At 66.2% G+C, this 40817-nt stretch carries 40 protein-coding genes, 1 tRNA gene and 1 pseudogene; 14 read left to right on the forward strand and 28 right to left on the reverse strand.

Going from position 1 to position 40817, the window contains the following annotated elements; all coding sequences use genetic code 11:
• Positions 1-98 precede the first annotated feature (98 nt).
• Positions 99-1049 carry an RraA family protein gene (locus P1X14_RS13665; RefSeq protein WP_277315936.1) on the reverse strand — a complete coding sequence of 317 codons (951 nt, stop codon included), beginning with the start codon at positions 1047-1049 and terminating at the stop codon, positions 99-101.
• Between the two features lie 258 nt (positions 1050-1307).
• Between P1X14_RS13665 and P1X14_RS13670 the strand changes: the two genes are divergently transcribed.
• From P1X14_RS13670 to P1X14_RS13690, 5 genes are all read left to right on the forward strand, one after another.
• Positions 1308-4244, forward strand: coding sequence for a TonB-dependent receptor (locus tag P1X14_RS13670; RefSeq protein ID WP_277315937.1), 2937 nt, complete (start codon positions 1308-1310; stop codon positions 4242-4244).
• A gap of 63 nt (positions 4245-4307) precedes the next feature.
• The gene (locus tag P1X14_RS13675) at positions 4308-5180 is read left to right on the forward strand and encodes a cupin domain-containing protein (RefSeq protein WP_277315938.1); all 873 of its coding nucleotides are present in this window, start codon (positions 4308-4310) and stop codon (positions 5178-5180) included.
• Between the two features lie 24 nt (positions 5181-5204).
• On the forward strand, positions 5205-6404 hold the full coding sequence (locus P1X14_RS13680; RefSeq protein ID WP_277315939.1) for a YncE family protein: 1200 nt from the start codon (positions 5205-5207) through the stop codon (positions 6402-6404).
• Between the two features lie 25 nt (positions 6405-6429).
• Complete coding sequence (locus P1X14_RS13685; RefSeq protein WP_277315940.1) at positions 6430-7659, forward strand: hypothetical protein; 1230 nt, start codon at positions 6430-6432, stop codon at positions 7657-7659.
• A gap of 14 nt (positions 7660-7673) precedes the next feature.
• Positions 7674-8723 (forward strand): TIM barrel protein, encoded by a 1050-nt coding sequence (locus P1X14_RS13690; RefSeq protein WP_277315941.1) that lies wholly within the window; start codon positions 7674-7676, stop codon positions 8721-8723.
• 107 nt (positions 8724-8830) lie between these two features.
• On the opposite strand, the gene P1X14_RS13695 is transcribed toward P1X14_RS13690, so the two are convergent.
• On the reverse strand, positions 8831-9751 hold the full coding sequence (locus tag P1X14_RS13695; protein WP_277315942.1) for a hypothetical protein: 921 nt from the start codon (positions 9749-9751) through the stop codon (positions 8831-8833).
• A 124-nt stretch (positions 9752-9875) separates the two neighbouring features.
• Here P1X14_RS13695 and P1X14_RS13700 point away from each other — a divergent pair, with 124 nt between their 5' ends.
• From P1X14_RS13700 to P1X14_RS13710, 3 genes are read left to right on the forward strand one after another with little or no spacing between them, the layout of a single operon-like run.
• A complete protein-coding gene (locus tag P1X14_RS13700; RefSeq protein ID WP_277315943.1) occupies positions 9876-11048 on the forward strand; it encodes a cupin domain-containing protein in 1173 nt (390 codons plus the stop codon).
• Between the two features lie 4 nt (positions 11049-11052).
• Complete coding sequence (locus tag P1X14_RS13705; RefSeq protein WP_277315944.1) at positions 11053-12123, forward strand: alanine racemase; 1071 nt, start codon at positions 11053-11055, stop codon at positions 12121-12123.
• Positions 12124-12177: 54 nt separating this feature from the next.
• On the forward strand, positions 12178-14448 hold the full coding sequence (locus tag P1X14_RS13710; protein WP_277315945.1) for a penicillin acylase family protein: 2271 nt from the start codon (positions 12178-12180) through the stop codon (positions 14446-14448).
• Here the strand turns inward: P1X14_RS13710 and P1X14_RS13715 are convergent.
• From P1X14_RS13715 to P1X14_RS13745, 7 genes are all read right to left on the reverse strand, one after another.
• A complete protein-coding gene (locus tag P1X14_RS13715) occupies positions 14438-15130 on the reverse strand; it encodes a hypothetical protein (protein WP_277315946.1) in 693 nt (230 codons plus the stop codon). The two genes, P1X14_RS13710 and P1X14_RS13715, sit on opposite strands and share 11 nt — an antisense overlap.
• Positions 15130-16779, reverse strand: a complete 1650-nt coding sequence (locus P1X14_RS13720; RefSeq protein ID WP_277315947.1) for a HAMP domain-containing sensor histidine kinase — start codon at positions 16777-16779, stop codon at positions 15130-15132. Before P1X14_RS13720 ends, P1X14_RS13715 begins: the two co-directional genes overlap by 1 nt.
• Positions 16715-17419 carry a response regulator transcription factor gene (locus P1X14_RS13725; protein ID WP_277315948.1) on the reverse strand — a complete coding sequence of 235 codons (705 nt, stop codon included), beginning with the start codon at positions 17417-17419 and terminating at the stop codon, positions 16715-16717. Before P1X14_RS13725 ends, P1X14_RS13720 begins: the two co-directional genes overlap by 65 nt.
• Before the next feature lie 14 nt (positions 17420-17433).
• Positions 17434-19020: a DUF4173 domain-containing protein gene (locus tag P1X14_RS13730; RefSeq protein WP_277315949.1), complete on the reverse strand. Its 1587-nt coding sequence runs from the start codon at positions 19018-19020 to the stop codon at positions 17434-17436.
• Between the two features lie 179 nt (positions 19021-19199).
• Complete coding sequence (locus tag P1X14_RS13735) at positions 19200-19406, reverse strand: hypothetical protein (RefSeq protein ID WP_277315950.1); 207 nt, start codon at positions 19404-19406, stop codon at positions 19200-19202.
• 124 nt (positions 19407-19530) lie between these two features.
• Positions 19531-20439, reverse strand: coding sequence for a diaminopimelate epimerase (dapF, locus tag P1X14_RS13740; RefSeq protein ID WP_277315951.1), 909 nt, complete (start codon positions 20437-20439; stop codon positions 19531-19533).
• Positions 20440-20471: 32 nt separating this feature from the next.
• Positions 20472-21146, reverse strand: a complete 675-nt coding sequence (locus tag P1X14_RS13745) for a glutathione S-transferase family protein (protein ID WP_277315952.1) — start codon at positions 21144-21146, stop codon at positions 20472-20474.
• Positions 21147-21282: 136 nt separating this feature from the next.
• On the opposite strand from P1X14_RS13745, the gene P1X14_RS13750 reads away from it, so the two are divergent.
• Positions 21283-21981, forward strand: coding sequence for a hypothetical protein (locus tag P1X14_RS13750; RefSeq protein ID WP_277315953.1), 699 nt, complete (start codon positions 21283-21285; stop codon positions 21979-21981).
• Between the two features lie 12 nt (positions 21982-21993).
• Here the strand turns inward: P1X14_RS13750 and P1X14_RS13755 are convergent, their stop codons facing one another.
• A complete protein-coding gene (locus P1X14_RS13755) occupies positions 21994-22461 on the reverse strand; it encodes a DUF6456 domain-containing protein (RefSeq protein WP_277315954.1) in 468 nt (155 codons plus the stop codon).
• A 96-nt stretch (positions 22462-22557) separates the two neighbouring features.
• On the opposite strand from P1X14_RS13755, the gene P1X14_RS13760 reads away from it, so the two are divergent.
• Entirely contained in the window at positions 22558-23136 is a 579-nt protein-coding gene (locus P1X14_RS13760; protein WP_277315955.1) for a helix-turn-helix transcriptional regulator, read from the forward strand.
• Positions 23137-23319: 183 nt separating this feature from the next.
• A complete protein-coding gene (locus P1X14_RS13765) occupies positions 23320-23688 on the forward strand; it encodes a hypothetical protein (RefSeq protein ID WP_277315956.1) in 369 nt (122 codons plus the stop codon).
• Positions 23689-23702: 14 nt separating this feature from the next.
• Here the strand turns inward: P1X14_RS13765 and P1X14_RS13770 are convergent.
• The 9 genes from P1X14_RS13770 to P1X14_RS13810 all read right to left on the reverse strand — a co-directional run bounded on the left by P1X14_RS13770 (position 23703) and on the right by P1X14_RS13810 (position 30126).
• Positions 23703-23778, reverse strand: a tRNA-Val gene (locus tag P1X14_RS13770).
• Positions 23779-23889: 111 nt separating this feature from the next.
• Positions 23890-24852, reverse strand: coding sequence for a winged helix DNA-binding protein (locus P1X14_RS13775; RefSeq protein ID WP_277315957.1), 963 nt, complete (start codon positions 24850-24852; stop codon positions 23890-23892).
• A gap of 128 nt (positions 24853-24980) precedes the next feature.
• A complete protein-coding gene (locus P1X14_RS13780; protein WP_277315958.1) occupies positions 24981-25895 on the reverse strand; it encodes a hypothetical protein in 915 nt (304 codons plus the stop codon).
• Between the two features lie 52 nt (positions 25896-25947).
• The gene (locus tag P1X14_RS13785; protein ID WP_277315959.1) at positions 25948-27378 is read right to left on the reverse strand and encodes an NAD(P)(+) transhydrogenase (Re/Si-specific) subunit beta; all 1431 of its coding nucleotides are present in this window, start codon (positions 27376-27378) and stop codon (positions 25948-25950) included.
• Between the two features lie 15 nt (positions 27379-27393).
• Positions 27394-27687, reverse strand: a complete 294-nt coding sequence (locus P1X14_RS13790; RefSeq protein WP_277315960.1) for a proton-translocating transhydrogenase family protein — start codon at positions 27685-27687, stop codon at positions 27394-27396.
• 3 nt (positions 27688-27690) lie between these two features.
• Positions 27691-28089 (reverse strand): hypothetical protein, encoded by a 399-nt coding sequence (locus P1X14_RS13795; RefSeq protein ID WP_277315961.1) that lies wholly within the window; start codon positions 28087-28089, stop codon positions 27691-27693.
• 25 nt (positions 28090-28114) lie between these two features.
• Positions 28115-28840 carry a hypothetical protein gene (locus tag P1X14_RS13800; protein WP_277315962.1) on the reverse strand — a complete coding sequence of 242 codons (726 nt, stop codon included), beginning with the start codon at positions 28838-28840 and terminating at the stop codon, positions 28115-28117.
• Positions 28841-28866: 26 nt separating this feature from the next.
• Complete coding sequence (locus tag P1X14_RS13805) at positions 28867-29988, reverse strand: NAD(P) transhydrogenase subunit alpha (protein WP_277315963.1); 1122 nt, start codon at positions 29986-29988, stop codon at positions 28867-28869.
• Positions 29989-30126 (reverse strand): aa3-type cytochrome c oxidase subunit IV, encoded by a 138-nt coding sequence (locus P1X14_RS13810; RefSeq protein WP_277315964.1) that lies wholly within the window; start codon positions 30124-30126, stop codon positions 29989-29991.
• A 290-nt stretch (positions 30127-30416) separates the two neighbouring features.
• Here P1X14_RS13810 and P1X14_RS13815 point away from each other — a divergent pair, with 290 nt between their 5' ends.
• Positions 30417-31844, forward strand: a complete 1428-nt coding sequence (locus P1X14_RS13815; RefSeq protein ID WP_277315965.1) for a sigma-54 dependent transcriptional regulator — start codon at positions 30417-30419, stop codon at positions 31842-31844.
• A gap of 19 nt (positions 31845-31863) precedes the next feature.
• Here P1X14_RS13815 and P1X14_RS13820 read toward each other — a convergent pair whose 3' ends face one another.
• From P1X14_RS13820 to P1X14_RS13830, 3 genes are all read right to left on the reverse strand, one after another.
• Positions 31864-32178, reverse strand: coding sequence for an antibiotic biosynthesis monooxygenase family protein (locus P1X14_RS13820; protein ID WP_277315966.1), 315 nt, complete (start codon positions 32176-32178; stop codon positions 31864-31866).
• Between the two features lie 174 nt (positions 32179-32352).
• Positions 32353-32796 carry a hypothetical protein gene (locus tag P1X14_RS13825; RefSeq protein WP_277315967.1) on the reverse strand — a complete coding sequence of 148 codons (444 nt, stop codon included), beginning with the start codon at positions 32794-32796 and terminating at the stop codon, positions 32353-32355.
• A 60-nt stretch (positions 32797-32856) separates the two neighbouring features.
• Positions 32857-33369 (reverse strand): DUF2306 domain-containing protein, encoded by a 513-nt coding sequence (locus tag P1X14_RS13830; protein WP_277315968.1) that lies wholly within the window; start codon positions 33367-33369, stop codon positions 32857-32859.
• Between the two features lie 168 nt (positions 33370-33537).
• On the opposite strand from P1X14_RS13830, the gene P1X14_RS13835 reads away from it, so the two are divergent.
• Positions 33538-34314 carry a LytTR family DNA-binding domain-containing protein gene (locus P1X14_RS13835; RefSeq protein ID WP_277315969.1) on the forward strand — a complete coding sequence of 259 codons (777 nt, stop codon included), beginning with the start codon at positions 33538-33540 and terminating at the stop codon, positions 34312-34314.
• Here P1X14_RS13835 and folP read toward each other — a convergent pair.
• Positions 34311-35408 (reverse strand): dihydropteroate synthase, encoded by a 1098-nt coding sequence (gene folP / locus P1X14_RS13840; RefSeq protein ID WP_277315970.1) that lies wholly within the window; start codon positions 35406-35408, stop codon positions 34311-34313. The genes P1X14_RS13835 and folP overlap by 4 nt on opposite strands.
• 13 nt (positions 35409-35421) lie before the next feature.
• On the reverse strand, positions 35422-36558 hold the full coding sequence (locus tag P1X14_RS13845) for a site-specific DNA-methyltransferase (RefSeq protein WP_277315971.1): 1137 nt from the start codon (positions 36556-36558) through the stop codon (positions 35422-35424).
• Between the two features lie 242 nt (positions 36559-36800).
• Here P1X14_RS13845 and P1X14_RS13850 point away from each other — a divergent pair, with 242 nt between their 5' ends.
• On the forward strand, positions 36801-37574 hold the full coding sequence (locus P1X14_RS13850; RefSeq protein WP_277315972.1) for a hypothetical protein: 774 nt from the start codon (positions 36801-36803) through the stop codon (positions 37572-37574).
• Positions 37575-37700: 126 nt separating this feature from the next.
• Here the strand turns inward: P1X14_RS13850 and P1X14_RS13855 are convergent, their stop codons facing one another.
• The 4 genes and pseudogenes from P1X14_RS13855 to P1X14_RS13870 all read right to left on the reverse strand — a co-directional run.
• Positions 37701-37934 carry a hypothetical protein gene (locus tag P1X14_RS13855; protein WP_277315973.1) on the reverse strand — a complete coding sequence of 78 codons (234 nt, stop codon included), beginning with the start codon at positions 37932-37934 and terminating at the stop codon, positions 37701-37703.
• Between the two features lie 284 nt (positions 37935-38218).
• Positions 38219-39361, reverse strand: a complete 1143-nt coding sequence (locus tag P1X14_RS13860) for an OmpA family protein (RefSeq protein WP_277315974.1) — start codon at positions 39359-39361, stop codon at positions 38219-38221.
• A gap of 108 nt (positions 39362-39469) precedes the next feature.
• Positions 39470-40066 (reverse strand): DUF2793 domain-containing protein, encoded by a 597-nt coding sequence (locus P1X14_RS13865; protein WP_346770458.1) that lies wholly within the window; start codon positions 40064-40066, stop codon positions 39470-39472.
• A pseudogene (locus tag P1X14_RS13870) lies at positions 39991-40817 on the reverse strand (hypothetical protein); the annotation flags it as partial. The pseudogene P1X14_RS13870 and the gene P1X14_RS13865, both read right to left, overlap by 76 nt.

The following is a 40817-nucleotide window of genomic DNA, read 5'->3' on the forward strand; positions in this document are numbered from 1 at the left end:
CGGCCCGCTCCCCCACCCGGCCACCCAACGGAAGTATATTCTATGGGTGGCCGGGTGGGGGAGCGGGCCGGTGCCGCATCCGCGTGAGCGGATCGAACTCAATGATCGATCTCGATCTCGCGCATCACGCGGGTCAGGTCGGCGCGCGACATCTTCATCGCCTCGGGATGCTCGTCGACCCATTTGAGGAAGGCGGCATTGATCTCTGGCGTCCAGCGCTGGTCGATCGCGCCTGCGCTGAACCGGCCCTGGCGCAGCATGTCGTGGCTGAACGCATCGCGCAGCGCGACATATTCGGCACGCAGCACCACCTTCTCGGCGATTACCGCGGGAACGAAGATCACCCCCTCGCGCCGCGCCAGCACCAGATCGCCGGGCAGCACCGTCGCCCGCCCGATCCGCACCGGCGCGTTGATCCGCGCCATCTGCAGGTCCTTGATGAAGCTGGGGTCGAAGCCCCGGACATAGGCGTTGAAGCCGGTGATCGCCGCCAGCCCCTCGATATCGCGCGCGCCGCCATCGAACACCACGCCGGTCCTCGACCGCGCGTAGATGGTGTTGCCCAGATTATCGCCCATCAGCGTCCCGTCGATCACCTTGCCATTGCCGTCCGCGACATAGACGTCGCCGACCTGCAGCATGTCGATCGGCCAGCTGTTGGGATTGCCGACCCGCCCTTCCTTCTTCGCCTGCGCGCCGATCGCACCGGCCATGTCGGGACGCGAGGGCAGATATTGCACGGTCAATGCGCGGCCGACGAACGGCCGGTCGGCATGCACCATCTGGAAGCCGCCCTCGAACTGGTTGGCATAGCCTTCCTGCCGCAATATCTCCCACACCTGCTCGGTATTGAGCGCCAGCAGCCGCGCGAGAATCGCATCGGAAACCTTGGGCCGCCCGTCGGGGAAACGCTCGCCGGTCCATTGCTGGGTATAGAAGAGTATCTCTTCGCGGCTCGCCTGGATCTGGGCCTGGGCGGGCGTCGCCAGCCCCTGTGCCAGCCACAAGGATGCGGCCATCGCCGCGACCCGCAGAACATGCATACCCATTATGCCCAACCCCTCTCCAAAGGCTCATTGCGAGCTTGCATACAATTTCAGAATCTTCAATACAATCACGCTACAGGCTGTTGACAGCCGAACCGAATCGATAGATGCATACACAATCAGCCTGTTGTATGCATTTCATCGTTGAAGGCGGCGGCACGGACTGAAACGGATCGGGCGGACGGAGGAATCCAGACCGCGTCAAAAGGGTCAAAAGGCCCCGGCGCCCGGGAATAGACAACCGTTTGGGAGGGTGAGGAAATGGCGATATCCTTTAGCGGCCGTACGGGCGCGGCGAAGCTTTTGCTGATCGCGGCGGCTTCGTGGCCAAGCATGGCGCTGGCACAGACTGCAGCACAGCAGGATCCGGCCGAAGCCACGCTGCCGTCGAGCGACGGCAGCGCGAACCAGGACGATACCGGCGAAATCGTCGTTACCGGCACCAGCATTCGCGGCGCACCGCCGGTCGGTGGCAACCTCGTCTCGGTCGGCCGTGAGGAGATCGAGAGCACCGGCGCGATCAACACGCAGCAGATCCTGAAGGCCGTGCCCGCCATCACCGGCATGGGCAGCCCCGGCGTCGGCCAGAATGCCGGCAACAGCTATTACGCCCCCACCATCCACAGCCTGGGTTCGTCGGCGTCGAACTCGACGCTGGTGCTGATCGACGGCCACCGCATCCCGCTCGGCCACACTTCGCTGGCGCTGCCCGATCCCAGCATCGTGCCGCCGATCGCGCTGGAGCGCGTCGAGGTTCTCGCCGAGGGTGCATCGGCCACCTATGGCTCGGACGCGGTCGCGGGCGTGGTCAACTTCATCACCCGCAAGCGCTATGAAGGCGTGCAGGCGACCGCGCAGTTCGGCTTCGGCTCAAGCTACCGCACCCGCGCCGCCGGCCTGCTGGGCGGAACCACCTGGGAAGGCGGCTCGGCAATGGTCGCTTTCGGCTATTCGCACAACGACGCGGTGCCGTACGACTATGCCAACCGCCCCTATCTGCAGCCCAACCATATCGACGAGGGCGGCACCAACTTCCAGAGCTTCAACTGCTCACCCGCGACGATCCAGCCGCAAGGCGTGTCGGGCATCTATCTCTCGCCGACCGCGACTTCGACGGTGGCCAACACCACCGCGAACGCACCGTGCGACAACCAGCCCTATGGCGACCGCATCGGCGACGAGACCCGCTACAATGTGATGGTCAAGGTTTCGCAGGAAATGGCCCCGGGCCTGACCCTGTCGGGCGACATCATTTACTCGGATCGCCGCACCATCACGCAGCAGGCACGCGGCGGCATTCAGGCGACGGTGTTCCGCACCGGCGCCCAGGCCAACCCCTTCTACGTCAACCCGCCGGGCGTGGTCGCCGGCACTACTGCGGGCGATCGCCAGACGATCCGCTGGCAGGCCGACGATCTGCTCGGGCCGGGCGCGTTCAACGACAATGGCGCGCAGACCTGGATCGCCACCGCCAACCTCGAATGGCGGATCAACGACAATTTCCGCCTGACCGCCATGGCGCTGGCCGGTGAGGATCGCACCGCGAGCGTCACCGAAGGCGCACTGTGCACCAGCTGTGCGACGCTGGCGCTGAACGGTACGACGACGACGGGCGGCAGCACGACCCAGCCGGTTCCGGGCACCACCCTGATCCCGCTCAACCTGCCGCTGACCGCCGCCAACGCGCTCGACGTGTGGAACCCGGCATCGTCGAACCGCACCTCCGCTGCGGTCCGCGCGATGCTGACCGACAGCCGCACCTCGATCAGCCATGTCAGCCAGCTGCGCCAGTATCGCATCGGCATCGACGGCGCGCTGTTCGATCTGCCGGCCGGTTCGGTACGCATCGCGATCGGTGCCGAGGCCCAGCAATGGGTGCTCAACACCACCGTGGTCCGTCCGCTCAATTCGGGTCCGGCGAGCCTGGGGTCGACCCAGCGCTACTTCCCGCTCGATCGGCATGTGGAGTCGGCGTACGGCGAAATCCTGATCCCGGTGATCTCGCCCGAAATGGGGACCTTCCTCCACAAGGTCGATCTCAACTTCCAGGGCCGTTTCGACAATTACAGCGACTTCGGCGACACCTTCAATCCGAAGGTCGCGGCGAATGTCGAGGTGGTCGAGGGGCTGAAGTTCCGCGCCAACTGGTCGCGCTCGTTCGTGGCGCCGTCGATGCGTTCGGTCGGCGATCCGCTCTACGGCACCTATTCGAACTCGACCGCATCCTCGACCAGCACCACCGCGCAGGTCTCGATCGCCCGCTTCCCCGATGTCGCCAACATTCCGGGCATTTCCTGCTCGGGCGGCTTCTGCACCATCGGCAACAACATTCAGGGCCTGGTGGTCGACACCGGCAACCCGAATGTCGGCCCGCAGCGCGGCACCACCTGGTCGTACGGCGTCGATTTCGCGCCGCGTTTCCTGCCCGGCTTCCGCGCTTCGGTGACCCTGTTCAACAACCAGCTTCGCGGCGGCATCACCTCGCCTTGCGCACCGAGCTGCATCCTGAACAACGGCGCGCTCAACTATCTGCTGACCATCTATCCGACCGGGGCGAGCCAGGCGCAGATCGCCGCACAGGTCAACGACGTGCCGATCACCACGGCCTTCCCGACGACGGTCTATTATATCTTCCGCCGTCCCCAGTCGAACGCGCTGGACCTCGACGTCCAGGGCCTCGACATCTCGGTCGGCTATCAGTTCACCACCGGCATCGGCACGTTCCAGATCGGCGGATCGCTCACCGAGCTGATCAAGTTCGATCAGGGCTTTGTCGGCGGTGCCAAGTTCGACATCCTGAACTCGGTCGGCATCAACTCGACCTTCCCGTCGATCGCCCGTCAGGGCCGCGCGAATATCGGGTGGAAGAACGACGGCGGCTTCAGCCTCGAATTCTACATGAACCATGTCGGTTCGTACAAGAATTGGGGCAGCGGCACGATCAACCCGCTGGTGCTCGACGCGAACGGCAACGTCTCGGGCGGCGGCGATATCGTGAAGGCCTGGACCACGTTCGACCTGCACTTCGGATGGAATTTCTCGAAGGGCGGCGCGCTCGGCGACACCGAAGTCTATTTCGACGTGAACAACGTCTTCAACAAATACCCGCCCTTCTTCAACAACGCCAACGGCTACGATCCCTTCGGATCGAACCCGCTCGGCCGGGTGGTCAATGTGGGTCTCCGCGCCAAGTGGTGACCGTTTCGGCCCGCCTTCTCCCTCCCCGGGAAGGCGGGCCGATTTCCGTTTGTGGAGGGTGATATGAAACTGGCCTGGGCCGTTCCCCTGATGCTGCTCGGCGCAATGCCCGCCGCAGCGCAATCCGATCCGGATCGCAAGGTCGATCCCACCTTCCTCCATCGCTTCGTTCCCGATGTGGCGGTGAAGACCGTGCCCATCTCGAGCGCGTCGGCGAAGTACCGGCCGCTGTTCGGCGAAGGCGACGACAATTCCCAGATCCTGCGCGGCGTGACGCGCTTCGGCCAGCTCAGCGTGGACGCGGGCGGGCGCAGTTCGAAGGTCAGCTATGCCCGTGAGGAGCATATGCTGGTGATCCTCTCCGGCTCCGGCACCGTCTCGTACGGCGGCAAGGACTATCCGGTGAAGGCCAACGACTTCATGTACCTGCCGCCCACGGTCGAATTCGGCCTCAACGGCGGCAAGGAACCGGTCACCGCGATCCTGATGGGCTTCGCCATCCCCGAGGGGATGAAGCTGACCGTTCCGGATACGCTCAAGCTCGACAATATCGACAATGTGCCGCTGGTGACGGTGGGCAGCCATCCGGTCTCGACGCTGTACCGCCTGCTGATGGGCGACACGACCAGCACGCGCGACCGGCTCTCGACCGGCCATGTGATGATCAGCCTGTTCGTCATGGAGTTCCAGCCTGGCGGCACCAACTTCCCGCACCATCACGAGACGCAGGAGGAGATCTACATCCTGCTCGACGGGACGGGCGAGATGGTCGCGGGCAGCGGCATGAACGGGATCGAGGGCAAATATCCGGCGAAGCCCGGCGATGCCTATTTCTACCGGGCCAATGCCACGGTCGGTTTCTACAATGACGCAACGCCCGGTAAAAAACCGGCGCGCATCCTCGCGGTGCGATCGAATCTGCCGCCGCGCAAATAAGCGCGGGGCCAAAGGAGGGACGGGATGAGGAACGCGAAGAGTGCGCTCGCGATGGCGAGTGCCGTGCTGGGCCTGTGCGGAGGCGCTGCGAATGCGCAGATCGCGGTCTCGGCCAATGACGGCAAGCAGCCGCGTCTCGGCCAGCCCGCCACCGATGTGAAACCGGACACCGTCGCGGTGATCGACCTGAGCGCGCGCAACCCGCGGGTGATCGCTACGGTCGAGGTGCCGGTCAGCATGATCGGCCCGCCGACCAGCATCGCGATGGCCCGCGACGGCAGCTATGCGATCGTCACTGCCTCGCAGAAGCTCGATCCGGCCGACGGCACCAAGTTCGTGCCCGACGGCAAGGTCTCGGTGATCGACCTGACCGATCCGAAGAATCCGAAGGTGGTCCAGACGATCGAGGCAGGTGCCGGCGCAACCGGCGTCGCGATCAACCGCAAGGGCACGCTGGCGCTGGTCGCCTCGGTCGGCGACGGTACCGTTTCGGTCTTCTCGATCTCCAACCGGCGCCTGACGCTGGTCGGCAAGGTCCAGCTCAGCGCCGAACTGGGGCCGTGCGACGTCGCCATCTCACCGGATGGCAAGACCGCTCTGGTCACCCAGCGGCGCGGCAACCATATCTGGCGGCTGGCGATCGATGGCACCAAGGTGACCGACACCGGCATCACCTTCCAGACCGGCGGCAACCCCTATGGATCGGTGTTCAGCCCCGACAGCCGCTATGCCTACAGCACCAATCTGCTCGGCACGATCGATCCGAACGCGCCGCAGACCCGCCCCGAGCCGGGCCAGCCGGTCCGCGCGCGCATCGGCACCATCACCGCGATCGACCTGCGCACCAACAAGATCGTCACCACCGTGCAGGTCGGCCCCACGCCCGAGCATGTCGAGATGTCGCCCGACGGCCGCTATATCGAAGTGACGGTGGTCAACGGCTCTTCGGCCAATCCTTCGTCGTCGCAGTTCAGCCCGTTCGGCGTCATCAAGGTCTATCGCGTCAACGGCGCGTCGATCACCCCGGTCGCCGAAGCCACGACCGGCCAATGGGGCCAGGGCGCGACCTGGAGTCCGGATGGCCGCACGATCCTGCTGCAAGGCGCCGTCTCCAAGGTGATCCAGGTCTATCGCTTCGACGGCAAGTCGCTGGTCGAGGACAAGGCCGCGCAGATCCAGTTCGATACGCGCCCCGGCGCGATCACCACCCGTTTCAGCCGCTAAGATTCAGAACGTCAGGGAGAGTGAGATGAAGCATCTGGGTCTGGCCGCTTTGGCCTCCGCAACGATGTTGATGGCGGGCACCGCCGCCGCGCAAAGCGTGCCGCCCACCAAGGGTCCGGCGGTGGGCAAGACGCCCGCCTGGTTCCTGCAGGGCTCCTTCCCCGATCCGGGCGGGCGCACTTCGGTCGATGCCAATGGCGTGGTCACCGTGCTGCCGCGTCCGGCGCCGCCGCCCAGCACCGCGCCGCGCCCGATGATGGGCTGCCGCGGTTCGGTGGTCTGCCAGAATCGCGACGGCCCGAAGCGCGGCGAGATGCAGCGCGTCCAGTGGGCGCAGACCCTCGGCTATCGCTTCACCTATCCGATCCACCTGCCCGAAGGCATTGGCGGCGTGCCCGCTGTGGCGCTCGATTCGAAGCACAATCTCTGGGTCTTCCAGCGCAAGCCCGCGGGCCAGCCGCAGCTGCTGAAATATGATCCCTCGGGCAAGCTCATCATGACCGTGGGCGACGATGTGATCGGACATGCCGACAAGGCGCATGGCATGGCGGTGGATGCGCAGGACAATGTCTGGATCCTCGACACCGCCCGCGCCACCGCCAAGAAGGTCAGCCCCGACGGCAAGCTGCTCCAGACGATCGGCACCGACGGGCATCCGGGCGACTGGGTAGAGGAGAAGGGCCAGCGCTATTTGTGGGAGCCGGTGATGATCGCGTTCGGCAAGAACGGCGACATCTACATCGCGCAGGGCCATGGCAATGAAAGCCCCAACGTCACCGATTCCGACGATCCGACCAACAATATCGGCGCGGCGCGGATCCTTCAGCTCGACAAGAACGGCAAGTTCATCCGCCAGTGGTTCGGCCACAATGTCGGCCGCGGCAAATTCCTCAACGCGCACGGACTGGGCGTCGACCCCAGGACCGGCGACGTGTGGATCGGCGACCGTGAGGATTATCGCATCGTCATCTATTCGGGCGACGGCAAATATCTGCGCACGTTCCAGACCGAGAATCTGGTCTGCGCGATCCAGTTCGACCGCAACGGCGATCCGTGGATGGCCAGCGGCCAGGACGGCCAGTTCCTCAAGCTCGACCGCAACACCGGAAAGGTGATCGGCGCGGTGGGCAACGGCATGGGCATCGGCTCCGGCCAGTTCATCGAGGCGAGCTACTGGGTGTTCGACGTGAACAACAATCTGTGGGCCGGCGACACCAGTGTCGGCCGGGTCACCTTCATGTCGCGCAAGCGCTGAGCGGGAGCGGAACCATGGACAGACGAGACTTCTTCCGTACCGGCGCGGTTGCCGCCGCCGGCGCAGCACTGGCACCGCTCGCGGCTTCGGCAGCGCCCGCTGCCGCCCCGCACGACGAACTCAAGCGCTTCCCCATCTATCCGCTGCAGGAGCGGTTCCGCATCGGCTACACCACCAACACCCGCGGCGGCTGGGAAGGCGATCCGTGGAAGGGGATCATGGAGGGCCGCGAAGTCGGCTTCCGCTATTTCGAGATCTTCGGCAATTATTTCGGACCGCTGCAACCCAATGCGCGGACCCGCCCGGATTCGCCGCCGCACATCGTGTATTATCCCGACGAATGGGAAGCGCTGCAGCACCGCATGTGGGCGATCGGCGCGCAGTTCATTGCGGTGACCGGCGGCGAGGGCGGCAAGTCGACCGACTTCGCCGATCCGTCGAAACGCAAGGAAGTGATCGACAGCCATTTCAACATGACCCGCTTCTCGCGCCGTTTCGGCTGCGAGCACCAGAAGACCAATCTCGGCCCGCGCCGCCCCACCGGCACCACCGATGCGGACCTTAAGGAGATGGCGATCACCTGCAACGAGCTGGGCAAGCGCATCAAGGGCGAACTCGGCATCCGTTTCGGCATCCATCCGCACCTCGGCAATCAGCTCCAGAACGAGCATGAGACGATGTACATGATGGAGAATACCGACCCCGAGTTCGTCGGCCTGATCCTCGATACCGGCCACATCACCATGGCCGGCATGGACCCGCTGGCGCTGGCGAAGAAGCTCGGCCACCGCGTCCATGAATTCCACTTCAAGGACACCAAGCCCGAGGATCGTGGCGGCACCAAGAATGTGCCGAAGATGGGCCACGACCAGATGGCCGATCCCTATTTCTTCCCGCTCGGCAATGGCGGCGTCGATTTCCCCGGCATCGTCGCCTATCTCGAAAGCATCGACTGGCGCGGCTGCCTCAATGTCGAATTGGACGCCTCGCCGTGGCGCGCGCCCAAGGACAGCGCGAAGATCACCGCCGACTATATCGTCAACACGCTGAAGATCCCGCTCTAGGTCACCCCCCCGGAGACCTGAGCGCCTCCCGGCCCCTTGCCTCCCCCCGGCAAACAAAAAGGGGCCGGGAGCAACCCAGCTCCCGGCCCCTTCTTCATGTGTCCGCCTCACAGTTTGAAGCGGAACATCCAGCCGACATCGTCGCAGCAATACATCCAGCCCTTGTAGAGCTTGGCGCCGTGGATCACCGGCGAGCTGTCGGGCAGCTGGATGCGCTCGGTCACCTCCCCGGTGTTGATGTTGGTCAGGAAGAAGCAGTTCATGTTCGAATCCGACGCCCACACCCAGTTGCGGTCCTTGTCTGCCCAGGTCTTGTCATGCGGCCGGTTGCCGGGGGTCGAGTAATAGTTCTGCACCTCCCAGCTTTCCTTGTGGATCGCGAACACCGTACGGGCATTGGGCACGGTGATGTAGAGCAGCTTGCCCTTTTGCAGGATGCAGTGCGAGCCGGTCCCCGGCGGCGCCTGTTCCCAGTCGAGCGGCACGCGCCCATCGGCCAGCCGCGACACATTGCCGGGCAAAGCGGGCGAGGGCGGCGGCTCCTGTTCGGGATAGGCGGGCTTCAGCGGCGAGCGGCGGCCGGGCGCATCGCCCTTCATCCGGTAATGCAGCCCAGATCCCGGCGTCTGGAACGCGGCGATGCTGTTGCTGGTCTTCGGATCGACATGCACGATCAGCCGGTTGTAGGTCGAACCCACCCAGATCGTGCCGTCCTCGTCATCGACACAGATGCCGCTCGCGGCGCGGACATTGTGCGGCTTGAACTCGCGGATCAGCTTGCCGCTCTCCGGCTCGATCAGCGAGATCCAGTTGTCCGGCCCCTGATCCATCACCCACAACCCTTCGCTGGTCAGGTCCAGCCCGTTGGGCTTGGCATGGGGCGTCTTGTAGACGATCTCGATCGGCCCCGAGGGCCGCGTCTTCACGTTCGAAACATCGCGGCGGTTCTTCGCCGCCGCCATCCGGGGAAGTGCTGCAGCCGCAGGCGCGGCAGCCAGCAATCCCAGCAGGGATCTGCGCTGGATCATCTCCGTCTCCTCTCCTGACGCCGCGCGCTCCTGCCGCGGTCGCCGAACAAATGTATACATTATTGATAATATGTATGCATAGTGGATTCGCTTGCCGGGGCCGGATGCCGGGTTAGGATCGCGCATGGAATTCGATCAGGTCGTCGCGCCGCTCAGCCGGGAGCAATTCCTCGCCGATCATCACGGCAAGTCGTTCCTGCGCATCCCCGGCACGCCGGGGCGCTTCGCCGGACTGATCGGCTGGGACGAGTTGAGCGCGATCCTTGAGCAGCATCGCCTTGCCCCGCCGCGCTTCAAGCTGGTGCAGGGCGGCCAGCCGCTCGATCCGTCGCGCTATCTGTCGGCAGGTCTCGGCGGCACGCCACGGCTCGATTCCGCGAAATTCGCCACCGCGCTGGCCGGCGGCGCGACGCTGATCCTCGACGCGGCGGAGGAGCTGGCCCCGCGCATCCGCGCTTTGTCGGACTCGTTCCGCGACGTCTTCCGCAGCGGCAATTACGTCAATCTCTATGCCGGCTGGTTCGCCCAGAACGGCTTCGACCTGCACTGGGACAGTCAGGAAGCGATGATCCTCCAGCTCGGCGGCCGCAAGCGCTGGCAGGTGTTCGCGCCGACCCGGCTGCACCCGCTGCAGGACGATGTCGAAGCGCCCGCGCGCCCCACCGGCCCGCCACTCTGGGACGGCATGCTCGAGGATGGCGACGCGCTCTATATCCCGCGCGGCTGGTGGCACATGGCATGGCCGGTCGACGAACCGAGCCTGCATCTGACCTTCACCACCGTCCAGCCCAACGGCATCGACCTGGCCCGCTGGGTCGCCGCGACCCTGCGCCGCCATGCCGAACTGCGCGAGGACCTGCCCGCGCTCGACGATGCGGCCGGACAGGCGGCGCGGATCGCAAGCCTGCGCACGCTGATGAGCGAGGCCCTGAGCGACGACCTGATCGCCACCTTCCGCCGCCAATGGGAAGCCGAAAGCTTCCCGCGCACCCGCGTGAACCTGCCCGGCGGTCCCTATCAGCAGCTCGCGGCCCTGACCGACGCCAGCAAGGTCCGTCTCGGCGGCGCGCACAAACTCGCCTTCGCCACCATCGGCGCCAATGCCGAATTCGTCGCGGGCGGGAAGCTCTATGTCGTGCCCGCCGATCTTGTCCCGGCACTGGCGCTGCTGAGCGACACGGCCGCCGTACCGGTTTCGGAACTGGTCGCGCAGGTGAAGCCCGAGCGCGCCGCCGATCTGCGCAAGGCGTTGGCGGTGCTGGCCCGTGCCGGCGTCTTCCTGGTAGAACAGGACTGAACCGATGCTGCGCACCGATCTGCCCACCCCCGCCCTCATCCTCGATGCCGCGGCGATGGACCGCAACATCGCGGCGATGGCCGGGTTCGCCGCCGCACGCGGCCTTGCGCTCCGTCCGCACGCCAAGACCCACAAGAGCGCCGAGATCGCCCGCCGCCAGATCGCCGCGGGTGCGGCCGGTATCTGCTGCGCCAAGCTCGCCGAAGCCGAGGCGCTGGCGGCCGAGGGCATCGACGATATCCACCTGACCTCGCCGGTGGTGCGCCCCGACGCCATCGCCCGGCTGATCGCGCTCGAAGCGCGGATCGCATTGTCGGTCGTCGTCGATCATCCGGCCAATGCCGCGATGCTGGCGAGCGCCGCCACGCGCCCGCTGACCGTCTTCATCGATGTCGATCCCGGCGTGCACCGCACCGGCGTGGCCAGCCCCGAAGCCGCGCTGGCACTGGCCGCAACGATCGCGGAGTTACCCAATCTCCGGCTGGGCGGCGTCCAATTCTATTGCGGCTCGCAACAGCATATCGCGCGCCGCGAAGACCGTTTCGCCGCCGTCCGCGACCTGACCGGCTATCTCTCCACCATCCTCGAAGCATTGCGGGCAGCGGGGCACGAAATCCCGGTCGTTACCGGCGCGGGCACCGGCAGTTTCGCCATCGACGCCGAACTCGGCGTGCTGACCGAGTTGCAGTGCGGCTCCTACATCTTCCTCGACCGCGAATATGAGGATTGCGAGCTGAGCGGCGGCGGCGCCCCTGCCTTCGAACGCGCGCTGTTCCTCGACGCGACCGTCATCAGCGCCAACCACACCACCCATGTCACCATCGACGCCGGGCTGAAGGCGATGGCCACCGATGCGGGACCACCGCGCCCGCTCTGGCCCGGCGCAACCTATCGCTTCATGGGCGACGAACACGGCGCGCTGGTCGCGGACACCCTGCCGGCGCTCGGCGAGCGCGTCACGCTCCAGCCGCCGCATTGCGATCCGACGGTCAATCTCCACGACGCCTATCATATCATCGAAGGCGACCATGTGATCGACCGCTGGCCGATCCATGCGCGCGGCCGCAACACCTAGACAGCGCCCGCCCGCCCGTTACCTTCCCCGGCAAAATCGCCGGGGAGACATGCCATGAAGCCGCGCCACCTGTTGCTCGCCACGCTTGCCGCAAGCTGCGCCACCACTCCGGCCCTCGCCCAGCGCTACAAGGCGACCATCGTCCGCACCGAGCAGGGCGTGCCGCACATCACCGCGCGCAACATGGCGGGCCTCGGCTATGGCTCTGGCTATGCCGCCGCGCAGGACAATGGCTGCGTCATCGCTGACACGCTCGTCTCGGTCCGCGGTGAGCGTTCCAAATATTTCGGCGCGACCGCGACCACGGTGGTGGGCTTCAGCGATGCCCCCAATCTGGAAAGCGATCTCTATCGCGCCGCCATCGCCGATCTGCCCGCCCTGCGCGCTGCTCAGGCGAAGACCAGCGCCGACAATCGCGCGATCATGGAGGGGTTCCGGCTCGGCTATAACCGCTATCTGCGCGACCATCCCGAGGGCTTTGGACCCGAGTGCCGCGGCAAGCCCTGGCTGAAGCCGATCTCAAGCGACGACATGCTGTTGATGGTCAATTCGGCGATGACGCTGATCAGCTCGGCGACGATGGCACGCCAGATCGCGACCGCCGCGCCGCCCAATGCGCCGAAGACCGCGAGCAACGATCTCTCTTTCCCCGACACCGCGCAGAATATCGGTCTGGGCAGCAACGGCTGGGCGTTCGGCGCGGATGTGACCGCGAACAAGCGCGGCATGGTCGTTGGCAATCCGCACTTCCCATGGGCGGGGCAGAACCGCTTCCGTCGCCTGCATCTGACCATTCCCGGCAAGTTCGACGTGATGGGCGGCGGGCTGGTGTTCATGCCCACCGTCGGCATCGGCTTCAACAAGTCGATCGCCTGGACACACACCGTCACCACCGCCAGCCACTTCACCCTGCACGAACTGAAGCTCGATTCCGCAGATCCGACCAGCTACCTGATCGACGGCAAGCCGGAGAAGATGACCTCGCGCACCGTCACCATTGAGGTGAAGGACGGCCCGCCGGTCACCCGCACGCTCTACGCCACCCGCTATGGCCCGGTCGCCGCGATGCCCAGCGTCGGCTTCGGCTGGTCGGCGACCACCGCCTATGCGCTGCGCGACGCCAATCAGGGCAATCTGCGTTCGGGCGATGCTTGGCTGGCGGTGGCCCGCGCGCGCAATGTCGGCCAAGTGCGCGACGCGATCGGCAAGACGCTCGGCATTCCCTGGGTCAACACCATTGCCGCCGATGCCGAGGGCAATGCGATGTATGCCGACGTCACCGCGGTACCCAACATCTCCGCCGCGAAAGCCGCCGAATGCCCGGCACCCTCGGGCAAGTCGCCGCTGGCGCGCGGGCAGGGCGTCGCACTGCTCGACGGCACCCGCGCCGCCTGCGACTGGGAAGTCGACGCCACCACCCCGGCGCCCGGCCTGCTCCCGCTCTCGGCCCAGGCGGTCGTTATCCGCCGCGACTATGTCCAGAACTCGAACGACAGCTATTGGCTGGCGAACCCCAATGCGCCGCATGCCGAACTGTCGCCGATGCTGGGGCCATGGGGCGTGCGGCAGAATCTGCGTACCCGTTCAGGCATTGCCGAACTCGAGGCAGCGCGTGCGGCCGGGTCGATCGGGCCGGACAAGGCCAAGGCGCTGGCCATGGCGAACGGCGTGTATGCCGCGCAATATCTGCCCGATATCCTGAAGATCTGCTCGACCCGCGCGACGCTGGCCGAAACCTGCACTGCGCTCGCGGGCTGGGATCGCACCGCCAATGCCGACAGCAAGGGCGCCTGGTTGTTCTTCTCCTTCTGGCAGCTTGCCGCCCGCATCCCGAACCTGTTCGCGGTGCCGTTCGACAAGGCCCATCCGGCGACCACCCCGAACACGATCAACCCCGCCGCCGAAGCCGCGATCCTCACCGCGCTGGAAACCGCGACCCAGCAGCTGCGCGATCGCGGCGTCGCGCTCGATGCCCCCTGGGGCAGCATCCAGTTCGTCGAGCGCAACGGCGAGCGCATCCCGGTCCATGGCGGCCCGGGCAGCGCCGGCGTGCTCAACGCGATGGGCAGCGTGCCGAGCGACAAGGACAAGCCCTTCACCCTCACCCCCTATCACGGCACCAGCTATGTCCAGGTGGTGAGCTTCGGTGAGAAGGGGCCCGAGGCGGAATCGATGCTGGCCTATTCGCAATCGACCAATTCGGATTCGCCCTATTATGCTGACGGCACGCGTGCCTATGCGCAGAAACAGTGGATCCGCCTGCCCTTCACCCCGGCGGAAGTCGCCGCCGCGAAACAGGGCGAGGCGGTGACGATCAGCGAATGATCGGGCCGCTCGCCCATGGCTTCGGCGCGCTCGACGGCTTCCAGCATTTGTCGAGCGTGGCGATCAGCGTGCGGACGGCCGCCGGAACGCCCGGCGCGAGCACCCAGCCGCGGTAGCTGCTCGTGGTGACGTCGCCGCGCATCGTCACCCGGATCATCGCCGGGTGCATGATGATCTCGGGTTCCGCGCGCAGTTTGTAGTGCAGGTCGGGCGACCAGTCCGCCTTGCGCACGCCTTCCAGCGCATCGAGCCCGCCATCGCATTTCAGCACATCCGCCTCGACCCATTCGAGGTTGCTTGCGTCCAGCGCACTACGCGCTTCGCCGTCATTGCTCGCTTTCGATAGCCGGACGAGCATCGCCACGCTCGCCTCGAACTGGCTCGCCTCCGGTGCCACGCGCAGCATCCGCGCGGTGTAGGTCGGCTGGCAACTGGTCGGCGAAATGGTGATGCAGCGATAGGCGATGGCCAGGCTGATCGCGGGCGCCATATCGTCGCGCGCGCTGGTCTGAACGGTCAGGATCATCTGATCGTCCCCGCCCTTCTCCAGATCGGGAAAGTTGCGCTCGGGATCGAACACCGTGTCGAACAACGGCCTGCCCAGCGCCCAATGCCGCATGCCCTGCGCCGATACCGGGCTGGCCGCCAGCAGGGCCGTTGCAAAGAGGATCGCCGCGCGCATCACGGGATCATGCGCTCCGGTTCGGCGATCGGCAAATCCAGCGTGAAGCACGTCCCCGGCCCGTCCGCCGCCTCCAGCCGGATCGCCCCGCCTGCCGCCTCCAGCAGCGACGCGACGATCGACAGGCCGAGGCCAGTGCCGCCCTCGGCGCGCCTGGTGGTGAAGAAGGGTTCGAAGATCCGGATCCGGTCCGCTTCCGAAATGCCCGCGCCATCGTCGCCGATGGTCAGCGCCACCCTATCGCCGCCGGTCGCGCTCACCCTTACCAGCGATGCCCCCGCCTGACGGCTGTTGCCGATCATCGTGGTCAGGATCGTCTCCAGCGTCCCCTCGGGCACCGATACTGCGGGCAGAGTGTCCGCCAAGTCCAGTTCGACCCCGAAGTCCTCGCCACGCATTGCGTCGGCCACCCGCGCAATCACGGGGGCGAGCAAGGTCACTGCATCCAGATCGTGCGGCGTCATGTCCGCCCTCGCCAGTTCGAGCAACCGCGTCACCAGTGCCGAAAGCCGCGCCGCATCCGCGCCGGCATTGGCGAGGAAGCGCCGCCGGTCGGCTTCGCTCATCGTCTCGTCATGATCCTCGAGCAGTTCGATCGCGCCGCGAATGCCCGCCAGCGGCGTCTTGAACTCATGGCTCACCGCATGGGCGAAATCGCGCAGGTAGCGCGAGCGCCGGTCGATCGCCGAGGCCATCACGCCGAAGTCGCGGTAAAGCCCCTGGATCTCGATTGCAGCGGTCGGCGATACCTGCGGTGCACTGCCCCGCCCCGCCGCCATCTGCCGCGTCGCCGCGCTCAGCGCTTCGATCGGCCGGGCGATACCGCGCGAGAGCAACCCGCTAAGAAGCACCAGCATCGCGAAGATCGCCAGGATGCCGAACGCGATCTTGCCGCGATCATCGTACAGCCCCTTGAACAGGGTCCGTGCCGACCGCGAGAACAGCAGCACGCCGACCACCTTGCCATCGACTATCACCGGCCGCGCATGATGCACCCGGATCGCCGCTGCGCGCGACAGCCATTCCAGCGCATAGACCGGTCGGTAATCGCCATTGCGCCGCAGCACCGTATCGGGCCGCCCGGCCAACGCCGCGCGCACCTCGGGCAGATCGGCATAGCTCATTCCGTCGCTGGTGATCCGCCCGGTCCGGTCGAGCAGCAGGATCGAGGCGAGCGTGGTCTGGCGGGTGACGCCCATCACCGGATGCAGCTTCGCAAAAGCCTGCGCCGCCGCGGGATCGAGCGGTCTTGCCGGACCCGATGGCGCCGGGCGTTCGGGCAGTACCGGCGTGGAATTGAGGTCGATCCGCGGCAGTTCGGGATAGAAGAGATTGGGGTCCGGATCGGCCAGGGTCGCGCCCGGCCACATCGCTCGCGCGGTCGCGGCCAGCGCGGACCCTTGCGCGATCAGCTCGGACTCGGTCTGCCGCACCAGCGTGTTCTCATAGACGCGCAGGAACACCGCGCCGATCCCCGGCAGCGCCGCGACGAAGAACAGGGTGGCGAACAGGATCGTGCGCAGCTTCAGGGGCGGCCAGTGCCGCTTGATCCGATCCTTCAGCGCGGTGATCACGGCGAAGCGGTCACGATGCGCCGCTACACGGCCCCAGCCGGTAGCCCACGCCCGCCCGGGTCTCGACCACGTCATGCCCGCCCACCGCAGTGAACTTGCCGCGCAGGTTGCGGATATGGCTGTCGATCGTCCGGTCGGTCACAGCGAAGCTCGGGCCGTGCAGCCGGTCGATGATCGCATCGCGGCTGAACACCTTGGCCGGGGTCGTTGCCAGCACGCGCAGGATCGAGAATTCGGTGACGGTCAGCGCCACTTCGGTCCCGGCCCATTCGGCACGCCACCCGTCCAGATCGAGCGCCAGCTTGGCGTGGCGTATCGCCGGCGCCGCCTTGTCGCCCTCGGGCGCGCGGGCAGCGGCGCGGCGCAGGATCGCCACCACCCGCGCCACCACTTCGCGCGGCGAAAAGGGCTTCACCACATAATCGTCGGCGCCCAGCTCGATCCCCAGAACCCGGTCGATCTCGTCGTCGCGCGAGGAGAGGAACAGGATCGGCATCTCACCTTCGGCGCGCAGGCGACGGCACACTTCCAGCCCGTCCATCTTCGGCATGTTGATGTCGAGCACCACCAGATCGGGCGCATGCGACGCGGCAAGCGCCAGCGCTTCCTCGCCGTCCCCGGCCTCGATCGACTCCAGCCCGGCCTTGGCGAGCGCGAAGACCAGCAGCTGCCGGATATGGGGATCGTCGTCGACGACCAGGATCGTGCGGGGCATGGGCGTACTGACCATTATCGGCCCTCCTGCGTCAACGGCGTCTGCATGTTGGCGGATGCGCCGGGCATCATCTCGCGCGCCTCCGCCTCGGGCACATAGATCTCGCTGCCGTCGCAATTGCGCGCCTGTACCGGGCGCGGCGCGGCCGGGTTCGGCCCCAGCTGACGCAGCGCCAGATCGAGCCGCCGCGCATTGCGCCAGGTCCAGCTGTGCCAGTCGGACTGGGCCAGTATCATGTCGTCCAGCGCCTGGGCGCGGATCGCGCGGACCCGGTCGAGCAGCAGCGGCTGGCCCGCGACCCGGCCCTCCAGCTCGATCAACGGCAGCAGTGCGGGGGGACCCTGCAGGCGCAGATAGCAAAGATCGATCTCGATCCCCTTGCCGCCGACTTCGCGGGCGTGGCGCACATTCCACTGTGCCGCGATCGCCCCGAAATCGACTGCGCAGGAGACCGCCAGCACCAGCCCGGCCATCAGCGCATTGGCGTTGATGAGCCAGGCCGCGGTCCGCCCGGTCAGCAGCCGCCACAGGATCAGCACCAGCCCGATCCCGACCAGCACCATCCATGCCAGCGCGGCGATGCGCAGCTCGGTCAGCGAATAGGAGCCGATATAGTCGAGCGTGCGCAGGATGCTGGACGCGACCAGCATCAGATTCTGCGCGACCCACAATGCCACCAGCAGCCGGATCGCCGGCCGCTTCGCGCTCTCGCTGTCCGGCCGCAGCACGGTCAGCACGAACAGGCCGGCGAGCAGCGCGGTCGCGATCAGCGAATAGGCGCCGCGATGGGCATAATCGGCCATGGTGATCGTGCCCGGCAGTGGCGCCCCGCTCCACAGGAACACCGCGTCGAGCGCATTCTGCACCGCGAAGATCAGGTTGAAGGTGATCAGCGACAAGATGATCGAAGCCAGCGGCACGCGCGGCATCAACCCATCGAGCGACGCCGCGCCGACCCGGGTGCTGGTCGCGCGCGGATGCGGGCGGAAGCTCGGCCAGATCGCCATGAACACCGCCGCCGTCACGAACAGATGCGGGATCGCCGAGAACGGCGAGTCGACATGGATGCGGGCGAACAGATCGCCGATCAGCGGATTGGCCCCGGCGAACAGCGCGACGAACACCGCGCCGCCGATCACCGGCAGCGCCAGGATCGACGCCAGCCGCCCGATGCTCGGCATCCCGCTCGGCCCGCGCACGCGAAGGCGCCGCACCGCATCGCCGAATGGGCGGATGATCCCGAGCGAGACATGGAGCAGCAGCCGCTGTGCCCAGCGCCACGCATCGTCGAACCGCAACCGGGTGAGCAACGCCGCGCTCGACAGCGAAACCCAGAACAGGCTCCAGCCGAGCAGCCCCGGATAATCGATCAGCGTCGCGGCGAAATACAAGGCCGCCAGCATCGCGACGAATGCCCCCCAGCGCCGCCGCACCGGCTTGACCACGATCAGCATCGCCGCCGCCCATGCGAAGGCGAACAGCCCGACCGTCGCACCCGAATATTGCCGGTAGAACAGCCAGTCGGCCAGCGCGGCCAACGCCAGCGCCGCCACCAGCTTGGCCGCAAAGCTGGCAGGTCTCGATTTGCGTCCAATGGTCATGCGCGTCTCCATCGCTGTCGCGCAGAGCTGTGGCGGGCGCGGATCGAGACGCTCCGGCGATGCCGGTGCTGAATTTATGCAGATTCGATGCAGGGCCATTTCCGGCCGGCATCCGGCACCGACACGAAAAGGGCCGCCCCGGCATGGGGCGGCCCTCTCCGCGTGACATCGATCGGGGATCAGCGGCTCTGGTCGTTGCCACCGCCGCCGGCCTGGTTGCCCTGGCCGCCCGAATTGTCCTGATCGTCCTCGTCGCTGATCTCGGCACCTTCGCCGCCATCCTGCTGACGATTCTGCTGGTTCTGCTGCTGGTCCACGCCCTGCTGGCGGTCCTGCTGCTGCTGTCCGCCGGGGTTCCGGTCCTGCTCGTTCTGGTTGTCGGCCATTGTCCGCTCCTATGCGCTTCGGCGAAGGGGCCTTCGCCGCGCCCGTTTTCGGGATGCAGTCAGAACGTGCCGGATGCCGCCGCGCTCCACGCCATGCGAAATAAAGCCGTGACGTTTCCGTAACTTATACCAGACCGGCCAGCGCGTCGTGCCATGCCTGCGCTTCGTCCTCTCGCCGGGCATGCACCACCGGCGGCAAAGCGCGGCCATCCAAGATCTCGACGGTGGCGTCGTAGAGGAAGGTGGCGTTGCCCGAGATCGTCACGATGCCGTCCGCCGTCGCCGATCCGCGCACCAGCCCGCCCTTGTTGAACACGGTGGTCGAAGTCCCGAACGGCACCCGCCCGGTCAGCCCCGCTGCGAACACCGAGGACGCCATCGCAGAGCCGCAGCTGTCGGTCAGTCCGACCCCGCGCTCGAAGGTGCGGACATAGAGGTCCTGCCCGCGCAACTCGACGAACGACACGTTCGCCCGGCCCGGGATCAGTGCCGGTCCCGCCTCGCACCATTCGCCAAGCGTCACCAGCTCGGCTTCGTCGACCTTGTCGACGAAGGTCACCAGATGCGGATTGGGGATGGCAACCGCGGTGAACGCTCGTGCGCTCGGCAATTCGCTCACCGGCCCGGTCAGCCCGACATCGGCGGGATCGGTCGTCGCTGCCGCCACCGTGCGCACCGTCACCACGCCGGGCGCCAGTGGTGCTTCTCGCGCGACATCGGCACTGCTGGTCTTCAGCTTCACCCGCGCGGCGTCCAGCCCCAACGCCTCGAAACCGGCGCGCGCCACGCAGCGCAAGCCGTTGAGACAGGTCTCGGCTTCCGAGCCGTCCGAATTGAACATCCGCATGCCGAACGCATGCGCGTCATCGCCCGCGGTCAGCAGAAGGAGTCCGTCGCCACCCACCGGCCCCTCGCGATCCGCCAGCGCGCGCGCCACCACCGCCCAGTCCGCATCGGACAGAGCGAGGTCGCGGGCGTCGATCAGCGGGAAGTCGTTCCCCGATCCATGGCATTTGACGAAAGCGAAGCGCATGCCGCCCACTTAGGAGCAGCATGCGAACATTGCTATTCCGCGATCACCATTTCCAGCATCGGCCCGCCCATCGCGGTCACGATCGCCTGATCCTGCGCGATGATCGGTGCGAAGCTGGGCCGCGCATGGATCGCATCGATATAGGCCGCGGTCTTCGGCCAGCGCGCCGGATCGACCTTGCAATCGATGCAACCCAGCGTCGCAAAGGGGCTGGCGATCGAGATATCGGCCAGCGTCAGCCGGTCCTCGACCAGGAAGCCGCTCGCGCTCATCTGCGTCTCGAGATAGTCGAAAATCGGTGGCAGTTGGTCCCGCTCGGCGGCATCGGCCGCGGCGAGATCGCACGGCATCTTCAGCACGCGCGGCCGCACGAAGCGATTGCCGAAGATCGCGCCGCTCGCCGCCATCATGATCGTATCGGAAAGCTCGTCGAACCAGATCGTCCGCGCCCGCGCCCGCGGATCCGTGGGGATCAGGTTCGGATCGGGATATTTGGCTTCGAGATAGGTCACGATCGCCGTCGAATCGGAGATCAGGAAGTCATCGTCCTGAAACCCCGGCATCTTGCCGAACGGGCTCGCCACCGCGAACTCCGGCCCGCCACGGCCAAGGCCGGCAGCCTGCAGTTCCAGTGACAGCCCTTTTTCGGCGCCGAACACCATCACCTTGCGAACATAGGGAGATAAAGTCGATCCGAAGACGATCATGGCCGCATCCTCTCTGGTTTGATTGGTGGCGATCCTATCACTTAAGTTGCATTAAGCAACTGGATTCAGTGGGACACGCCGCGCCCGCTGTGCAAGATTGTGGTGTACCGTTGTTCATCGGTACGGAGCCGGCCAAATGATCGACCTGAATGACGACAGCTGGATCGGACGATCGGTTCCGGCGGCGGACCCCGAACTCCGTATCTGCTTCATGGTAAGCGATCATTTCTACATCGGCGATCCGAACGACTGGAAGCAGCTGGACGACCCCGCCTATCGTCAGCCGCTCGCGCCGCCGGAGGGCATCGACCGGTTCGATACGCGATCGGTCCTTGGACACGAGTCAGCGCTCGCAGCCCATTATCGCGACATCGTCGAACGCGCGGTCCTGCTCGACTGCGACGAACCGGGCCTCGACACCTATTTCTGGATGCGGTTGTGGATCTCGGCCGGAGGCGCGGAGGCTTGCTCCTTCCCTTGGTACGATACGTGGCGGGAAATGGAGCGCGTCTTTGACTGGCTGAAACAGGCCGGTGACGGCGGTGAGGAATGGTTCGATATCGATCAAGGCTGGATGAGCAAGATGGTCCGGCGTGGGGAGCGGTTTCACCTGTACCAAGCCGATCCCGACGATGGGGAGGAATATGCGAATCTAGAGGTCGACCGCGCGCAGTTGCTGGCCAGCGCGGCTCGTGTCCGCGACGAGATATCCGTCATCATTCCACGCCTCACCGCCGCGCTCGGCTTCGATGCCTGGACCGAACCCGGCGATCTGCGAACCGATTGCTTCGGCACGCCGGACTGGAATCCGGCGCGCCTGCGCGGCAGCGTCTGACGATTACCGGCCTCATCGCAGGCCGTAATGGTCCGCCACCCGATCGAGCGCGATGCCCAGCACCAGCTTGCCCGCCCGCGCCGGCCAGCCCAGCGCTTTCTCCGCAACCGGCAGGCCTTCGCAGGCGCAGACCACCCGCCACAATATGTCCACCAGTCTAGGCCCGGCCGCCGCGATCGCCGCATCGAACCGCCGCTTCGCCGCGATCTGCGCCAATGTCGGATCGAGCGCTTCCGGCGCGCCGCGCGATCGGGGACCCGCGTCCCAATGCATCGTCACCCGCGGGCCAAGCGCCGCGGTCTCGTAATCTGCGCGGAGCCGCTCGCCAGCCTCGAATTGCCGCGCATCGACATGCCCCCGCGCGCGCAGCCAGCCGAGTGGCGACTCGGCCAGGTTCACCGTCACGCGCCGCGATCCGCGCGGACCGCTTCCCGATACGATCCGTCCGCCTTCGATTTCCCGTTCCGCCAGTTCGCGCATCGCATCCTCCTGCAGTTTTCCGAGTCGCGAACGGGTTGCCACACAGGCAAATCTGTAGGACAGAGAAAAAACCAAAAAGGTTAGGAGCGGCCCGTCATGATCACCGCCATCCGCGAAGTGCGCCGTGCCAAGGGACTGACCCTCGACGATGTCGCCCGCCGCTGCGTACCGCCCACCACCGCCCAGACGATCGGCCGCCTCGAGACCGGCACGCGCACCGTATCGGTCGCCTGGCTCAATCGTATCGCCGATGCGCTGGAAGTCGATGCCGCGCATCTGGTGAAACTGCCCGAACGGCCGGATATTCCGGTGGCGGCCTTGCTAGACGGCAGCGGAGCACAGGCACCGCGCCGCGAGGCCAATGTCGCGCCACCGCGTGCTGCGCCCGGCATGGTGGCGATCGCCGTCTCGGGCGGGATCGGCGACTATCGCGCGGGCGACGAGATCTGGTGCGAGCGACTCGCGCCCGATGCGTTCGCCACCGCGATGAACCGGGACGTGCTGGTTCCCCGCCCCGCCGGCCGTTTCCTGTTCGGCCGCCTGATCGGGCGCGAAGGCAGCGGTGAGAATGGTGGCAAGCTGCACCTGCTCCCACTCGGCGCCGGCACCCGCCAGCAGGTCGTGACCGACCCTGCCTGGATCGCCTGCGCGGTCCGTCTGGTGCGACCGCTTTAAAGGCTTTTTCAGAAAGACGGCACCAGCCCGCTCCCCCACCCGGCCACCCTTTCAGCATACTCTGTGGGAGGCCGGGTGGGGGAGCGGGCTGGTGCCGATTCAGCATCGCTGAAAACGACTTTAGACGCTTGCTCCCGCGCGCAAACAGGCGCATTCGGACAGGACAATCAGGAGGGGTAACTGATGCGCTACAAGATCGCTGCCTTCGCCGCCGCCGCCTTCCTTGCGGCCGCTCCCGCGCTTGCCGAGGATTGGGATTTCATCCTGATCAACAACAGCGGCAAGTCGATCAAGACGTTCGAGATTTCGGCCGCTGGCGCCGCGAAGTGGGAACCCAACAAGGTCGATCCCGAGATCAAGCGCGATGCCGAGGTCAAGAATGGCGGCCGCACCACGATCCATTTCGACAAGGGCGATGGCTGCAAATACGATCTGAAGGCGACCTTCTCGGACGACACGTCGCTGGTGTGGACCAATATCAACGTGTGCGACAACGCCTATGTGACGATCAAGCTCAACGCCGCGGGCGCGCCGGTCTTCACCTCGAACTGAGATCCGCTGGATGATGGTGGGCGCTGACGGGCTCGAACCGCCGACCCTCTCGGTGTAAACGAGATGCTCTACCAACTGAGCTAAGCGCCCATCCAGCCGGAAGCAGGGCTTTTACGGCGGTTTGCGCGCCCGTCAATGACGGGTTCGCACCGCCGGTTTCCTGGAGCAGGCCGGTGCCGCATCCGCGTAAGCGGATCAACCCTAGATAATCGCCAGCCCCTGCCGCTTCACCGCAGCGATATAGCCGCGCATTCCCGCCATGCCCTTCGCGCTCAGCCCGACATAGGCCCTCCGCCGGTCGCTCGGATCGGCATGGCGCTCGAACAGGCCCGCATCGTGCAGCGTGCCGATCCAGCGAAGCGCGGTGGTGGGCGGCACGGCGGCGGCGATGCACAGGCTCGATACCGAGACCTGCCGCTTCTCCAGCTCGGCGGCATAGAGATCGAGCAGCATGTCCCAGGCGGGATCGGCGAACAGCTCGCTGTCGAAATATTGCGCGCGCAGCCGGCGCGAGCGGATCGTCGCGCGGATTTCCTGCGCGCTCGCGTCGGTCTGGTCGGCGCTGTCCGGGCCGCGATACTCATTCCCCCGGTCGCGCACGCCGCCGCGCCGCGACACTTCCTCTTCCTCGCGGGTGAGCCGCGCCAGCGTGTCGGCGATCCGCGCCACCTCGTCGTTCAGCCGCCGCAGCCGCGCCGCTTCGGCTTCGGTCTCGCGGTGCCCTTCGTGCAACTGGTCGCCCTTCGCCGCCGCCTTGGCCAGCATCAGCGCACCGACACGATCCGCCATGCCCGGCGCGCACAGCAATTGCACATGGCGGCCCATCAGGTGTGCGGCGGCGATGTCGATCTGTGCCTCTCCGATCGCAGCCACCACCCGGCATTCCCGCTCGCGCGCCACAGCGTCGACCCGCGCCAGCACCGTGTCGAGCAAAGCCTCCGGCGCACCTGCCGCTTCGACCAGGATCAGGTCGATCGTCGCCCGGCCCGCCAGCGCGGCCGCCGCACCCTCGAAACCGGTTTCACCGCCCGCGCGCACGCCCGATAGCGCCAGCGCCTCGCGCCCCAGCCGCAACCCTTCGTCATCGCCTGCAATCACCAGCGCGACAGGTTCGCCGCTCTCATAGGCGGATCGCGCCGCCCCCATCATCTGCACATGCGCCATTCACTTCTCAGTTCGTCTTCTGTTCCGGAATGCCGCAAGGCTCCGCAACGCTTGAGTCCGAGTTCCTCCATTTCGGAGGTTATGGTGCGACCCGCCCGTAGCGGGAGTACAGAATGCTCCGTTCCGGTTTATTCGAAGATTTCCGCGGTACGCTGCACATCGTCTTCGGTGACTTCACCGCGTTCGTAGAGCAGCTCACGCGCCGCTGTGGCGCTCGCGCCCGAAGACAGCGCCATGGTGATCGTCTGCGCCAGCGCGCTCAGCAGGACCATCAGCACCATCATCGGCGTCGACATCGAAATCGTGCGCAGTGCCTGCGCTTCCTCGACCTGTTTCAGCGCCTCGGGATTGCCCATCGCCTGCATCAGTTCGGAGAAATAGGGCCCGACGAACGGCAGAGTGAACGCGGCATAGATCACGATGCTGACCAGCCAGATCACCAGATATGCCGCGAACAGCGTCCAGAAGCGGCCGCTCGTCAGCTCCCACGAACCATCGATCACGATCTTCCGGCGCAGCAGGGTGAGCGGCAGGACGAGCGACAGGCGAACCCACAGGAACACCAGACCTGCGACCAGCGCGAGATAGAGAAGCACCACCACGCCCATCGCCATGCCCGGCGAGCCCGAGAACGCAGCGGCGAATCCGGCCGCGACGAAACCGAGAAGCAGCACGAGGATGAACGCGCCGATACCGCCGACGATGACCAGAATCAGAAACAGCCCGAAGATCCGCAGCTCGTCCATGCCCAGCCGCAGATAGCCGAACGCGGACTCGCTCGGCCGCAGCACCGCGCGATAACTGGCGTTCAACAGCGCCAGCGTGACCAGTCCGGCCAGCAGGCTCATGCCGATCCCGATAAAGCCCAATGCGCTCGGGTCCGGAACGCCCAGCGTGTCGATCTGGGCGTTCATCATCCGGATCAGCATGAGCTGGGTCGCCAGCGCCACGACGAACTGCACCACGAACCAGATGGCTACCGCCACCGGCCGATCGCGGATCAGTCCGAAGCCGCCGCCGATAATCGATCCCACGCTAGCCATGCCATCCCCCTCCGGCTTGCCACCCGGGGAATAGTGCGCGGAAACGCCGCGATTAGTCCAGCGACTTCACGATCTCTTCGACCATCTTCTTGGCGTCCGCCAGCAACATCATGGTGTTGTCGGCATAGAAGACGTCGTTGTCGACGCCGGCATAGCCAACGCCGCCCATGCTGCGCTTGATGAACAGCACCGTCTTGGCCTTGCCCACATCGAACACCGGCATGCCATAGATGGGCGAGGACTTGTCGGTCTTGGCCGCGGGATTGACCACGTCATTGGCACCGATGATGAACGCCACGTCAGTCTGCGCGAACTCGGAGTTGATGTCCTCCAGTTCGAACACCTCGTCATAGGGCACGTTCGCTTCGGCCAGCAGCACGTTCATATGCCCCGGCATGCGCCCGGCGACCGGATGGATGGCGTATTTCACGCGGACGCCATGTTCCTTCAGCTTGTCGCCCATTTCGCGCAGCACGTGCTGTGCCTGGGCGACAGCCATGCCGTAACCGGGAACGATGATGACCTGTTCGGCCTGCTGCATCAGGAAGGCGGCATCCTCGGCGCTGCCCCGCTTCCACGGCCGCTGTTCCTTCGCTTCACCCGATCCGCCGCCGCTGTCGCCGCCGAAACCGCCCGCGATCACGCTGATGAAGCTGCGATTCATCGCGCGGCACATGATGTAGCTCAGGATCGCGCCCGACGAGCCGACCAGCGCGCCGGTGATGATCATCGCGCTGTTGTGCAGCGTGAAGCCCATCGCCGCCGCCGCCCAGCCCGAATAGCTGTTCAGCATCGACACGACGACCGGCATGTCCGCGCCGCCGATCGGGATGATCAGCAAGAAGCCGATCAGGAAGCTGAGGCCCGTCACGGTCCAGAACACCCAGGGGCTCTGGTCGGTCACGAAATAGGCGATCAGGCCCAGGATCGCGGCCAGCGTGCCCAGATTGATGATGTGGCGCCCCGGCAGCATGATCGGCTTGCCGCTCATGTTTCCGTTGAGCTTCAGGAACGCGATCACCGATCCGGAGAAGGTGATCGCGCCGATCGCGATGCCCAGCCCCATCTCGATCCGGCTGACGGCCAGGATCTCGCCCGCCGCATCGGTGATGCCGAACGGAACCGGATTGAGGAATGCCGCTGCCGCCACCAGCACCGCGGCCATGCCGACAAGGCTGTGGAACGCCGCCACCAGCTGCGGCATCGCAGTCATCGAGATCATCCGCGCGATCACGAAGCCGATCAGGCCGCCGATCGCTACCGCACCGCCAACCTCGGCCCAGCTGAACGGCATCGTCCAGTTGGGCACCGGGTGTGTATAGAGCGTCACGCCGACCGCCAGCAGCATGCCCAGCATGCCGTAACGATTGCCCGCGCGGCTGGTCGACGGGCTCGAAAGCCCGCGCAGCGCGAGGATGAAACAGATGCCGGAGACCAGATAGGCCAGCGCCACCCACGGATTTACGGGAGCCACCTCATGCATTGTCCGCGCTCCCCCTTACTTCGTCTTTTTCTTGTACATGGCGAGCATCCGCGCAGTGACCGCGAAGCCACCAAAGATGTTCACGCTGGCAAATGCCACCGCGACCAGTCCCAGCCATTTCGAGACTTCGCCCTGCACGCCGATCGCCGGCGCCACGCTGGCGATCAGCGCGCCGACGATAATCACCGACGAGATCGCGTTGGTCACCGCCATCAACGGCGTGTGCAGCGCCGGGGTGACCGACCAGACGACATAATAGCCGACGAAGCAGGCCAGCACGAAGATCGACAGGATCGAGATGAAGTCCATGGCCTATTCTCCGGTCTTCTTCGGCGCAGCGGCGGGTGCCGCGGCGGCCGGCGCGGTAAGGGGCGGCAGACCTGCAGCGCGGCCCTCGACCCGGGTGATCAGATATTCGAGATCGCGATCATAGCGCCGGCGGCTGTTGCAGGTGCTCATGTCGACCTTCGGCTTGAAGCTGGTCGGGATCGCCGATCCGAACGCCGCACGGAACCGTTCGGTGAGTGCCGCCACCCGCGGCGCGGATCGATCGACCATCTCCTTCTTGCGTTCCTCGCTGCCGCGCTCGCACTTCATCAGCGTGGCCTGTGCCAGCGCGATCTGGCCGAGATCGTCGCGCGCATGCTCGGCGGTATAGGCCGATTGCGCGGGTGCCATGACGGCCAGCAATGCGATCGAAATGAAGTTCATGACTGTGCGCGCCCCCTTTGCGCAATCAATACAGGATGATCGGCTTGGCTTCGAACGGTGCGTCCATGCTGATCCGCACCGATTTCTCCCCCACCCGTTCATGCACGGTGAATTTGCCGCCCATCGTCGCGAACGATGCCGGACCCGATCCGCTGCTCGCCCGCGGCCGCTCGTCGCTCAGGCAGTAGCGCGGCCCATATTGGCCGACGCAAACCTCGAACCGCTCGACGTCCGGCCCGCTGGGTCCGACATAGGTCAGGAACAGCGTCGGCGCGTCCTTCGTCTCGACCGGATCGCGCTTCTCGTATCGCGCGGGCACGATCTCGAGCAGCTTGGCGGGAATCCGGCCGCGGCCATAGAGAAAGTCGGGCACATCGTTGGTGATGCGGAAATAGCCTTCCACCTTGCCGTCGCCATCGGCGTCGACCAGGCACATGAAGCGCACCGTCCCGGCCCAGACGACCGATCCCGCGCCCGCCATCTTGGGCGGCTTCAGCGTACAGGCGACGAAGACCGGCGATTCAAGCCGCGCCAGATGCACACCGGCCTCGAGCACCGGCCGCCCGTCGGGCGCACGGAGCTCTTCGCTGGTCGCATAGAGTTCGCGCGGCAGCAGGCGGGTCCTGCTCACGACATCGCCCTTGGCGACGAGCTTCGGCGCGCCGTCATCGGCCTGCGGTTCGGCAATCCAGGTGAGGAGATAGCGCGGCCGTTCCTGCGCTGCGGCTGCCTGCCCGGTCAGCAACAGCATGGATGCTGCCGAGACGGCCGCACGGATCAACCGAGCAGCCTCGCGTTCACGACCTTGCCATCCTTCGTCAGCCGCACCGCGTCGCCGATCTCCTCGTCGAGCACGACCTTGCCGCCTTCCTTGTCCCAGAAGGCCGAGAGGAAGTTGAACAGATTGCGCGAGAACAGCGCCGACGCGTCCGCGGCGAGTCGTCCGGCGACATTCTTGTGGCCCACGATCTTCACGCCATGCTTCTCGACGACTTCGCCTGCGACCGCGCCTTCGACATTGCCGCCGCTTTCGACCGCGAGATCGACGATCACGCTGCCCGGCCGCATCGTCGCGATCTGTGCATCGCTGATCAGCCGCGGCGCGGGGCGCCCGGGGATCAGTGCGGTGGTGATCACGATATCCTGCTTGGCAATATGCGACGATACCAGTTCGGCCTGGGCCTTCTGATATTCCTCGCTCATCTCGGTGGCATAGCCGCCCGAGCCTTCGCCTTCGATCCCCGCGACATTCTCGACGAAGATCGGCTTGGCGCCGAGCGACTGGATCTGCTCCTTGGTCGCCGAACGCACGTCGGTCGCCGAGACCTGTGCGCCGAGGCGCCGCGCGGTCGCAATCGCCTGCAGCCCCGCAACGCCCACGCCCATCACGAAGACCTTAGCGGCGGAGACGGTGCCGGCCGCGGTCATCATCATCGGAAAGGCCCGGCCATATTCGGCGGCAGCGTCGAGCACCGCCTTGTATCCGGCCAGGTTCGACTGGGACGAGAGGATGTCCATCGACTGCGCGCGGGTGATTCGCGGCATGAACTCCATCGCCAGCGCCTCGGCGCCCAGCGCGGCATAGTCGTCCACGCGTGCGCGATCGCCGAACGGATTGAGGCCCGCGACGATCCATGCGCCGGACTTCAGCCCGCCTAGGCTCTTCGGATCGGGACCCTGCACGCCCAGCAGGATGTCGGCATCCTTGATCGCTGCCGCCCGGTCGGTGACCGTCGCGCCCGCTGCGGCATAGCCCGCATCGTCGAACGACGCGGCATCGCCCGCACCTGCCTCGACCGCGACCTCGGCGCCGAGCGCGACGAACTTCTTCACCGTCTCGGCCGTGGCCGAAACGCGTCGTTCACCGGTGGCGCCCTCCTTGAGGACGGCGATCTTCACTTACTTGGCGATCAGAACGACGACGAGCGCACCCACCGCGAAACACGCCACGGTGCCCCAGGTCATCATCGAGACGAACCCGTTGAACGTCTGCGTGTGCGTCTTGATCTCATGCGTCGCGTTGCTGTCGTCGGCCATGTGATCGTCCCCTCATGTTTGTTGGAGACTTCCCTAACGACGCACGCGGCCAGCCTCAAGAGCGAGCGGCCAAGAGTTTGTTTCAGCAGGGCTGAAACGGCTACGGCGCCGGCCCGCACCCCCACCCGGCCGCCCATAGAATATACTTCCGTTGGGCGGTCGGGTGGGGGTGCGGGTCGGCACCGCTTCAGCGCAGCGCGAAGACGCCAAATTCAGGCTTAAGCTGACCTTTACCCATTCTGATTATCCCTGATGCGCTGAAACGAGACAGTGGGGACGGAAAAGGCGCGATGACGCGAAACGGGCAACGCCTACTGATGCTGATCGACGATGAGCCGGCCCAACGCCGTCTCGTCGCGGCGATCGCTGCGCGCCGCGGCTGGCGCACCGTTTTCGCCAATGAAGGCGAAGTGGCCATCGCCACGCTCGGCACGCCGGATGGCATGGCGCTCGATGCGGTGATCCTCGATCATTCGTCGCCAGATGCCGATGCTTCGGAGCTGATTGCCGAGCTGCGCATGCGCCGCCCGCAACTGCCGATCCTGATGCTCACCGCCAATGGCTCGGTCGCTGCCGCCGTTTCGGCGATGCGCGCCGGCGCCACCGATTTTCTGGTCAAGCCGCTCGCATCGGAACGCCTGCTCGCCGCGCTAGAAGCCGCGGTCGGCGGCAAGACCTCGGGCGAACTCCGTCCGCTCACCGAAAAGCTCTCCGCGCCGCTGGCGTTCGACGAGATCGTGGGTTCCGCACCGCAGTTCCGCGCTGCGCTCGCCATCGCCGCCAAGGCAGCCCGTGCCCGGGTTCCGGTGCTGATCGAAGGCGAATCGGGCGTTGGCAAGGAAGTGGTCGCGGAAGCGATCCACGCCGCCTCCCCGCGCAACCGCAAGGATATCGTCGCGGTCAATTGCGGCGCGATCCCCGCCAACCTCGTCGAATCCGAGCTGTTCGGGCACGAGAAAGGTGCCTTTACCGGCGCGTTCGAACGCAAGATCGGCCGGTTTCAGGAAGCCGATGGCGGCACCTTGTTCCTCGACGAAGTCGGCGAAATGCCGCTCGAGGCGCAAGTGAAGCTGCTCCGCGTGCTCCAGTCGGGTGAGATCCAGCCGATCGGCGCGCGCCATCCCAAGGAAGTGGATGTCCGCGTGATCGCGGCGACCAACAAGACCCTTCTCGCCGAAGTCGAGGCAGGCCGCTTCCGCGAGGACCTCTATTACCGGCTCAACGTCGTACAGGTGACGATCCCGCCGCTGCGCGAGCGTACCGGCGATATTCCGGGTCTCGCCCGCCACTTGCTCGGCCGCATCGCCGAACAGCCGGGCCTTCGCCCGCTGGGCATCACCGACGATGCGCTCGCGCTGCTCGGCACCTATGACTGGCCGGGCAATGTCCGCCAGCTTCAGAACGCGCTGTTCCGCGCCGCGGTGCTCTGCGACGGTGACGGCCTGACGCGTGCCGATTTCCCGCAGATCGCCCAGCTCGCGCTCGGCAAGCCCGCGGGACAGGGCGCCGGATCGCAATCCTCGGGCAATGCCGGGGTCACCTTGTTCCGCCCGGACGGCAATCTGCGCGCGCTGGACGAGATCGAAGCCGATGTCATCCGCCTCGCCATCGGCCATTATCGCGGCCGCATGACCGAAGTCGCCCGCCGCCTCGGCATCGGCCGCTCGACGCTCTACCGCAAGCTGGGCGAACTGGGGATCGACCAGAGCGCGGCCTGATCCCGGCCCGCCATGTAGCTTATTCTAAGGTCCGCACGACTTCATACAGGCCGGGATGCGCGTCGCCGAAATCGCGATTGCGCCCGATCATGCCCGTCGCCTTCAGCCGTTCGATCACGGCCAATGCCGCATCCAGGCTGTCGCTCTGCGCATAGTTGACCACCCGCGTGCCATCGAGGCTGCGGTGCAGGCTGGCCGATCGCCAGCCCGGTACTTCGCGCGCGACTGCGACGCCGCGCGCAAGCTGTTCGATCATCGCTGCCTGCCCGCCTTCGGGCACAGTGAACAGGTTGATCTGGGTAACGACGCCAGTGGCGCTCAGGATGATGGGCACAGGTCTTCTCCTCGCGTTGCGGCCTGACGAGGAGCGATCTTCTCCGCGCGCAGGCCATTGCCTGCCGCGGGTGCCCGCGCGGTGCGGGAACGGAGCCTTCCGCTTCTGGAAGGGGCCGGGCTTACCGGTTGCCGGCCGAGGTCCTTTTCGACGGCTCGTTAACTAGCAGCCGGCTCAGCGCACCGCCACCAGTTTCGCCGAGGCGATGTGCCAGCGCGTCTTCGCCACCGGCGCGCCTGTGCCCTCGACCACACGGTGCAGCGTATAGCGGCCGCGGAAATGCTGGCGCGTGCCGTTCTTCAGCGTGGCATAGACATCCACCGGCACATCGATCCAGCGCTGGCTCATCCCCGCATCACCATTGACCGGGGTGCCCGTCACCACCCGGCTGCGCGCAGTCGCGGCAAAGCCCTGACGGAACGCGGCATAGCTCTTGCCGCTCGCCGCGCCGTTCCCGTCCCATGTCTGATAGGCGGCGCGGAAATCGCCCCGGTCGATGGCCGCATAATAGCGCTCGACGGTCTGCTTCGCCGCCGCCGGGCTGCCGACCGACTGCAATGGCGCCGCCGAGACTAGCGCAGGCGCGCCCAGCAGAGCGATCAGGACGGAAACACGCATGGCAGCACCTCTCTCATGGTCTCGCCCGACGAACGCCTGCCCCGATATGCCGGTTCCGGCTCACCCGAACAGCCACAGGCCCATGATCCGGCTCGGCAGGAAGGCAAAGGCGCCGGGGATCAGCAGCCCGCCGAGATACAAGGTGATCAGCATCCGGCGGTGCCGGTCGATCCGTCCGGCCCGCGCAGCGGCGATCGCGCGCACCATCCCGACGATGGTCAGCGGCACGAACAGGTGGATGAAGCTGAACCCGCCATGGTTGATGTGCCGGATGAAGATCGCCGAAAGCGCGGTGACCAGCATCATCAGCATCCAGATCTTGCCCAGCATCCGGTGCCGCGCATCGCCCTTGCGCGTCAGCATCACATAAAGGCCGAGCGGCACCGCCGGGATCACCGTCGCGACATGGACGATCACCGCCAGATCCTTCGCCTGGGGAATCGACGGGGCGAGACCAGCAAAGGCGCGGCCCAGCGCGATAGCGGCGGCGATGGTCATCGCCCCACCGCCCGCAATCATCGCAGCGCGGATGGCCGGGGAAAGGTCGTTCGGGCGGATGGTCGTGGCGGTCATGGGGCAGGCTCCGATTGGGTGTCGGAGCCAGACTGGCGCGGGCCGGATCGCCCGCAATCGCGCCTTCGCGGAGCGCGCGATTATCGCGCCAATGGTGTGTTTCTCCGGGGCTTTGCCATTTCGCGCTTCGCCAATCGGCGCTAGTCACCGCGCCATGGGGCAAGGGCCATGTTGAGCGCACGCAAGCTGATCGTCGATTCGGCGGCAATGGCCGCGATCGGCGTGCTGGTCGCGCTGCTCGGCCCCTTCGGCACCTTTGCGCTGCCGTTCGAACTGCGGCTGGTCTATTGGCTGGCGCTCGGTTTCGCGGGCTATTTCCTTTACATGCCCGCCTGCCGATGGGCGACGCGACTGGCCCCGCGGCTCGACCTGCCCGAACCCGCGCTGTGGATACCGGCCTGCCTGATCGCAACGCTGCCGATGAGCGTCGTCGTATGGCTGGTCAATTCGCTGGGTGGCACGTTGCGCTGGCCATCGCCCGGCGTCGCAGTGGTGCATTATTTCAACGTGCTGGTGATGGGCGCGATCGTCTGCGCGGTGTTCTGGATAACGCAACGCAGCCGGGCCGCGGCGCGCCCGCCCGCCGATCCACCAGAGCCAGCATCGCTACCGGAGCCGCCCGCACCGCGCCCGCTGTTCCTCGATCGCCTGCCCCCGCATCTCGGCCGCGACCTGATCGCGCTGGAGATGGAGGACCATTATGTCCGCGCGCATACATCGCTCGGCTCGGCACTGATCCTGATGCGCATCCGCGACGCGGTTGCCGAACTGGAGGGGATCGAAGGCGCGCAGGTCCATCGCAGCTGGTGGGTCGCACGCAGCGCCGTGGTCCGCGATCGCCGCGACGGCCGTAGCTACCGGCTCGTGCTGACCAACGACACCGAGGCACCCGTCGCCCGCGATCGCGTGGCCGAACTTCGCGAGGCCGGCTGGCTGGGTTCCTAGCGCCCGACCAGCGCCTGATCGCGCATCCCGCGCCACACGCGCAGCGCCTGGGCGGTCTCGAACACATCGTGCACCCGCAATATCTGCGCGCCGAGTTCCGCGCCCTTCAGCGCCAGCGCCAGCGATCCGCCCAGCCGATCCGCCGCCTTCGCTTCGTTGCTCAGCGCCCCCACGATCCGCTTGCGGCTGGCGCCCAGCAGCACCGGGCACCCGATCCCGTGGAACAGCGCCAGCCCGTTGAGCAGCGCCAGATTATCCGACAGCGACTTGCCGAAGCCGATGCCCGGATCGATCACGATCTTCGCCCGGTCCACCCCCGCCGCGACCACCGCCTCGACTCGCCGTTCCAGCCAGTCATAGGTCTCGATCAGCACGTCCGAGTAAGTGCCGCCCAGCACCCCGCCATGCGCACCCTTTTTCGGATCGGGCGAGTGCATCAGCACCACCGGGCAGCCGGCCTTCACCACCACCTCGAGCGCGCGGTCGTCCCACAGCAGCGCCGCGACGTCGTTGACGATATGCGCGCCGGCCGCCAGCGCCGCTTCCATCACCCCGGCCTTGCGCGTGTCGATCGATACCGCAGCGCCGCTGCGCGCCAGCCGCTCGACGACGGGCACCACGCGCTTGATCTCCTCGCCTTCCCACACGGTCTCGGCGCCCGGCCGCGTCGATTCGCCGCCGACATCGACGATTGCAGCCCCGGCCACGCCCATATCGACGCCCGCCGCTGCCGCGCCCTCGGCATTCCCGACATGCGCGCCACCATCGGAGAAGCTGTCGGGCGTCATGTTGAGGATGCCCATCACCAGCGGCTGGTCCATCCGCAGCACCCGCTCGCCCAGTGTCAGCGCCGCGCGCGGGGCAGAAATCCGCGCTGCAATCGCCTGCAACCGCGGGTCATCGGGCAGGTCGGCAACGGGAATAGTCCGCTGAAGGACACGCTTGCCGCCCTCGACCGCGATCAGCTCATACGCCGCGAACCAGATCAGCCCACCCGCCAGCCGCGCCGCTTCGCCATCGCGCCCGATCGGCGTGTCGGCGAACTGGACGGGTCGCAGATAGAGTTTGGCCGATGCGGGAAGGTCGAAGGGCATACCGCCCTATGCGTTAAGGCTGCGTCGCCAGCAAATAGGTCTGGCGAATGTCGTCGATCGGCTTCAGCCCGTCCGCGGCTTCATAGTGCCAGAAGGTCCAGCCATTGCACGACGGCGCACCCTGCAAGGTCGCGCCCAGCTTGTGGATCGAACCCACCAGTTCGCCCGAACGCAGCGACCCGTCCGCGGCTACGGTCACGCGGAACTTGCGCTTCGCATCCATCAGCACCGTGCCCGGCGCGATATAGTCATTCTCGACCAGCGCGCCGAACGCCACCCGCGGCGCGCCCTTGGGTGCCTGCATCGTGCGCAGCGCCGATTCGTCGAGCGGCAGCGCGGCGTTGATCCGCTCCCATGCCGCATCGACATAGACATTCTCGCGCTCGATCCCGATCCAGCGCCGGCCCAGACGCTTGGCCACTGCGCCGGTTGTGCCCGTGCCGAAGAACGGATCGAGCACCACATCGCCCGGCTGGGTGCTGGCCAGCAGCACGCGGTACAGCAGTGCCTCGGGCTTCTGCGTCGGATGCACCTTCACGCCGTTCGCCTTCAGCCGCTCCGGCCCGCCGCAGATCGGGAATTCCCAATCCGAACGCATCTGAAGCTCGTCGTTGAGCGTCTTCATCGTGCGATAGTTGAACGTGTAGCGCGCCTTTTCGCCCATCGACGCCCAGATCATGGTCTCGTGCGCGTTGGTGAAGCGGGTGCCCTTGAAATTGGGCATCGGATTGGCCTTGCGCCAGATGATGTCGTTGAGGATCCAGAAGCCCAGATCCTGGATCGCCGAGCCGACCTTGAAGATGTTGTGATAGCTGCCGATCACCCAGATCGTGCCATCGTCCTTCAGGATGCGCCGCGCCTCGGCCAGCCAGGCGCGCGTGAACTGCTCATAGACGCTCAGGCTGGCGAACTTGTCCCAATCGTTGGTCACAGCGTCGACATGGCTGCCATCGGGACGCGCCAGATCGCCGCCCAGCTGGAGATTATAGGGGGGATCGGCGAAGATGCAGTCGATCGACTTCGCCGGAAGCGAGCGCATCGCCTCGATGCAATCCTGCATCAGGATCGTGTCGAGCGGCAGCACCGCTGCCTGTTCGACGCTCGCAACCGCCTTGCGGCCGCGCGTGCCGACCTTCTCCAATACGCCCATGATTAACTGTCCCCTTGCCCGGAATTCCCGGTTTCGCGTTGGTTACGGCGCTTCGTCAAGGAAACATTGGTTAACGAAAAAGCTCGCTAAATCGTTAACCATGCAGAACATTTTGGCACCCTCCAGATATTGAGTCCCAAAGTTATCCACAGGCGCAACGGGTGGGGGGTGTGGCGCGAAAGACTCACTGGCGGGGCGATGCGATTATGCTAGTCGGGCGTATACAGAGATTGGGGTCCGTCATGTCGATCATCTTGCCGCTGCTGCTCACTCTCGTCGCACAGGATGCCGACAAGCTCGCCGCGCCGGTGGCTGCGGAAGGCGCTGCGATTCTCTACGCACCGTCGCGCTCGCTCAGGTCCGCCACGGCTGCGGCAGAGACCGGCCTGCCCGCCACGCCGGTGACGCTACGCTTCCAGTGCCTCGTCGATGACGGCGCCGGTATCCCGCAAAGCTGCCTGCTGCTCGATGGCGCCGCTCAGCCGGCCGCGCGCCGCACCGAATATGATCGCCGCCTCGCCGCACAGACACTGACGCCCGCCGCGCGCGTCGCGCTGGCCCGCATCCGCTTCACCCGCACCCGCCCGAGCGGTTCGCACGCGCCCGCCGGAGCCACGCCGGTCCTCGTACCGATGATCTTCACCGAAACGGTCAGCACCGGCGACGTGCTGGTGCCCGGCGCGCCCGCGGGTGTGATTGCCTCGGGCGACATGGAGATGCTCGAGCGTCCCACCGCCGAACTGCTGACCAGCTATTATCCCACGCTGGCGCTCAAGGATAATGTCGAGGTCCGGATGAAGGCGCTGTGCCGCATCGGCCCCGATCGCAAGCTGTTCTGCCGCGACGCAGAACCGACCGCACCCGATTCGAAGCTGACCCCGGAACTGACCCTGCAGTTCGAGCTGGCCACCTATCAGGTACTCGACGGCATCCGCCTCGAGCCGCTCAGCAAGAAGGGCGATCCGGTGGTGGGCCGCGATGTCGAGGTGCGGATTGCGTTCGTGCTGCCGGAGTAAGGCTGACGACACTGCGGTCGTGATCGACTGCATCTGAAGAACGTTGCACGGCGGGAACGCACCTCGTGCACAACGCGCGCCCGGTCACTTCTCCTGAAGGCGAGGCCCGGATTTCGCGGCTACCGGCTATTGCCCGGTATCGATCTCGTGGACGACTTCCTCTTCGCCCTCCGACGCCACGGCGCGGGTCACGATCTCTTCATAGGCTTGCCGATGGGCCGAGCCGCGCCACAGGATCGCGAAGTCGCCCTTATAATCGGCAACCGAGACCAGGGCGTCGATCATCGCATCGGCGGCATTCGCGCCAAGTGCAGCGGTGGCAGTTTCCTTCGCCAAAGCGACGATCCTTGCCAGTCGCACGAATCGCGACCGTTCCGGGCGATGCGCGATCAGGTCGGGTAGATCCGCACCGGGGACCGAGCCACGCCGGACGATTCCGGAAAAGCCTGTTTCGTCAAGTTCGATCGGAAATTGATCGGGCAGCATTTTCGCTCCCTGTCTCCCGCGCCGCCAACACCGCAGGCATGGCGAGCGCCGATTGCCGTGAGACGTCGCTCGCCGCTTCGAAAGCACACAAAGAAAAAGGGAGGCCGGTCGCCCGGCCTCCCCAATTCTGTTCAGTCCCTGTGCGGAACCGGATGGGCTTAGTTGCCCGAACCCGGACCGTACATGACTTCCACGCGGCGGTTCTGCAGTTCGCGAACGCCGTCGGCAGTGGCAACGCGCGGCTGGCTTTCGCCGAACGCTTCGGTGCCGATCACGCCGCCCGGGATACCGCGCGAGGTGAGGTAGCCCTTCACCGCGTCTGCACGACGCTGCGAGAGGCCGACGTTGTAGCTCGCCGAACCCGAACGGTCAGCGTGACCTGCCAGCATCACCGAAGCGTTGCCGCAGTTCTGGTAGTTGCTGATCGCGTTATCCAGGATGCCAGCGGCTTCCGGAGTGATGTCCGACTTATCCCAGTCGAAGAACACGATGTACGGTCCCGGGGTGCAACGCACGACTTCCGGGGTCGGCGTCGGCTCGGGAGTCGGCGTCCAGGTCGGGGTCGGGGTCGGTTCCGGGGTCGGTTCCGGCGTCGGGGCCGGAGCCGGCGCGCCGAAGTTGAAGGTCAGACCGCCGAGGATCGAGTGCGACCGGAAGCGGCCCTCGAAGTTACGGCCGGTGATGTCCACCAGGCGGAAATCGTCGGCGTTGAAGAAGCGATACTTCAGCGTGACATCGATCGAGTCGGTCAGCGGAGCGCGGATGCCCGCAATCGCCTGCCAGGCGAAGACCGTGTCCGAGTCGTCGAGGAAGTCGCGACGGGTGTTCAGGCCGATGTTCGTGTCGATGCGAGCAACGCCGACACCGCCGCCGATGAAGCCGCTGAGGGTCTCATCATCGCCGAAGTCCAGCATGCCGTTGACCATGAACGACAGCGCCGAGATCGAACCACCGGCAACCGGATACGAACCGGCAGGTGCGTTCTGCAGCTGGCCCGGCGGGTTCGGGTTGACGACCGGGGTCGTCAGCGTCGAGCGCCAGCCCGTGACGTTGGCTTCACGATAACCGACTTCGGCTTCCAGACGGAAACCACCAAAGTCGTAACCGACAGTGGCATCCACATCCCAGCCAGCGCGCAGGTCCGCAGAAGCGGCCTTCGGAACGGCACCGATATCGAAGTTGACATCTTCGACCAGCATCGCGCCACCTTCGACACCCACGTACCACGCATCGTCGCGGGCGAGAGCAGGCGTGCTAAGCGCGGTGGTCGCAAGTGCCAGAGTGACGGCAAGCTTCCGCATCATAATCCCCTTTCAGTGTTGTCACTACGGACAGCGCAAACTCACTACCGAAACGAAGGTTTCCACGCAAGCGCACAAATCAGGGAACTGTTGCCGGAACAGCACAGTTTATCCGCTATCGACCAAGCCATGTTCCCGAAGCGCAAGGAGAATCGCCGAAATCGCGGTTCGCGCCTCGCTGTCCACGGTCGCCCCGCCGGCCGGGTTTTCGATCGCATCCGCACGCGGGCCGACAACCTGCTCGCCGTCCACGATCAACCGCCCATGCGCCCGCCCGAAAACCCATTCCCCCTCCGTAAACAGGGCGAATCCACCGTCTTCCACCACCCATGCGCGCAGGCCCTCGAACGGGTCGAGGAAACGCCATCCGCCCGCGGTCCAGCCTGCCACGGCATGCGCCCGCCCGGCCCAGTCGCCCGCCGGCTCCGCACCGACGATCCATGCGTCGCCAAAGGCTGGTTCGGACGGCGAAATATTCGTTCCGGAGGCGATAACGGCGCATTGCGCGGCCAGATCGAGGCGGGCCAGCGCTTCATTATGATACATCTCCTTCTGCGCCTGCCCCGGCTGGAGCAGCGGCAGCGCAAGTCGCGACGTCAACATGTCGGTCATGATTCTCTTTCTCCAGATTAATCCAGCGCTGGCAAAAACATGGCGGCCGAAGCGGAGAGACCGAGCGAGCCGATCTGGCGGATCGTCACCCATGCGCCATCCGCGCGATCGGCCCCGGGCACGGCTATCCAGGGTTCCCCGGTTTCCACGATCCGCGCGATCCCGCCCACCGGCGCGATCGTGACGCTGTAGCGCTCGCTTTCCTCGCCCAGCGGGGCGTCGATTCCATCGATCCAGCGCCACCCCGACCTGCTGCGCCGCACCCAGCGGACTCGGGTCACCCCTTCGGGTTCGGCGATGGCGGAAAGATGCACCGGCCCCGGCGGCACGACCGAAAGCCCGGTGATCGCCGCCTGCGCCTCCGCGGCTTCGTCATCGCCCGCGCCCTCGGCAAGGATTCGCGCCGTTACGCCCATCGCTTCGCCGGGCAACTCGGTCATCGTCAGCGTTGCTGCATTCACCAGCACGAATCGATCCGCTGCGACCTGCAGCCCGGCTGCCGATTCGGTCCCGCGCCGCCCACGCCACAGCTCGCTCAACCGCCACCGATTCGCACCGAGCGATTCGGCCCGGGCGAACTGGATCAGCTCATCCCCGACCATCGCCAGATTCGCCCCGGCATCCATCGCCGCCGAATCGGCATCGCCCAACACCATGCCGTCATGCGCCAACTCGACCTCGATCATATTGACCCGGTCGACCAGCGCGGAGCCCCCTGCACCGGGCGCCACCAGAATCTCCCCCAACACCGCCGGCGCCGCAGTCCCGCCGATCTGCGTCCAGCGCGCGCCATCGTCCACGCTCAGCAGCAGCGCGGCGCGGCGCCATCCCGGCGCAGTGCCCG

The organism is Sphingomonas sp. AOB5, from assembly GCF_029433115.1.
Taxonomy (GTDB): domain Bacteria; phylum Pseudomonadota; class Alphaproteobacteria; order Sphingomonadales; family Sphingomonadaceae; genus Sphingomonas.

What these genes read in the sequence shown, in the direction of transcription:
- P1X14_RS13830 (WP_277315968.1), bottom strand. Translation starts at nt 33,369, where the DNA reads ATGACCGCCACGACCATCCGCCCGAACGACCTTTCCCCGGCCATCCGC.
- P1X14_RS13680 (WP_277315939.1), top strand. Translation starts at nt 5,205, where the DNA reads ATGAGGAACGCGAAGAGTGCGCTCGCGATGGCGAGTGCCGTGCTGGGC.
- P1X14_RS13810 (WP_277315964.1), bottom strand. Translation starts at nt 30,126, where the DNA reads ATGGCCGACGACAGCAACGCGACGCATGAGATCAAGACGCACACGCAG.
- P1X14_RS13710 (WP_277315945.1), top strand. Translation starts at nt 12,178, where the DNA reads ATGAAGCCGCGCCACCTGTTGCTCGCCACGCTTGCCGCAAGCTGCGCC.
- P1X14_RS13675 (WP_277315938.1), top strand. Translation starts at nt 4,308, where the DNA reads ATGAAACTGGCCTGGGCCGTTCCCCTGATGCTGCTCGGCGCAATGCCC.
- P1X14_RS13765 (WP_277315956.1), top strand. Translation starts at nt 23,320, where the DNA reads ATGCGCTACAAGATCGCTGCCTTCGCCGCCGCCGCCTTCCTTGCGGCC.
- P1X14_RS13665 (WP_277315936.1), bottom strand. Translation starts at nt 1,049, where the DNA reads ATGGGTATGCATGTTCTGCGGGTCGCGGCGATGGCCGCATCCTTGTGG.
- P1X14_RS13730 (WP_277315949.1), bottom strand. Translation starts at nt 19,020, where the DNA reads ATGACCATTGGACGCAAATCGAGACCTGCCAGCTTTGCGGCCAAGCTG.
- P1X14_RS13715 (WP_277315946.1), bottom strand. Translation starts at nt 15,130, where the DNA reads ATGCGCGCGGCGATCCTCTTTGCAACGGCCCTGCTGGCGGCCAGCCCG.
- P1X14_RS13795 (WP_277315961.1), bottom strand. Translation starts at nt 28,089, where the DNA reads ATGAACTTCATTTCGATCGCATTGCTGGCCGTCATGGCACCCGCGCAA.
- P1X14_RS13825 (WP_277315967.1), bottom strand. Translation starts at nt 32,796, where the DNA reads ATGCGTGTTTCCGTCCTGATCGCTCTGCTGGGCGCGCCTGCGCTAGTC.
- P1X14_RS13815 (WP_277315965.1), top strand. Translation starts at nt 30,417, where the DNA reads ATGACGCGAAACGGGCAACGCCTACTGATGCTGATCGACGATGAGCCG.
- P1X14_RS13800 (WP_277315962.1), bottom strand. Translation starts at nt 28,840, where the DNA reads ATGCTGTTGCTGACCGGGCAGGCAGCCGCAGCGCAGGAACGGCCGCGC.
- P1X14_RS13785 (WP_277315959.1), bottom strand. Translation starts at nt 27,378, where the DNA reads ATGCATGAGGTGGCTCCCGTAAATCCGTGGGTGGCGCTGGCCTATCTG.
- P1X14_RS13745 (WP_277315952.1), bottom strand. Translation starts at nt 21,146, where the DNA reads ATGATCGTCTTCGGATCGACTTTATCTCCCTATGTTCGCAAGGTGATG.
- P1X14_RS13705 (WP_277315944.1), top strand. Translation starts at nt 11,053, where the DNA reads ATGCTGCGCACCGATCTGCCCACCCCCGCCCTCATCCTCGATGCCGCG.
- P1X14_RS13690 (WP_277315941.1), top strand. Translation starts at nt 7,674, where the DNA reads ATGGACAGACGAGACTTCTTCCGTACCGGCGCGGTTGCCGCCGCCGGC.
- P1X14_RS13700 (WP_277315943.1), top strand. Translation starts at nt 9,876, where the DNA reads ATGGAATTCGATCAGGTCGTCGCGCCGCTCAGCCGGGAGCAATTCCTC.
- P1X14_RS13775 (WP_277315957.1), bottom strand. Translation starts at nt 24,852, where the DNA reads ATGGCGCATGTGCAGATGATGGGGGCGGCGCGATCCGCCTATGAGAGC.
- P1X14_RS13850 (WP_277315972.1), top strand. Translation starts at nt 36,801, where the DNA reads ATGTCGATCATCTTGCCGCTGCTGCTCACTCTCGTCGCACAGGATGCC.
- P1X14_RS13735 (WP_277315950.1), bottom strand. Translation starts at nt 19,406, where the DNA reads ATGGCCGACAACCAGAACGAGCAGGACCGGAACCCCGGCGGACAGCAG.
- P1X14_RS13725 (WP_277315948.1), bottom strand. Translation starts at nt 17,419, where the DNA reads ATGCCCCGCACGATCCTGGTCGTCGACGACGATCCCCATATCCGGCAG.
- P1X14_RS13790 (WP_277315960.1), bottom strand. Translation starts at nt 27,687, where the DNA reads ATGGACTTCATCTCGATCCTGTCGATCTTCGTGCTGGCCTGCTTCGTC.
- P1X14_RS13865 (WP_346770458.1), bottom strand. Translation starts at nt 40,066, where the DNA reads ATGGGTGACGATCCGCCAGATCGGCTCGCTCGGTCTCTCCGCTTCGGC.
- folP (WP_277315970.1), bottom strand. Translation starts at nt 35,408, where the DNA reads ATGCCCTTCGACCTTCCCGCATCGGCCAAACTCTATCTGCGACCCGTC.
- dapF (WP_277315951.1), bottom strand. Translation starts at nt 20,439, where the DNA reads ATGCGCTTCGCTTTCGTCAAATGCCATGGATCGGGGAACGACTTCCCG.
- P1X14_RS13750 (WP_277315953.1), top strand. Translation starts at nt 21,283, where the DNA reads ATGATCGACCTGAATGACGACAGCTGGATCGGACGATCGGTTCCGGCG.
- P1X14_RS13760 (WP_277315955.1), top strand. Translation starts at nt 22,558, where the DNA reads ATGATCACCGCCATCCGCGAAGTGCGCCGTGCCAAGGGACTGACCCTC.
- P1X14_RS13685 (WP_277315940.1), top strand. Translation starts at nt 6,430, where the DNA reads ATGAAGCATCTGGGTCTGGCCGCTTTGGCCTCCGCAACGATGTTGATG.
- P1X14_RS13780 (WP_277315958.1), bottom strand. Translation starts at nt 25,895, where the DNA reads ATGGCTAGCGTGGGATCGATTATCGGCGGCGGCTTCGGACTGATCCGC.
- P1X14_RS13695 (WP_277315942.1), bottom strand. Translation starts at nt 9,751, where the DNA reads ATGATCCAGCGCAGATCCCTGCTGGGATTGCTGGCTGCCGCGCCTGCG.
- P1X14_RS13835 (WP_277315969.1), top strand. Translation starts at nt 33,538, where the DNA reads ATGTTGAGCGCACGCAAGCTGATCGTCGATTCGGCGGCAATGGCCGCG.
- P1X14_RS13720 (WP_277315947.1), bottom strand. Translation starts at nt 16,779, where the DNA reads ATGACGTGGTCGAGACCCGGGCGGGCGTGGGCTACCGGCTGGGGCCGT.
- P1X14_RS13860 (WP_277315974.1), bottom strand. Translation starts at nt 39,361, where the DNA reads ATGCGGAAGCTTGCCGTCACTCTGGCACTTGCGACCACCGCGCTTAGC.
- P1X14_RS13670 (WP_277315937.1), top strand. Translation starts at nt 1,308, where the DNA reads ATGGCGATATCCTTTAGCGGCCGTACGGGCGCGGCGAAGCTTTTGCTG.
- P1X14_RS13755 (WP_277315954.1), bottom strand. Translation starts at nt 22,461, where the DNA reads ATGCGCGAACTGGCGGAACGGGAAATCGAAGGCGGACGGATCGTATCG.
- P1X14_RS13845 (WP_277315971.1), bottom strand. Translation starts at nt 36,558, where the DNA reads ATGGGCGTATTGGAGAAGGTCGGCACGCGCGGCCGCAAGGCGGTTGCG.